The following is a 55,644-nucleotide window of genomic DNA, read 5'->3' on the forward strand; positions in this document are numbered from 1 at the left end:
CTTACCCATGGTACACCTCCGTGTTAGGCCGAAACCTAACTATACAGGGTGTCTACTAATCGTGGGTAAGTCTTGCTAGTAACGCCAAACGGAATTACCGATACGAGTTAGCCTCTCGCAGTAAAACTACGATAGCGTCGATTGAGAGAATAATTGGGTCGGAGTAAGATATTGACGCACTAATGCACTTATGAGGCTGGTTGAGTCGAGTGCACTATGAGCTTTAGCGGATAGCCAAAAAATAATAACTCTTAAAATTAACCAAGGAAGAAGAATGCTTAAAGGATTATATGCAGCCATCATAGCTGGATTGTGCTTGGTTGGCAGTTCTGCTGCATCAGCGTTGGACCCTGCTAAGGCGAAGAAGTGGCAGGATGATATCGAGGTATATAGCCAGACGCTCGAACAACGGCACATCAACCTGTATCACACCGTAAATAAGCAAGACTTCCACAAAGAGCTAACTTCCCTCAAGGCCAATCTGCCTTCACTCACCGAAGACCAGGTAATGATCGAGCTGATGCGTATCAGCCGTCTGGTGGGGGACGGGCATACCCGCGTGCCATTCTGGGGTGCGGAACACCAGCATTTCCCGCTGCTGTTCCAGTTTATGGATGGCGAGCTGCGCCTACTGCGCACCGGGCCGGAGCATCGTCGCTTGCTGGGGCGGAAACTGGTGGCGGTGGGGGATATGGCCACGGCCGAGGTAGTCAAAAAGCTGGAACCCGTGGTGCAGACCGTGGAGAACGAATACTCCCTGCGCCGCCACCTGCCGTATCACCTGAATGTCGCGGACATACTGGCGGGGCTGGGTATCGTGGATGATACTGGCTCCGCCACCTTCACCCTGGAGGACGAGCGCGGCCAGCGGGAGACGGTCACGCTGGAAGCCATCTCCTGCCCGGACTACCGGGAGGGCGTCACCGTCCGCTACGCGGAGCAGATTGTCCCCTTCGGGAAGAAGCGGGTGACCGAGTCCGACTACCTGTGGCTGAGTGCCGACGAGGACCGCCGCGTGGCCTACGTCTACTTCGCCCGTTACCCGTCCTTCTCCGATATGGAGTCCTTTGCCGAGGATGTCCGCGAGTACCTGGAGGAACACCGCATCCGCAACCTGGTGGTGGACCTGCGGGATAACACCGGTGGCGACTTCTTTGTCGGCCTGCGCTTCGCCCACCAGATGATCCTGGTGGACGGGCTGGAGTGGGATGGCGGCGTCTACACCCTGATCGGCAACGCCACCTTCTCTGCCGGTATGAGCAATGCCGCCCACTTCCGTGAAATGTTCAACGCCACCCTGGTGGGCGAACCCACCGGCGGCAACCCGGTCGGCTACCAGGACATGGACAGCTTCACGCTGCCCAACTCCGGTATCGAGGTCAACTACTCCAAGCGCCTCTACCGCTTCCAGGACAAGCCCACCCAGGGCATCCAGCCGGATGTGCTGATACCAACCCGTTGGGCCGATTACCGGGTGGGCCGGGACGCGGTGCTGGATTGGGTATTGGATGACATCAGCAAGCGGTATGCAGGGCGGGATGCAGATGCTGCCCAGGTCTCCGGCCTATGATTCCAGGGATGACTTGAGAGCCCCTGAATAGCTAGAAATTAAGTTATGCCTACTATTGCGATAAGAATCGTTACCTTACTGCTACTGATGTCTGCGGCGACACTAACGCGAGCGGAGATATACCAGTGCGTGGACAGCGAAGGCAGGACTGTTTTCAGCGATCATAAATGCTCCGACGACGACAGCAACGTCAAGGTCGTCGAGCCCAGGGTCAATGTGGCCCCGTTTAAAGATGTGCTTGAAGGGCAGGAAAAAAGCTCGCGCGTGATATACAGGGGCAGCAGGGTTGGACGGAAAAGCCGGTTCCTGGATGTCTCGATCTACGAAGAAACAGAGTCCTACATCATCTTTGAGGTAGAGGTTTACTACCGCGGCCCAGCCCATGGCCGGGGCGAGTACCGGGTTATGCCGAATATCCACTGGCGCGCTCGCTCTTTCAGTACATCAGACGTAGGTGTAAGCAGCGGGTTTGCCCGTGTTGAACTGGGCTCCAGGGCAAAGGACGGAGATGTCTCAGATGTCATCACCCTCCAGCTTTGGCAATACATCCCAGGGGAAAGCCCAAGTGTTCTTGAAACAAGGGTCATTCCCTATAAAAAGAAATGGAGTAAGAAAGCATGAAGTATCTCCAGCTTTGATAGTTGCACTGTGCAGAAAAGGACTAAGTCATTGAGTCAAAGGGAGTGAGCTGTATCAAATTTGCTGCAAAACCGTCACGAAATATGGGTAGAAAACCCAATGCGTGCTGTAGTCTCCAAGTTCCACAGAGAAATATAAAGTAAGGATTGGAAGAATGGCTAATTCGCCGTATCAGCCCGATTTCAAAATGTGGTTTTTTTCAATAGTCATAGCTGCTGGCTTCGGAAATGCAGCGGTGGATGGTATTAAATTCCTTTTACAGGAATTTCTCAAAAAAGAAGGTGAACTCTCTTTCGTAGATTATGGTTGCTGGGATAGAAAAACTAAGAACGGGAGCATTCCAACCTGTGAGTATATTTTTAAAAATATAGGTGATGAGGCAGTGATTGTTACTGACCTTAAAGTCGGCGATCTACCTTTTCGTTCTTTTCACACAAATATGCCTGGTGGACTTAAAAAGGCTAAGTTCAATTTTACTAATGCCAATATAGCCCAGGCGAACGCTGGTGACTTACTGGTGGTAAGTAAAGGACCAATTCCACGTAGTTATTGGAAGAAAAAGGTATGCTTAGAGTATATAGGCGAAACTTTAGTATGTACGAAGGGTGAACCTGAAAAGTAATAGCTTTAGCATAACAATAAAAGGGTGGTGGGCAGGCTGAGTCCGGAGCTTGTGCGCGGTATCGGTACGTTACCTGCAAAGTCGATGCTTCCAGTCTGAGAGTGAACGCAATTTTTAGAGTCTCGATGCAGTCTTGTTGGTGAAGAGAAAAGTCGCAGTGGCACTACCATAATAGGTGTACGTCCAATTAATGAGCCACACAAATATCATTTATGAATACGTTTTTATTGAGTTCAAATTAGTTTCAATATGAAAGGAAAAACTGAGTAAATACCGCCCGCACAGAATAAAAGATAATATAGTTTGAATAGCTGCGGGACAATTTCGGTATGGTGGAAAACTCCCCTTTTGTGGTTATCTAGCCGTGATGTGATATTCCAGTGAGCTTTCAAGGTCTCGCTAGTTTTCGAAATTTCCTCCTCGGCTGCAATTAACAACTCTTCAGAGCATTGAACAATTTGTTCATTTCTCTTATCGAGCTCTTGAAATATATGAGTCAAGCGCGCACCAGCAAATGCAATAACTAATCCCACTACTGCTCGTGGTAGAGGATGAAGTTCCGAGTTTGCCAAAAAAGCAAACCCGGTCAAGAATATCGCAATGGCTACTAAATAGAAGTTTAGTGACTGGATTCTTTGTCCAGCATTATAAATAAACAGCTCCCTACTGTGTAATAGTGCCAACTCAGTATTTCGGTCAGTGTTCATATCGATAATAGGTTCGCTGAAGTGTTTTTTAAAATTGATTCTACAGTTTTATTTGCTCGATTGCTCAAAGAGTGATTAAAGTGGCTGTATGCATATGAAAATGACGAGACGCTAAGTTAGAAAGAGGTGACGGCTGAAATTATTACTCTGATCTTATGCTGTGCACTGGCGCATGATTCGATCTTTGAGGCTTTAATTAAACTACACAAGAATAGCTTGGTGTGCCAGAGATTACCGCGCCTATACCACTTGTCCCTCAGAGTGTCGTGCCATCGAATCTCGTAACCTCCTAATCGAGTCCACCCCAACTATCACCGGGCAGAGCAGGTTCGCACCCACAAAAATTGTGATCAGTTGATTCTGCGTATTAGCTCCATAAATGACCCCGGCAGTTACCGCCGAAATAACACCGCACATGAGAAAGCGGACCGCCAGTCGAGCTCTACCCGGTTTCCTGTAGGTATTCTCCATGCTTGCCAGTACAATGCCTGCAATGCCCAATAGGCCCATCAAAAAAGCAGCAATAGCCACGTATAGGATGGGGCTGTATGAATGGGTGAAGGCGCCCAACACGAAAGGTGTGCCGACCAGTATGAATGGAGCCAGAGGAATGACACCGGCGAGGATTCTGACATCCATGCCCGTCTCCTGTTGTCTTCTCAAGGATTGTAGTCGCGATAAGCGCTCCATGGTGGCGCTAATGGTGGAGGGCTGTTGCACGGGCATTGCAGTTCGCCACCCGGCGTACACTAAGTACGCAGGTCTTCAAATCGCAAGTCATGCTTTGCCAGCAACTGCTTCACCCGGTGCGAGTCGTTGCTCGACTTCTTCGCCTGCCGGCTCACATTAAACAGCTTGCGCCCGGCCTCCGCCATGGAGCTGGAGCGCCGGCACACATCAATCAGCGCGGCCAGCTTCAGCTGGTCGTAGTAATCCATCTCGGCACTGCTGCCGCTGCCCAGTACGCTCTCCACTGCACTGCGGGCATGTTCGCCGCTGTGCGCGGGCGTGTGCCACTTGTGCTTCAGGCGGCGGATCTCTTCATCCACCACTTCCACCGTAATGCGCCCGCCATCGGCCAGGGTGGCCATGCGGGTGATGCTGGCGTTCAGGTCGCGGAAGTTGGCCGCCCAGGTGGCGTCGGCTGAGCGGCCGAAGGCCAGGTACTTTTCCCGCGCCGCCCTGTTGAAGCTCACCAGGTGCCCGGCCTTGTTGGAGAAGGATTCCAGTTCGTAATCGACATTGGGCTCCAGGTCTTCGATGCGGTCGCGCAGGGACGGTAGTTCGTAGGTCCACAGGTCGATCCGTGCCAGCAGGTCGGCGCGGAAGCTGCCCTCCCTGGCTTTCTGCGCCAGGTCCCTGTTGGTGCCGGCAATCAGCTGGAAGTCGCTGCTGGCCTCGCGGTCGGAACCGAACGGGATAAAGCGCTTGTCCTCGATCGCCCGCAGCAGCATCGCCTGTTCGTCCAGCCCCAGCTCGCCGATTTCGTCCAGGAACAGCAGGCCTTTGTGGGCTTCCTTCAGCAGGCCGGCGCGATCGGCGGTGGCGCCGGTGAAGGCGCCCTTCTTGTGGCCGAATAGGGCGGACATGGTGTTCTCGCCTTTCAGGGTGGCGCAGTTGATGGCCACCAGCCGTCCCTCCAGCTTGCCGCGCTGCTTGCGCAGTTCGTACACCCGCTGGGCCAGCTGGGTCTTGCCCGCGCCGGTGGGGCCGGTGATCAGGATCGGCGCGTTGGAGCGGATGGAGACTTTCTCCAGCTGCTCGATCATACGGTTGAAAGGGGCGTTGTTGGTCTGGATGCCGCCCTTCAGGTAGACGGTGCCTTCCTGGTGTTCCTTCTGGAAGCGCGAGGCAATCTGGTCGTACCGGGACAGGTCCAGGTCAATTACCTGGTACTGGCCGGGCGCGTCGCTGTCGCGCCGGGCGGGGGAGGTCTGCAGCAGCTTGCCGGGCAGGTAGCCCGCCTCGGTCAGCAGGTACAGGCAGATCTGCGCCACGTGGGAGCCGGTGGTGATATGGGTGAGGTAGCGCTCGCGGTTGGGGCGGAACTGGTAGCCGCGGGCGAAATCCAGCAGCTGGCTGTAGACCGTCTCGAAATCCCACGGGTCAGGGAAGTTCACCTTGTGGTGGACCACCTCGGTCTCCGGCGATACCAGCGCGATGTCCTCGGTGACCTGGTTGGCCAGGCCCTGGGAGTGGTTGTCGAACAGCAGTTCCAGCCGGTCGATCAACAGGTCTTCGTGCTGGCACATGGAAACGGTCGGCCGCCACTTGTCCCAGCGCTTATCGCCCTTGCCGCGCCGGTCCATGGTGGTGCCGAGAATACTGATGGCAACTGTTTTCATGGTTATCAAATATATTATCCAGCTATCAAAAAAGATAGATCGGTGGCGCTTCGATGATGGTGGCCGCTGGCGGGAAATCGCTTTATGAAGAAAAATTCTTTATTTAAATCAACGGGTTAAAAGTTTTTTCAGCACGCTGGCAAAAGTTGGCACTGTCCTCGCTATACAGGGGCTACACATAAGCAAGCACGAACCCGGCAGCCGAACAGAAAAGCCGGGATGGAAGAAGAAGGAAAGGAACAATGACTCAGCAAGCCTATGAAGTAATGCAGGACGGTGGTGTGCCGATCAAGTCGTGGACTGTCGGCGTGCCCTTCGAAGCTGAGGCCAGGGAGCAGCTGAAGAACATCTCCCGCATGCCGTTTATCCACCAGTGGGTGGCGGCCATGCCGGACGTGCACCTGGGTAAGGGTGCCACCATCGGCAGCGTGGTGCCGACACTCGGCGCGGTGATCCCGGCGGCGGTGGGTGTGGATATCGGCTGCGGCATGATGGCGGTGCGCACCAGCCTCAAGGCGTCGCAACTGCCGGACAACCTGGCGGGTGTGCGTTCCGCCATCGAGCGGGCGGTTCCCCACGGGCGTTCCTCGCGGGCGCGCGGAAGCCGGGACAAGGGCGCCTGGGGGAGCCTGCCGGACGATGTGATGCAGGCCTGGGCGCCGCTGGCGGCGCAGTTCGATGTGCTGCAGGAAAAGCACCCGGTGCTGAAGAACACCAACAACATCAACCACCTGGGTACGCTGGGGACCGGTAACCACTTTATCGAGATGTGCCTGGATGAGCACGACAGCGTCTGGCTGATGCTGCATAGCGGTTCCCGCGGTGTGGGTAACCGCATCGGTACGCACTTTATCGAGATGGCGAAGAAGGACATGGAGCGCTGGCATATCCACCTGCCGGATACCGACCTGAGCTACCTGCCGGAAGGCACCGAACACTTCGACCAGTATGTGGAAGCGGTGGAGTGGGCGCAGAACTTTGCCCGCATCAACCGCGAGGTAATGATGGCCCGCACCATCGACGCGGTGAAGGCGGCGCTGGGGATGGAGTTCGAGGCCCGCATGGAGGCGGTGAATTGCCACCATAACTATGTGTCCCGCGAGCACCACTTCGGCAAAAACGTGCTGGTTACCCGCAAGGGCGCAGTGCGCGCCCGCGAGGGCGAGATGGGAATTATCCCCGGGAGTATGGGCGCGCGTTCCTTCATCGTCCGCGGGCTGGGAAATGCGGACAGCTTCTATAGCTGCAGCCACGGTGCGGGCCGCGTGATGTCGCGCACCAAAGCCAAGAAGCTGGTGTCGCTGGAAGAGCACCTGCAGGCGACCGCCGATGTGGAATGCCGTAAGGATGCCGGCGTGATTGATGAAACCCCGGCGGCCTACAAGCCGATCGAGAAGGTGATGGCCGCCCAGAAAGACCTGGTGGAAGTGGTGTACACCCTGAAGCAGGTCGTCTGCGTGAAAGGATAGGACCATGCATACCATTGATGGATCACAGGGCGAGGGCGGCGGACAGATTTTCCGCTCCGCGCTCACTCTGTCCACCTGCCTGGGAGAGCCGGTGCGGATAAGGAATATCCGCGCCGGCCGCCGCAAGCCGGGCCTGATGCGGCAGCACCTGGTGTGCCTGCATGCGGCCCAGGCGATTTCCGGCGCGCAGGTGACGGGGGACGAGCTGGGCTCCACCGAGGTGACGTTCAAACCGGGCAAAGTGAACGCTGGCGAATACCGTTTTGCCATTGGCACCGCCGGCAGCACCAGCCTGGTGTTCCAGACCATCCTGTTGCCGCTGCTGCTGGCGGACGGGGTGAGCGAGGTCTGCCTGGAGGGCGGCACCCACAACAAACAGGCGCCCAGCTTCGATTTTATCCAGGCCGGTTTCCTGCCGGTGATGGCGCAGATGGGTTACCGGGCCGAGGTGCAGCTGGAGAGGTTCGGCTTTTACCCGGCCGGCGGCGGCCGGTGGCGGGCACGGATATACCCGGTGGGTGAACTGAAGCCGCTGGCTCTGCTGGAGCGGGGCGCCGTGCTAAGCAAGGAGGCGCTGGTGACCTCGGCACAGATTCCGGGCCACGTGGCAGACAGGGAATTGCGGCATATCGCCAGCAAGGGCGACTGGGCGGCGGACGAGCTCCAGCGCCGGCAGGTGGATTCATTCGGGCCGGGCAATATCGTCTCGCTGCGGGTGTACGCCGAGCACGTTACCGAAGTGATTGAGGTGGTGGGCGAGAAGCAGCTGTCGTCGGAGCGGGTTGCGGGCCGCGCGGTGAAGGAGTTCAACCGGTATATGGAAGCCGGGGTGCCGGTGGGCGAACACCTGGCGGACCAGCTGCTGCTGCCGATGGTGCTGGGCAGGGGCGGCCGTTTCAGGACGCTGGCGCCGAGCCAGCACCTGCTAACGAATATCGAGGTGATCCGGCAGCTCACCGGGATGGAAATCAGCGTGCACAGGGAAGGCGGGCACGCCTGGATCGTCAGTGTGCCGGACAGCACGCAAGCACGTTAGGTGCTGACAGCGGGATACGCCCAGGGACGAAACCAGGGATGAAAAATGGCACAGGGGATGTGCCCGCGTGAGAACACTGGCCGCCTGCAATGCGCAGGTGGCAGTAAAAGAGTTTGGGCCAATGGCCCGGCATGCGGAGCTGGTTCACAACGCCAGCCCGGCACAGGAGCCCCTGGCTTGCTGTGTACCTGCCGGGGCAATTACCTGAACACTACTTTGTAGCTCAGAGGTAGAGCAGCCGATAGTTTCGGCCGGTCGCAGGTTCGACTCCTGCCAGAGTAACGTCGTCCACTACACGACTTATCCGGTAAAGGCGAAAGCCTGGGGTTCGACTCCCCACAGGGTTAACGCCCTTGTTGACTACCAGAGGCCCATGGCCACTGGGCGCTGGCGACTTGCACTCCCCCGGGAAGGCAGCCGCCGGTACCCGGAGGCGCCGGAAGTCCGGGCGCCGGTGGTGGGCAACCTGGCACGTGGCATTGCCACGCCGGGCTCGCCTGTAGTGTGGGCAATGCGCATTGGCGTATCCCCGCTGCAGGCCGGCCGGCCGATGACTTTGCCACCTGCCCTGTTCAAGCCGCCGGCCCCCGGGCTTCCGGGTGGGCCTCACCCCTGGTTACGCAGGTAATGCGCCGGGGAACAGAAGTAAGGAGAAGTAAAATGATGATATGGAAAAGCGTCGATATTGCCGATCACGAGCGGGCGCTGCTGTTCCGCCGTAACCGTTTCATACGTGTGCTCGAGCCGGGCCGGCACCGCCTGCTGCAACTGGCGGACAAGGTGACGGTCGAGGTCCACGATATCAGCGATGTACTGTTCGAGCGCCCGAACGCCAGGTTCTTCCTGAACACCCATGCGGAAAAGCTGGCGCCCTACACCGAGACCCACGAGCTGGGTGACAGCCAGGTTGGCCTGCTGTACCGCGACGGCCACCTGGTGAATGTCCTCAGCCCGGGTACCTTCCTGCCGGTCTGGAAAGGGGTGGAGAATGTGCGTGTCGATATTATCGATATCAGCGCGCAGTACACGGTGGATGAGCGGCTTGTCGGCCTGCTTGGCCGGGGCACCGGCGCGGTGCCGAAGGCGTCGGTGGCATCCGCTATCCACTACGTCGAGGTGCCGGATGAGCACGTGGGCCTGCTGACCGTCAATGGCACGCTGGTACGCAAGCTCGAGCCCGGCAGTTACGGCTTCTGGAAGTACAACCGGACCATCGCCGTACGGCTGGTGGATCTCAGGCTGCAGACCGTAGAGGTCAGCGGCCAGGAAATCCTCACCAGGGACCGGGTGAGCCTGCGTATCAACCTGAGCGCGAGCTACCGGGTGCTGGATGCCGAGCGGGCTGCACTCAAGCTGGGTAATTTCGCGGAATACATCTACCGCGAGCTCCAGCTGCGGCTGCGTGAGGCGGTAGGGGGCAACACCCTGGATGCGCTGCTGGAGGACAAGGACAGCCTCAACCTGGGCATCGCCACGGCCGCGCGGGAAAAGCTGGCGCACTACGGTATCGAACTGGCGACGGTCGGGGTGAAGGACATCATCCTGCCCGGTGATATGAAGCAGATCCTCAACCAGGTGGTGGAGGCCCAGAAGGAGTCCGAGGCCAACCTGATCAAGCGCCGGGAGGAAACCCAGGCGATGCGGTCGCTGCATAACACCGCGAAGATGATGGACAACAACCCGGTACTGATGCGCCTGAAGGAGCTCGAGGCCCTGGAGCGGGTAACCGCGCGTATCGACAAGATATCCGTTTACGGCGGGCTTGAGGGCGTCCTCAACAACCTGGTCAACCTGAAACCCACCGGCACAACCCAGTAGGTAGCCCGCCCGATAGGGCGGGGTACTCTCTCCGCTACGGCCGGCAGCTAAGAAGCCGATCCACCGTTGGGCTGGTCTGCCTGCCAAAATCCTACCCAGTTCGGCAAGTATGTGTTTTTCCCGAAGTCATGGGAAAGTGGCGTTTCTTCCGCAGCACCTGTGGTGAGCCAAACACTGGCCCCGTTGATTCGCTAATCCCCCGCTCCACAGGTTTTATTGCGGTAAGGCATCACTCCAGGATACGCGCAGGGTGTAATTGCGTGTAATAAAACAGAGCAATTTGTTCGAAATCGCTGCTGATCTGTGGCACATGATTCCCTATAATGGTGATAGGGAAGAATATATAGAGCAAGGTGGCTGTTCGTATCCCTGCCGATTTGGCCGTGCGGGATGCTTTAAATAAACAACAAATGACTTGGGGTAAATACAGATGATAAAGAAACTGATAGTGCTGACCCTTGCGGTTGTTGCTACAGGCTGTGCGGGCGTGAAAAATATGCCCTTATCTGCAGATGCTGGGCCGATGATCGAAGGTCGGCAATTGAGTGGCGTCAGCCGCGAGAAGCCAGACTTTATTGCCACTACACCCGGTAATAGCATGTTCGGCGCCGTTGGTGTTATTGCCATGGTCAAAACTGGCAACAAGCTGGTAAAAGAAAACAATATTGAAGATCCGGCAGGTCGCATCTACGACATTCTTGCAGATGCCATGGCTCAGGAGCATAAGCTTGTACTGCTGGATGACAATACTGTCACCGCTGAAGGCAATGACGTTGAGGAGCTCACTGCCCAGGTAAATGACTCCCGGCTACTTCTGGATGTGCAAACCCTGGGGTGGAAATTCCTCAATTTCCCTCTGAATTTTAGCAAGTACCAGGTTGGTTACGGTGTAAGGATGAAGCTGGTGGATACTTCCACTAACGAAATCCTGGCTGAAGCGCAATGTGGCCAAGCGAGCCCGGAAGAGGTCGAGCAGGCTCCGACGCATGACGAGCTACTGGCCAACAATGCATCGCTTCTAAAGCAGAAGCTACGCGAAGCCGCAGATCACTGCGCGAACGAATTTAAAGTCAATACATTGATGCTTTAACGGTCCGGGTAACCGAATCTACCTGGAACCCTCCGGGGAAGCCCAGTCGATAACCCGCCCAAAAGGCGGGTTACTTTCCCGGGATGTCATCGGGAATGCTGTAGTACTCCGCCTATGGCTGGCGGCAATATAGACAGCAGCAGAGCTGTCCGAGAGCGTCGGGATTGGACGGCGAAAATAATAATCAGGAATGAGACTTTGACGTCTGAAAACAACAGGAAATCTCCTACCAGAACACAACTCCAGCCGGAATATTGAGATCCAGATATAACACGACTGAATCCGACGTGTTCCATCGATTTTTGTGCCTACTGCTTGCACCATATGCTGCTAAGTTAACATCGGCAGAGTTTACCCCCTTGGTGTCGCTAAAGTCCCTCTAGAGCACATATGAGCATCTATGTTTCGTTCCTGGCGGTCCTGGCATTGTCCCTGATCGGGCTGACGGTGCCGCACTGGCCCGTTTTCCAACGGAAAGCGCATCCGCCCATATTGAGTGTCTCTGCGGGTGTGGGGATTACATATGTTTTCCTTGTGCTGCTCCCAAAGTTGGCCGAGGTGCAGGCATCACTTCAGGTGAGTGAGGATGAGGCTGCAATATTGCCTGTAGACCTGCATGCATACCTGAGTGCACTGGCTGGCTTTATTGTTTTCCTGTTGATAGCGAACAAGGGTTTTTCTGACAGGGCTGATAGAACGCCGTCGAGGCTTTCATTCAGTGAAACACTGGTTCTTGTGGTTTTCGGCATCTATTACGCGCAAATTGGCTTCCTGTTGCGCTCCTGGCCCAGCGCAATATGGTTTGGATACCTGGGGTTGGTCGGTGCCTTTGCGATGCATCTGGTAGGGATTAATTACCACCTGTGGAAGCGCTATCCCAACCGGTTTCCCAGGGTTTTTCGCTGGGTGCTATTCCTCTGCCTGTTGATTGGCTGGATGGCGGCCGTTATATATGAGCAACTTTCTGGCGTGGTGAAGTTCTCGACGATGTTTGTCGCTGGCGGAATTATCATTACCGCGATCCGGGAAGAAATACCGGCACAGAAAGACGCAAATATTCCTTACTTCCTCGCGACGGTGTTAGTCACGACGATCTTTGTCCTGTTTATTGAAATTATCCTGCTTGATTGAGTGATGCTGATTCTGGCGATCGCTTTCCGAACCTGTCGCCTGGTTAGCACAGGTGTCGCTATTGGCGATGTCCGCAGAGATGCCCGCCACAATGGCCTGTGTCGTTGACATTTCACTTGGGCCCAACATACTCACAGCGCGATGAGGGATCCTTGATTTCAGGATCAATGCGTGTGAGCGTGTCTTGGGCTTCAACAAAGGATAAGTACTTATGTCTCTTCGAATAAACGATACCGCGCCAGATTTCACGGCAGATTCCACGGCCGGCAAGCTGAAGTTCCATGAATGGATTGGCGACAATTACGCCATACTGTTTTCGCACCCGAAGGATTTCACGCCAGTCTGTACCACCGAGTTCGGCGCCGTTGCGCAGCTCGCCGATGAATTCACCAGGCGGAATACCAAGGTGATTGGTGTATCCGTTGACAGCGTTGAAGAGCATGAGAAATGGAAGCGCGATATTGAGGAATTTGGCGGTGCCCCGGCGGACTTCCCCATCATTGATGACGGCTCGCTGGAGGTATCCAAGCTCTATGATATGTTGCCGGCCGATGCCTACCTGCCCGATGGCCGCACACCCGCGGATACTGCAACCGTGCGCACTGTATTCATCATAGGTCCGGACAAGAAGGTCCGGCTCACCATGTCCTACCCCATGTCTGTGGGTCGTAACTTCGACGAGATCCTGCGTGCCCTGGATGCGATCCAGGCCACCGACGGCCAGCCGATTGCAACACCGGCAAACTGGAAGGCGGGGCAGAATGTCATTGTGGCGTTAAGCCTTAATGACGATGAGGCAAGGGAAAAGTTCGGCACATTTCACGCCAAGATTCCTTACCTGCGCTTTACGGAAGCACCGAACAGGTAGGCATACCAGTCAGGAATCGGCAGGGTCGTGATAGCGCATCACCAGGATATCGCGCCCCTGCTTCTGGTAGGTCAGGAACCGATCGACGATGGAACTGGGCTGCCCCTGCGGCTCTTCTTCTGCAAATCCCAGGGACTGGTAAAAAGGCACCAGGTGCCGGTAGGGGAAGGTAAACGTCAGATCGTCAAAAGCCTCGCCCATGCTGCGGAGCAGAAAGCGGGCCACTCCCTGCCCCTGGTATTCCGGCGCCACTGCAACCCCCGCCAGTAACCGGGCACCGGTCAGCTGTCGCAGGCAGCCGCAGGCAATAATCTGGTTCTGCCTATCCCTGATCACCATACACGGGTCATGGCGTCGGGCTTTGCCGCGGAATTTGTGCGTGCGGTAGAATTTGTTGGCCAGCGGGATCTCTGCGTCCGAGAGCCAGTGCGCTGAAAAGTCGTTACCAGAAGTCATCTATGCCGCGCCAAACCTGCCCCACTTGCCAGCGCCCCTTGAACGTCTGCTACTGCAGCGCGCTGGTCCATATAGCCAATCACATCAAGGTGCTCATCATACAGCACCCGCTGGAAGTGAAGCATCCGTTCAACACCGGCCGTATGGCACACCTGTGCCTGGAGAACAGCGAGCTGGTGGTCGCGGAGACGCTGGACGATACCGAACTGGCCCGCCTGCTGGCGCCCCGTTCGGCCTTGCTCTACCCGAACCTGGACTGGTTGCCGGCGGTGGAGCAGGTGGGTGAGGGCGGCCAGCTGGCCCGTGGCCCGCTGGAGCAGCTGGTGGTGATCGATGCCTCCTGGCGCAAGTCGAAGAAGATGCTGCACCTGCACCCGACGTTGCAGCAATTGCCCCGGGTCAGCCTGGAGGGCGAATTGCAATCCAATTACCAGGTGCGCCGCTCCTCACTCGCCAACAGCCTGTCAACCATCGAGAGCGTCGCCATGGCGATGGATCGCCTTGAGCCGGCCGGGCGTTTTGAATTGATGCTGAAACCGTTTGAGCAGATGATTGCGTTACAGCAATCCAGCTCTCATACGATAGAGCCCGGGGACAAGCCATGAGTGAACACGAAAAAATCAATTACGTGGAATTTCCATCCAGCGACCTTGGGGATACCAGGGCGTTCTTCGAGAAAGCGTTCGGCTGGTCATTCGTTGACTATGGGCCTGAATATTCAGCGTTCTCCGGTGCCGGGCTCGACGGGGGCTTCTACCAGGCCGATGCCTGTTCCAAAGCGGACACCGGTGCCGCACTGGTCGTGCTTTACAGTAACGACCTGGAGGGCAGCCAGCGCAAGGTGGAAGAGGCCGGTGGCACCGTGGTCAAGCCTACCTTTACTTTCCCCGGTGGCAGGCGCTTTCACTTTACCGAACCGTGCGGCAATGAATTTGCCGTATGGTCGGACCTGGGCGTCTAGGCGCGCGCCAAGTTCCGGGGATAGGTAACTGTTTCTATGTGGTACAAGCGCTACGGCTATAAGCACCCTGCAAGCAACAGTGAGATCGGCTTTTTCTCCGGGCTGGCAGTGACACTGGCCGCCAGTGGGTTCGCCTGCGCCCTGGTGGCGATATTCGACAGTTACTGGTTTTTGCTGGTGGCGGTGCCGGTGGCCGTTGCCGGCTTCGAGCTGCTGGCGCGCCGGAGCGCGAAGGATCGCAATGCGATGCGGGACGAACGGCACCGGTACCACATTGACCAGGCATACGCGTATATCGAGGCTGGGCATAAGGAGGCGGCACTGGAGGCCATCAGGCGCGCCAGAATCTACGGCGAGCTTCCCGCCGGGCTACAGGCCTTTGAAAAGGAGCGCCGCGCGCACCAACGGGCATGAGGGGCAAACCGACTGCCAGCTGTTCCTACGAATAGCACATCAGCCCGGCCAATTCCCCCCCGCACGCAAGAGCCTGCCGGTCGCTGGCCTATAGTCTGCGGTATAGAGCAAAAACTCGTATTGGTAGTTCTTTGGTCAGGTCAGCGATCTCTAATGGGCAAGGATGAGTACATGGCGCGGTTGGCTTCTGGAATATTCCGCCTCCTGTTGGTGCAACTGCTATGGGCTACAGGAGCCCAGGCGACACAGGCGGCAACCGAAACACTGATCGTAGTGGTGCGCCATGCGGAGAAGCCGGCCCAGGGGCTTGGGTTGCTGACCTGCCAGGGCCTGAACAGGGCCATACGCCTGCCGGGGTATTTCCGTGAACATTTCCCTCGCCCTGACTACATCTTTGCTCCCGATCCCTCCGTAAAGGCCACGGAAATCCACGGGGACGGCCAGCGCCACGACTATGTGCGGCCACTGCTGACCATCGGCCCCACGGCGGTTGATATGCAGGTGCCCATTAATACCCAGATTCCCTACAACGATCCCGGGTTGCTGGCGGATACCCTGCTGAGCGAGCCCTACCTGGGTTCCACGGTGTATGTGGCCTGGGAGCATATGAACATCGACCTGCTGGCAAAAATACTGTTGCGCCGCTTCGACTCCAGCTCGGAGGTGCCAGAGTGGCCCAACTCTGACTACGATACGGTATTTGTCTTCCGGCTCTCCGGCGTGCCGGGCAGCGGCAAGATCAAGCTGGAAGTGGACCAGCAGGGGCTCGATGGCATGGATAAGCGGTGTCCGGCTGGGAGCAGCGAAGCCAGCCGCTGACGCGTCGGCTGTCGCCTTGGATAGACACCGGCCAGTCGCACTTTCCGGCAATGGGTCGAGACGCAGTGCAGCAAAAACTGGATAATGCGCGCCGCTGGCCTATGGCCCACCAAATCCCGCAGACCTGGTAGTCCCCCATGGAAATCAACGTCAACTTCCTCGATAACCTCCGCCTGGAAGCCAAGTTCGATGACTTCACCGTCATCACCGACCAGCCCATCCGCTACAAGGGCGATGGCTCGGCGCCCAGCCCGTTTGACTACTTCCTGGCGTCCTCTGCCCTGTGTGCGGCCTACTTTGTGCGGGTCTACTGCAACGCGCGCGATATCCCCACCCACAATATCCGCCTGTCGCAGAACAATATCGTCGACCCGGAAAACCGCTACAACCAGATCTTCAAGATCCAGGTGGAGCTGCCCGAGGACATCTCCGAGAAGGACCGGCAGGGCATCCTGCGTTCCATCGACCGCTGCACGGTGAAGAAGGTGGTGCAGACCGGCCCGGACTTCCAGATCGAGACGGTGGAGAACCTGGCCGAGGACGCCCAGGCCCTGCTGATGGTGGAGCCCGACAGCGAGCACACCACCTTTATCGAGGGCAAGGACCTGCCGCTGGAGCAGACTATCGCCAACATGACGAAGATCCTGGCGGACCTGGGCATGAAGATCGAGATCGCCTCCTGGCGAAATATCGTGCCCCACGTGTGGTCGCTGCATATCCGCGATGCGGCTAGCCCCATGTGCTTTACCAACGGCAAGGGCGCCACCAAGGAGGCGGCCCTGTGCTCGGCGCTGGGGGAGTTCATCGAGCGGCTGAACTGCAACTTCTTCTACAACGACCAGTACTTCGGCGAGGAGATCGCCAACAGCGATTTCGTCCACTACCCGGACGAGCAGTGGTTCCAGCCCGGCCCGGGCGATGAGCTGCCGGCGGAGATCCTCGACGACCACTGCCTGGCCATCTACAACCCGGAGGGCGAGCTGGGCGGCTCCAACCTGGTGGACACCAACTCCGGCCGCATGGACCGGGGCATCTGTTCGCTGCCGTTCGTGCGCCAGTCGGACGGCGAGGTGGTGTACTTCCCCTCCAACCTGATCGAGAACCTGTTCCTCAGCAACGGCATGAGCGCCGGCAACACCCTGGCCGAGGCGCAGGTGCAGTGCCTGTCGGAAATCTTCGAGCGGGCGGTGAAGAAGCAGATCATCGAGGAGGAGATCGCGCTGCCGGGTGTGCCCGCCGAGGTGCTGGCCAAGTACCCGGATATCGTCGAGGCGGTGGAGGCGCTGGAGCAGCAGGGCTTCCCGATCCTGGTCAAGGATGCCTCCCTGGGCGGGCGCTTCCCGGTAATGTGCGTGACCCTGATGAACCCGCGCACCGGTGGCGTGTTCGCTTCCTTCGGTGCCCACCCCAGCTTCCACGTGGCGCTGGAGCGCAGCCTCACCGAGCTGATGCAGGGCCGCAGCTTCGAGGGCCTGAACGACGTGCCGCCGCCCACCTTCAGCACCGAGGCGGTGACCGAGCCCAACAACTTTGTGGAGCACTTTATCGACTCCACCGGCGTGGTGTCCTGGCGCTTCTTCAGCGCCACGTCGGAATACGAGTTCGTGGAGTGGGATTTCTCCGGCGGCCACCACGATACCAACCAGACCGAGGCCGGCCGCCTGTTCGGTATCCTCGAGGACATGGGCAAGGAAGTGTACATGGCCGTGTACGAGGACCTGGGCGCGCCCACCTGCCGCATCCTGGTGCCGGGCTACTCCGAGGTCTACCCGGTGGAAGACCTGGTATGGGACAACACCAACAAGGCCCTGGACTACCGTGAGGATATCCTCAACCTGCACTCACTTGGCGACGCTGAACTGGAAGACCTGGTGGAGCGGCTGGAAGAGAGCCAGATCGATAACTACGAGACCATCATCACCCTGATCGGTATCGAGTTCGATGAGAACACCGTGTGGGGCCAGCTGACCGTGCTGGAACTGAAACTCCTGGTCTACCTGGCCCTGCAGCGCCATGAAGAGGCGCTGGAGCACGTGGAAATGTTCCTGCAGTACAACGACAACACCGTCGAGCGCGGCCTGTTCTACCAGGCAGTAAACGCGGTGCTGGAAATCGTGCTGGACGACGAGCTGGAGCTGGACGATTACCTGCACAACCTCAAGCGCATGTTTGGTGAAGAAACAATGGCAGCCGTGGTCGGTTCAGTAAACGGCACCGTGCGCTTCCACGGCCTGACACCCACCAATATGCAGCTGGAGGGGCTGGACAAGCACCTGCGGTTGATCGAGAGCTACAAGAAGCTGCATGCGGCGCGGGCGGCGAAGCACCCGGCTGTGACCGGGTAAGCACAGAACCCTGGTAAAAGGCAGGCAAAGGCCGGGCGCGCACGGGGCGCCCGGCTATCTGCGTTGCGTACCTACCGGCCGATATTAATCCCATCCCACCCTACTTCCTCCACCAGCGCCTTGAGCATCGGCGGGCGGTAGTTCTTGTCGTGCAGGTAGCGGCTCTTCACCGTCGGGTGGATCAAGGTGGGCTTTCCGTCGACGATAAGCGCGCGGTCCAGCGGGCGCTTGAAGCGGTAGACGTGCTTGCGCGACTGGTGAATCGACGCATGGGTGCCATCGGTGAGGCTTTTCTTCAGGTCGGGCGCTATCTTCAGGCCGGCGAAGTGGGCCTCATGGATCATCCAGGTCAGCGGCACATCGGAAGCCAGCTTCCTGGTATTTTTATCCGGTGGGTAAGAACCGCCCACATCTGAATGCACGCCGGCAAACCAGACCTGCTTCAGGTCCACACCTGGCCGCGGTGTCCATACGGTGGGCATGAAATCCTCGCGCTTTTCATCGATGGCCAGGGCATGGCGGGCGATCTGCACGTTGGAACCCATCTTGGTGTCATAGAACTCGTCGTGGGACTCGAACAGGCCCATCAGGCTGAATGGAATACCCAGCGCCCCGACTGTATCCCACACACCGATAAAGTGGATCCTGTTGGAACGGTGGGAGTAGTCCCGGCGGAATTTCACCGCCGCATCGCCATCGGGGTGGTTCTTCCTGCTGGGGCTTTTGTAGATTTTCCAGGCCTCGGCAATCAGGCGGGCGTTGGCCTGCCTGACGATGCCACAGTTATTGATCAGGCCGCAGAGTGACCTGGCGGTATAGGCCCCGCGACTGAAGCCGAACAGGTAGACCCGGTCGCCCGGGGCATAGTTGTGGACAATGTAGCGGTAGCCATCGAGGACGTTCTTGTGCAGCCCGGCACCGGTAATACCACCGCTGAACCTGTCGTAGTAAGAGCCCACGCCCCAGTCGTAGAACACACTCTGCTTTACATCACCGCTGGATGGGCTGACCGCGCGGGCCAGCCGCAGCACATTGGTGGGGAAATCCTTTTCCAGGTCCTCTTCCGGGCGGTTCCAGGTGCCATCGGAACAAACAACCAGGTTAGCCATACGTAATCCCTCACTGGTCTTCAGCACTTCCTGTTGTCGGCACCAAGGCTGCGGAGCAAAAGCAGCGAAATTAAATCCTGGCTAGGTCATTTACAGCCCGGGCCTCTTTTATCGTCAGACTGAAATTAGCGCAAAAGCGACCGGTAATGGGCGCCCGAATCCTCAAGGGGTAATAAACAGCTGGTAACGACCGGGGAATAAAAACCCGCGCACACTTTTACCGGAAGAGCAGTTGGTACATTACGCGAAATTACTGCAGGGGTTACCAGGAAAGCGGCGCGGCCAGGTTGATAAAGCCGGTAATGGTCAGCCTGCCGTTGCTGATATGGTCAGGCAGCTGCTGCCCCGGCTCCACAACTCCGGAATGCAACAGACTGGCCGGGTAAAAGGCCACGCGGTTGAATGTCGCTGCCACTTCGCCAACCGTCTCGTACCATTCGTCGCATTCACTCGCGTAACCCGGCCGCACCAGCTCCAGCAGCGGGCTGGCCAGGCCGTTGTGGGTATCCAGCCCGCAGCCATGGCGTGTTGCGGGCGGTCTCCACCAGTTGTTCGGGCCGCGGGTATGCCCCATCAATAATGACCACCGGGGTCTGCTCGGCACCGACTTTCTTGATAGTGACCTGCATCTGCTGACCCGGCTGCGTTGAAGCCTGCGCCCATTACGCCCGAGCCGGATGGGCTTGGTAAGGAAGCCGGATGGCCTCTCGCGCGCTGCCCTCTCGTGCAGGTCGGGGCTACCTGTCACATCACCCGCTTGCCCGGGGAATTCATCCTGCCGCTATTACGGGCGATGATAGTTGCGATTATGACAGGCGTGTTCTGCCCCGATTTATGCAATAAAAAAGGGCGCCGAAGCGCCCTGGCAAATTGATTGGGTCGAGCCGTCAAAATGCGAACTTGTATCCCACGGACAGGTTGAACATCCACGGGTCATAGATGTAGTCACCGGAGTAGGATTCGAAGAAGAATTCCTCATCCTCGGCCAGCGGCTCCCGGCTGAAAACCTGGAACTGCATATCAGTTACAGCGCGTACATACATGGCAGAGGCATTCACCAGCCAGGCGCTGTCATGACCGAAATTGAAGTCCACGCCGGCCTGCCAGGTATAGCCCCAGGAATATCCCAGGTTGACTCTCCCTCTCAGGTTGGCCGCATCAAGGTCCGCCCGTGCGGGGCCGCGGAAATTCTCGCTACCGAAGTCGGTATAGCTGATACCACCACCGATATAGGGTTGCACCAGGCAGGATGGATCCAGTGGATACCACTTCAGGCTTGCGGTACCGATTTCCGGCTCGAACTCGCCGATGTCGCGGAGCCCGAGGTCATCAAACCCGAAATCATTGATGTCACTGATGATGGAGAAATACCCGTCTGCGTCACCGCCGACATGGTCGTCACCCTGGGCATAGGTAAGCTCGATGCCCCAGTGATGCATTGGTCTCCACTCGCCGTTGATATACCAGCCCCATTCGGCGTCCGGATCTACGGTCGCCCGGAACGAGTCAAAGAATTGGAAAGTATCATCGGTAAAGGTGACATCATCCTGTATCGGGTCGATATAGGTGGCACCGAGGCGAACAACAAACTCCTGTGCCGGCGGGGGTGGCGGTGCCGGCGTATAGCCGGACGGGCCGGCCGACGCCACGCTGGATACCGCCAGAGTCAGTGCTGCCACAGCGGGGATAAAAACGTCCTTCGTCTTCATTTGGTCAACTCCCTTGAGATAAAGCAGATTAAACAGCAATCAGCTCACTATCAGTGTAAAAGCGCGAAAGAGAGCTGTAGAAAAAATGACCAACTTCTGGCGGGTAAATAGCACATCGGCACAAATCGGGCGCGTCGTATCTTTTTTTTGCGGCACTGCGCGCCGCCGGTGGCCTGGAGGCAAGCCGGGATATGCGCGACTTTCCTCGGGAAATTGACGCGAAAAGTGCAAGAAAGAATTTGCAGGCGCCACGTAATGGGGGCCTGCCAGCAGGGTGTGAGTGGGAGTCCCTGTCGGTTATTTGTTTGCGATGGTGGTGCTTATCCTGTCATCGCTGTCGACGCTATTGGCTCCCCGGGCATGGCAGTCGCGGGTTCCCAGAGGAAATTACCCGTGGGGTGTATTGGGCGCTGCGAAATGCACCCTTCGCCGGAAATGGCACAATAAAAAAGCCCGCCGGTTGGCGGGCTTTCTTTTTGCGGGAAGGACGGTTCCTCAGAGGCTGGCAGATTCTGCGGATTCCACCGGTTCTTCAGTTTCCTTCACATAACCGTCCTCATCCAGCTCCACGATGGGCATGCCCAGGGCCTGGATGTCCTCGGTGATGCTGGCCTTGTCACCCACCACCACGATGGCCATGTTGGCCGGCTGCAGGACATCGGTGATTACCTTGTTCAGGGTCTTGCGATCAATCTCCTGCAGGATGGCGTTCTGCTGTGAGCGATAGTCCAGCGGCAGGTCGTAGCGCAGGATACGGCTGAGCAGGCCCAGCTTGTCGCCGGGGGTTTCGTAGCTCAGGGCTTCCTGCTGGCCGATGGCCGAGCGCATGTAGTTGAACTCGGTCTCGGTCATGCCTTCCTTGTCGTAGGCCTCCAGTTCGGTGAGTACCTCGTTCAGGGCATCCGCGGTTGCATCCTTCTTCACCTCGGAGCTGAACAGGTACAGGCCATCGCGGGGCTCGCCGACCAGGTAGGTGCGGGCACCGTAGGTGTAGCCCTTGTCTTCCCGCAGGTTCAGGTTGATGCGGCTGTTGAAGTTGCCACCCAGGGGGAAGTTGCCCAGGTAGGCGCGGTAATAGTCACCCAGCGCATCGTAGGCCAGTGCGTACTGGCTGGCGCGCAGGCTTGACTGGGCTGCCCCTTCCTTGTTCACCAGGTACACGGTGCGGCCCTTGAGCTCCGGCTTCTGGAAGGCGATGGCCGGGCGCATGGCCTGCTTCACTTCCAGCTTGGCCAGGCCGTCCAGTGCCTTGAGGGTGGTTTCCTTCGGCAGGCTGGTGCTTACCGTAATACCGCCCAGGTGGGTGGGGAAGTGGGCCTTGTAGTAGCCCTTGACGTCCTCAAGGGTGATCTCGGCCACGGTGCTCGGCAGGCCGCCACCGGGGTAGCTGAGCGGGTGCTCGGGGCCGCGCATCACGGCGCCCAGGGCACGGCTCGCCAGCCCCTGCGGGGTCTTGCGGGCCTGCTGCAGGCCCTCGATGGTCTGCTGCTTGATACGGGCGAAGTCTTCCCCGGTGAAGGCCGGCTTGGTGATGCGTTCCATCATCAGCGGCATGGCCTGGTCCAGGTTCTTGGCCAGTACGTTGAGGGTTACGGTGGTCTCGAACTTACCGGCGTTGACGCTGATGGAGGCGCCCAGGCGCTTCATTGCCTCGGCAAACTCGGCGGCGCTGCGCTCGGTGGTGGCCTCGCCCATCAGGTTTGCCATCAACGAGGTGAGGCCCGCCTTGCCGCGGGGCTCGTCGCGCTGGCCCACGTCAAACACCGCCTGCACGGTGACAGTGGGAGTTTCGCTGTTCTCCACCGCCAGCAGGCGTACGCCGTTGTCGAGCTTGCTGTCCCAGATGCTGGGCAGCTCCACCTGCGGGTTGACGCCCGGGGTGGGCTGCACGCTGCGGTCGAAGGTGTCTTTCACCGGCCGCAGGGCCAGCTCTGCGTCATCGTCGCCGTAGCTCTCGGGGATGGTGCGATCCCACTCATGGTTCTGCGGGGCTGCCGCCAGTTCGGGTTTGCCGTTGGGCACAATGCTCAGCAGCACGGACGGCTTGTCGGCAATGTACTCCTCGAATACGCGGGTGACGTCCGGGGTCTCGACGCCCAGGTAGGCCTGGATCTCGTCATCGATGCCCTTGGGGCTACCGGTGAAGGTCTCGTAGTCCGCCAGGGCGGATACCTTGCCGGACACGGACTGCAGGCCGAACACGCGGCTGGACTCATAGCCGGCCTTGAACTTCACCAGGTCGTCCTCGGTGACCCCGCGCTCGGCGAACTCGGTGAGGGTCTCACGCACCGCCTGTTCCATCTCCGCCAGGGACTCGCCGGAGGCGGGATTCTGGATCACGATAAACCACATCTCGCAGGCCAGCTCCTTGCAGGAGTGGGACACGCTCGCCTGTACCGCACGGCCGGTCTGCACCAGGCGCTGGTAGAGCATGGAGTCCTGGCCCTGGCCGAGGATGGCCGCCGCCGCATCCAGCGCCGGCTCGTCGGCGTGGCCGCGGTGCACGGTGGGGATCATCATCGCCAGTGCGGGCAGGTGGATGTTGTCCTCGAGGGTGACATAGCGGTCGGACTCGAGGGTGGCGGGCTGCTCGGGCAGGTCCTCGACCTCGGGGCCGGCGGGAATGGGACCGAAATACTTGTTTACCCACTTCAGCGTCTGCGCCTTGTCGATGTCACCACCGATGGTCAGCACCGCATTGTTGGGGCCGTACCAGCGCAGGAAGAAGCGCTTCAGGTCGTTCAGGTCGGCCCGGTCCAGGTCTTCCATCCAGCCGATCACCGGCCAGGAGTAGGGGTGGCCGTCCGGGTAGGTGGCGGCGTACATGGTCTCCAGTGCCCGGCCGTAGGGGCGGTTGTCCACCCGCTGGCCGCGCTCGTTCTTGACCGTCTCGCGCTGTACCTCGAACTTCTCTTCGGTGACCGCGTCCAGGAATACGCCCATACGGTCGGATTCCAGCCACAGCACGGTTTCCAGCTGGTTGGCCGGCACCGTCTCGTAGTAGTTGGTGCGGTCGGTGTTGGTGGTGCCGTTCAGGGTGCCGCCGGCTTCCTGGATGATACGGAAGTGCTCTTCATCCGCCACGTTGACGGAGCCCTGGAACATCATGTGCTCGAAGAAGTGGGCAAAGCCGGAGCGGCCCGGGTCTTCCCGGTTGGAGCCCACGTGATAGGTCACGTCCACGTGCACCAGCGGGTCCGAGTCGTCCTCGTGCAGGACCACGGTCAGGCCATTGGCCAGTTTGTACTTGCTGTAGGGGATGGCGATTTCAGAACCCTCGCCATCGAAGGTCTCTACAAGGGTGACGCCGTCGGGCAGCGCGCTGGTGGCCTCGGCGGCCGCATCTGGTGATGCCTGCGAGGCCGGTTCCTCCGGCCCCTTGCCGCAGGCTGCAAGCAGCGCGGCCGTCAGGATCAGTGCAATTCTGGTGCGATGCATGGTGGTTTCAAGCTCCGTCTTACTTTACGCAGTTATTAGAAGTTCTCAGCGAGAGAAGTTTCCCGATGCTATCACAGCCCGGATTCAGGAAGATCAAACCGGCGCCACCGGCTAATCGATGTCTTTCGACCAGGGGTTGAGGCGCCGCGAATTCCTGTTCCAGGATTTGCGAGGAACCTGTTGCCGCCCGCGTGACATTCTGGAAATATAATTCCAGTTCCGCTTTTGGGGGCGTCGGGGCGGCACCCGTTGTTTGCGCTCCGTGCCGGCCACCGCCGGTGCAGTATCAATATCGATGGAAATCATGCTTCCCGCGAGGAACGCACACGTCACTTCCAGGGAGGAAGCCTTGAGCCGTTATCACCTTGCCCAGTTAAATCTCGCCCGGCTTTCCGCGCCGATTGATTCCCCGCAGCTGGCCGATTTTGTTGCGAACCTGGATCGAATCAACGGGTTGGCTGACGACTCGCCGGGATTTGTCTGGCGCCTGCAGACGGAAGAGGGGGACGCGACCGGGATCGATTTCTTCGGTGCCGACTACATCGCCAACCTGTCAGTATGGGAGTCGCTGGAATCACTGCACGACTACGTCTACCGCAGTGGCCACCTCGAATTTTTGCGGCGCAAGAAAGAGTGGTTCGAAAAAATGCCGGGGCCGTATATTGTCCTGTGGTGGGTGCCGGAAGGACACCTGCCGTCGATAGAGGAGGCGGCGCAAAAACTGGCCTTGTTGCAGGAAGAGGGCCCGGGCGAGCGCGCCTTTACTTTCCGCAAGCCATTCCCCGCCCCGGATTCTACCGTGACGGCACTCGCCGATTAATTGCAGCGCGATAGGGCTTTCTCATTGCGGTAAATGCGCGCCGGTCTTTCCTGCAGGGAGAAGCCTGTCGCCCTGCCTCTCCCCGGCCTGCCCCGACTTCCACCTGTTGCCGTTGCTATGCTGCCGGTAACCTCAGCCAGGAATCTTGCAAAGTGCCGGCACACTGGGAGCATTTCAGCCACGAGGCGGATATGGGCGTCCGCGGCGTCGGCGCCACAATCGCGCAGGCGTTTGAGCAGGCGGCACTGGCCATGACGGGGATTATCGCCGACCCCGGCGTTGTCAATGCATCGCAGCGGGTGCCGATCCATTGCGAGTGCCCGGATACGGAGCTGTTGCTGGCAGACTGGCTCAACGCGCTGGTGTTCGAGATGGCATGTCGCAATATGTTGTTTTCCCGCTTCGAAGTTGCTATCGAAAACGGCCGGCTGGACGGTTGCGCCTGGGGCGAGCCAGTGGACCGCGAGCGCCACCAGCCCACCGTTGAGGTGAAGGGCGCCACCTATACTGCCCTGCATGTGGGGCAACAACCCGACGGCACCTGGCTGGCCCAGTGTGTCGTGGATGTGTAAGCCCCGGAAACCTTTCCAGACCGGCAGCGGCGTACAAATCCATGACCACTCACTACCCCCTGAAGCAGCAATCGGAATTCAGCTGGCGCATCGAGCCATTCGGCAAGATGCGTGTGCCCGGCATCATATACGCCGATGAGCCGCTGGTGCGCGCCATGGACGACAAGGTGTTCGAGCAGCTGTGCAATGTAGCGACCCTGCCCGGCATCGTGCAGGCGGCCTACGCCATGCCCGACGCGCACTGGGGCTACGGTTTCCCCATTGGCGGCGTGGCGGCATTCGACGCCGATGCCGGCGGGGTGGTCTCCGCCGGTGGCGTGGGGTTCGATATTTCCTGTGGTGTGCGGGCCCTGCGCACCGGCCTCACCATCGATGAAGTGGAGGCCCGCAAGACAGAGCTGGCCAATGCCCTGTTCCGCCATATCCCCGCCGGTGTCGGCAGCACGGGGCGCATCCACCTGGATGAGCACGGCATGAATGCCATGTTGCGCGGCGGAGCGCGCTGGGCGGTGGAGCAGGGCTATGGCGAATCGTCCGACCTGGAACGCATCGAAGAGCAGGGCTGCATGCGCGGCGCCGAGCCGGATGAAATTTCCGCGCGGGCGCGCAAGCGCCAGCAGGACGAGATGGGCACGCTCGGTTCCGGCAACCACTACCTGGAAGTGCAGCGGGTGGCAGATATTTACGATGTGAATATTGCCAACACCTTCGGGCTCAGGGAGAACGACGCCGTGGTGTTTATCCACTGCGGCTCTCGCGGGCTGGGCCACCAGATCGGCACCGAATACCTGAAGTACATGGTGCTGGCGGCCAGCAGCCACAATATCGAGTTACCGGACCGGGAACTCGCCTGTGCGCCCATCCAGTCGGAACTCGGGCAGTCCTACCTGGGGGCCATGCGTGCGGCCATCAATTGCGCGCTGGCCAACCGCCAGATCATTACCCACCTTACCCGCGAGGTGTTTGGCGAGGTGCTGCCGCGCTCGGACCTGACGCTGCTGTTCGATGTTTCCCACAACACCTGCAAGCTCGAAACCCACACGGTGGATGGGCAGAAGCGCCAGCTGTACGTGCATCGCAAGGGTGCCACCCGCGCCTTCGGCCCCGGCCACCCGGATATCCCGTCGGCGTTGCGCAGCGTGGGCCAGCCGGTTCTGATTGGCGGCTCCATGGGCACCGAGTCCCATATTCTCGCGGGTGCGAAAAGCGGCGAGTCACTGTCGTTCAGCTCCGCCTGCCACGGTGCCGGCCGCGCCATGAGCCGCCGCCAGGCGACAAAACGCTGGAAGGGGCGCTCACTGGTGGACGACCTGGCGGCGCGTGGCATCGTCATCCGCAGCCCCTCCATGCGCGGCGTGGCCGAGGAGGCCCCGGGGGCCTACAAGGATGTGCGCGAAGTGGTCGACGCAGCCGAGCGGGCGGGGCTGGTACACAAGGTGGCCCGGGTGGAGCCGGTGGTTTGCATCAAGGGGTGAAGGATAAGCTTATTGTTTCCGGTCTGCGGCAGATTCATACTGTCCGTATGGGTACGGAGAGCCTGCCCGGTTAACACATGCTTACTGCTACACCAGGTGGGAATGATTTGACGGAAAAGACGCTTTTTTACATCTGTAATCAAGTCGAATGTGGATCGATGCTGCGCTTGCCGGAAGCAGAGGCGCAAAAGCATCATTTCCGTTGCAATTCATGTGGCATGAAGATGGCCAGTGAACTGGTTCCTTATACGCAATACCGGGTTGCAGCCTGGTTTTCCGGGCGCAAGGTGTCACTCTCTATCGGTCTCGCCCTGCTGTGTACATTCTATTTTCATTTTTACTTCCTGGAAAATCCCGCTGAGCCCATTTCCTTCATCAAGAGTTTTATCTTTGCCTTTTGCTGGTGGGGATTTAATGCACTGGTGTACATGGGAACGATCAAAAGATTCCGGGCATGGAGAAGTCGTCTTCCCCGCTCAGAAACAAATCTCTGGCCGCTCTGGGCCGCGATGCTGGTTGTCAGTGTCAACCTGCTGGTCTTTTTCACGACCTATTGATTTTAGGGGTAGGTGGGGAACCCGGCAGTTGGCCTGGAGAGTAAAAAAGCCAAATATTGCTGTGAATAGTCTGAAGCTCAGGACTTTTCTGCCTCACGCTCCATGTTCGCCCGCAGCGCTCCGCCCAGGTAGCGGAAATATTCACTGAACGCCCTGTTGATCCGCTGCCGGTGCTCGCCGGTGGGATAAAGCCCGAGTTTTGCCTCGTCCGTGGCCTTGGTGCCCGCCACGAGGAAGTTATTGCTGATGCTGGCGTCCTGCACAAATGCCTCGAAAGCGCGCGCACACATTTCTGCCGGGTCGGCGTAATAGACACAGCCATTGGCCTTGTCCACGGTTTTCGATACCCGGAACATCTCGCTGGGGTTTTCCCCGGACTCGTCGAGCATGATGGTGCGGAAGCAGGCAAACAGCTGGTCGTTGAGCGGGTGGACCACTGGCGTGGCGTCGCGCAGCCAGGCCTCCGAGGCGAACATGCGGCCGGGGGCATCGCTGAATGCCTTGTCGGTCAGGTAGTGGTCGAGGGCGTGGAACCATTCGTGGGCGATGGAGCCGGGCCCGGCGTTCTTGGCCAGCGCGAAAGTGCGCGACGCCGGCTCGTAATGGGCGGAGATGCCCGGGCGGCCGCCGGTGCCGTACTGGAAAGAGAGCGAGCCGCGCAGCGACACCAGGATTTCCGGTCCCTGCAATATTGCCATTAGGTCCACCAGCGCGTCGTAGAACAGGCCGGCGGCGCGATCCCGCTCGGCCTGGGTCACCCAGCGACCGATACTGATGGAGCGGAAACCGAAGCGCCGGCGCACGTCGGTAAAGCTGACGGTGTCCTGCTCCCGGCGGACGGGGCTGCGGCGGTAGAACTGTCGGTTGAGTACCATCGGTCCCGTTATCTCTCCAGTCAAGTTTTCGCCGGCGCGGGCCTGTCGTCGGCAGTATCCCAGAAGGCCCCGAGCCCCTGTGACAGTGCCTCGCCATTGTTGCAGGCCTGCAGCTGCCAGTGTTCCGGGTACAGGTTGCGGTAGAAGGGATCGGTAAAGCGGGTATCCGCCAGGATCACCACCCCCCGGTCCGACTCGGTGCGGATTACCCGCCCGGCGGTCTGCAGTACCCGGGTCAGGCCCGGGTAGCGGTAGGCGATATCGAAGCCGTTGCCGGCGGAATCACTTTCATCGCAGGCCCGGCGCAGCAGTTCCTGCTCCTGGTTCATTTGCGGCAGGCCCACGCCCACCACGATGGTGCCCACCAGCTGCTCGCCCACGTAATCCACACCCTCACCGAACACGCCGCCCATGATGGCAAAACCCAGGCTCTGGCGGCCATCGGCAAAGTGCGCCAGGAAGGCGCCGCGTTCCTGCTCCCCGGCCCCGGGCTGCTGCTGTACCAGTGCGATCCCGGGGTAACGTTCGCCGAAGCGTTCCGCCACCTGCTGCATAAAGCGATAGGACGGGAAAAACACCAGGTAATTCCCCGGGCGGCTGTGGTAGACCCGCGCCACCATGTCCACCAGCGCGTCGGTGGACCGGTCGCGGGCCCGGTAGCGGGTGTCCACGTAGGGACACAGGAACACGCCCAGCTGGTCGGGGTTGAATGGCGAAGGCAGGGCCAGGTAGGGGGCGTCCGCCTGCAGACCCAGCTGCCGGTAGATATAGCCGGGGGGACGCAGGGTCGCGGAAAAGGCCAGCACCGCGTGGAATTGCCGGTAGGCCTGCGCCAGGTAATCGGCGGCATTCAGGCACAAGAATTTTAGTTCCTGCTCCTGCCATCGGGCGCCCCGCTTTTCCGCGCGGGTGAGGCAGCGGTGCTGGTCGCCCACCAGTTGCTCGATGGCCAGGAAACGGAACAGCGCTTTCAGCCAGTCGGCGATGTCCTCTGGCGGTGCCTTGGACTGCTCCCACAGCTGGCTCACCACCGTCAGTACCTTGTGGGCCGCGCGGCTGACCGCGGCGGGGTAGGGCTCGATATTGCCTGTGTCGTTTTCCACAAGTGGGGTTATCCACAGTTCGCTGTTGCGGCTATCTGGTGTGGTGGCCTGGGTATGGTGGGGATTGCCCGCTTCCCGGCACTCGATGACCCATTGATCCAGTGCCCGCACCAGCGACTGGATCGCCCGACGCAGGGCCGGGTGCGTGCCCTTGCAGGCGGCCGCGGCGTGGCGACTGTCGCCGCGGGTCAGTCTGGTGCTGTACATGGCGCGCGCCCGGCCAATCAGGTTGTGGGCCTCGTCCACCAATAGTGCGCGGCGCCGGGACTGGTCCTGCAGGATGTTCATGCGCACCAGCGGGTCGAATACATAATTGAAGTCGCATACCACCAGGTCGGCCCAGGGCAGCATCTGTAGTGACAGCTCGAACGGGCAAAGCTGCAGGCGGTCGGCGGTTGCCGCCACGGTTTCCGGGGTCAGCAGTGGCTGGCCCAGCAGCTCCCGCCGGGCTTCCGGCAGGCGATCGTAAAAACCGCGGGTACGCGGGCAGATGCCGTCTTCGTCGCGGCCGCACAGGCCCAGGCTGCAGGCACAGGTTTTGTCCCGCGCCTGGATTTCCAGCACAGAAAGCCGCAGGCCTTTCTCATGCAAGCGCGCCGCAGTTTCCCGCACCACCCGGCGGCCGGAATTCTTTGCGGTGAGGTACACCAGCTGGTCCACCTGCTGTTCGCCCACCGCCTTGATGGCCGGGAACAGGGTGCTGACGGTTTTGCCGATGCCGGTGGGCGCTTCCACCACCAGCTCACCGCCGTCGCGCAGGCAGCGGTAGGCGGCCACCGCCAGCTCGCGCTGGCCGGGACGAAAGGCGGGGAAGGGGAACGCCAGTGCTTTTGATGTTGCCCGCACTTTCCCGCGGTGTGCCTGCCAGTCGCGGTGCCACTGCAGGTACTGCCCGAGGGCGGCCTGGGCAAAAGCCTCCAGTTCGGGCCAGCTGAATTCCTGCCGTTCCGGGTAGGTTTTGCGGTCCTTGAGGTTGTGCCACAGCATCTGCAGGGCCACACGTTCGCCATCGCCGGTTCCCGGGCCGGTCTCTTTCACTGTGGCGGCCTGTTGCTGCAGCAGGTAGCAGTAGCCGTAGATTTTCAGTTGCGCCCAGTGCAGTGCCCGGGCGGAGTCCGGCAGTTGTTCCGGTGTTACGTAGGTGGTCTTGATCTCATCCAGCTGCACAGGCGTGTGCAGGTCTGCCGGTGGGTGCAGGATATCCACGCGCCCGCCCAGTACCACAGCCTGGCCGTCGACCTGCAGTGGAACCTGTAACCGGTATTCGGCCTCGCTGCCTTGCGGGCGTTTCTTCTGCAGTTTCTGGTGGGCGCGGATGCCCTCCTCGGCGGTGGGGCCGCCGGGCCCGTCGCTGGCCAGGTCGCCGCTGCGGCAGGCGAACGCCACCAGTTCCTTGACCGACAGTTGTAGTGTGTTGTCGCTCTCCGAGGTTGGTGACTCCTCGCTCACGGCTGTTGATTCGCTCAAGGCTGCCACTCCACATGCAGTACCCGGTGCGGGATCCGGTGGCGGGCGAAAAAGGCCAGCCAGCGCTGCTGGTTCTGCTGCAGGCGGTCGCCGGGGCCCTTTACTTCCACCAGCTCGTAACCGCCCCCGGCCGGGAACAGCACCAGGTCCGGCAGGCCGTTGCGGTGGTGGGCGATATCCCCCAGCAGCCGGCGGAACAGCGCTCGCCAGTGGTCGGCGGGGATACGTTCCAGCGCCAGTGCCAGCAGCTCTTCCGGCAGGCCCTCCCAGGCCACCAGGGGGTTGGCGATACCCTGTTTCTGCCGGTAGTGGAGCCATACCCGCTCCGCCAGGGTGCCAGCGTCCAGCTCCGCCAGGCGCTGCTCGAACGCCGCGCGGCGTTGTGGATAAAAGTCGGGGGTGCGGAAGTCGCTGGGCGCTACCTGGAATGGGTTGAAAAAGGCCCCGGGCACCGGGCTGAAGAGGATGTCCCACACGTACAGCCCCAGCACGCCCTTGAACAGGGTGTTCTCCACCCAGTAACACTGGTTCTCCTCGTGGCCCTGTTCCAGGTGCGCCGCCGCCAGCAATTCCACCCGTTCGGCTAGCCGGGGCAGGGCGACGGTCTCCGTGGGCGGCTGGTGCCGGGCCGGTGCTTCCCAGCCATCCAGGCGCCCGGCCTTCTTTGCGGTGCGGTAGCCGAAGCTCTCGGCAAATACCTGTTCGGCCTCGTTGTGGGGCGCGTCGAGGATTTCCCGGCACAGCGCCAGGCCGGTGTCGACAGCGTCGCGCTTGACCGCGATGCGTGCGCGCCGCTCCCGCGCCGGTGGCCGGGTGCAGCGTTGGTAGAGCTGGTCGGCGGCCTCCAGGGCGTCGATGCGCTCCAGCTGCCGGGCCAGTGTCAGGCGCAGGCGGTCGAGCCGCCGGTGCAGGGTGGCATCGCCATCGATGCCGTCGGGCAGCTGCTCCGCCAGTGCGAGGATGTCTTCGGCTTCGCCCTCCAGGGCCTCCTCCAGCTGGGCCAGGCAATCGTAATAGCGCAGGTGCCGGTCGATCTGCTTCCGGTCCCGGAACGGCAGGTGTTCCCGGTCCAGCGGGTAGGCCTCGTAGCGGAACAACCCCAGGTCGCGCAGCACATAGTCGGTCAGGTCCTGGTTCAGGTTGCCGAAGAAGCACAGCTTGAAGGTCTCGAAGTGCTCCGCCGCCTGCACCGCCAGCAGGGTTTCCCCTTCCAGCAGTGCCTTCATTAAGGCAGGCGTTGCGGCCTCCTGCTCGAGCAGGGCCTGTTCCAGCTCCGGGCGCTTCAGCGCTTTTGGCAGGGGAGCGGGGCTGTTGCCCAGCAGCTCTGCCTTGGTGAACAGGGGCAGAATTTCTTCCAGCGGTAGTGCCGGGTCGCGCAATAACAGGCCGGCTTCCACCAGCTGGTCGGCGGCGCGGGGCAGGTCGGTGATCTCGGCATAGGCCAGTTTTTCCAGCCGGAACAGCGCGCCACAGGAGGACGGCACACCCTTGCGCGACAGCAGCCGCACATAAAGCCGCTGGCTGTCCGGCTGCAGCGCGCAGAAGTCCCGGTAAAAGCGCTGCTCCCCCGCCGACAGCAGGCCCTCATACCGCGCCATCACAAAATCCACCAGGGCGCGGAAGTTGCTCAGGTAATAGTCCGGTGCCAGTTCGACGGGTTCGCTCATGGGCCTGCAGGTTGTTCCGGGATGGTTGCCAGCGGTGGTGTTGCGGAAGCGGGTGAGGGCCGGCTGGGGACAGCGGGCCGGTTGCCGCACGGGAGCTGTATGGTTATACAGCATGGGGCCTGCGACGACAAACCCTGCAGCCGACCCGCTGGACAGGGGCGCCGGCCCGGCTGGATGGAATACCACTGTGACCGTGATCCCAACCCGGGTCTGTAGTTTGCGGTTAGTATGGATGCGCGCGAAGCCGGTATGATGCAATGACCGGACAGCAGGATGGAGACCCTTCTTGCTGGCCGTGCCTTTTCTGGCTGCCGTCGCCGGTATGCGGTCGCGCGTGAAAAGATCAATAATAAACCGCAATCCTGGAGAACCCTGTGATGCTCAGGAAATCCCTCCTCCTGTTCTGCACTGCGGCCATTGCCGCCTGTGCCTCCGTCGACTCGCACCAGCCTGCCAGGCCCGCGGATGCCACCGATTACACGGCCATAGAGGTCGCACCGGCCGAGACCGAGCATTTTGTCCAGACCGACAGCAAAATTTTTGATGAGCCCATGCTCGGCGTGCTCTACGACTACGCCAACAAGCAGTATCCATCTGACAACCTGGACCTGTTTGTATACCCGATCAATCACTTCGACTGGGGCGACACTGAGTCCCTGCTGCAGCAGGAGATGCAGAGGGTACTTGCCGAGATTGATCGGGCGACGGAACTTGGCTACTACCGCTCGCGGGGAGCCGAACAGGTGGAGCCGCATACGGTAGCTTCCGCCGACGGACAGCTGGAGGGACTCAAGGCCTCATTTGAGTTTGAGACCAATAATGGTGGCCGGTATTTTTCCAATGTGTACCTGTTTGTCGAGGGTGACAAATTTATCAAGGTCAGGAGCAGCTTTGACAGCGAGGCGACGGTGCCCTGGGATGGCGATGAGTTTGTCCGCGAAGTCCTGCCGAAGCTACAGGTTCCCGGTGAATCCGCACACCTGAAAAAACTCCGTGCCGCCCATCGACAGCAACTCAAGGACAACCTGATGCGGGTGTTCCTGCAGGCGGCCATGGAACAACAGGGAAGCACGGACGGAATCGAAGCGGCGGATGAGGCTGGCGAAGCTGCGCAAGCCCCGGAATCCGCAACTGGTGCAGGGATGGAAAGCACTGAAGAATAGCGGCCTCGCTTAATAGTCCTCCTGTTATTCCCTTCGCCCTGCAGCTGGCTCGCCTAACGGTCACGACCGGGAAGCGGCCGGCTGCTGCAGCGGCCGTCCATTGATGGCCTCAATCCCGCCGGCTGTCCAGGCTGGCCGCACGATCTCCATACCGTTACCCTGACTTCTTTCACCGCGTAAATGAAAGGTTGTTATTCATGAGCCAGTCCCGGCGTGCCTGGCGCACGCGCAAGGCCGGAGCCATCAGTAACCTGCAGCTGGTGGAGGAACCACTGCAGCCACTGGCCGCCGATAAAATCCGGGTGGAGGTGAAGGCCGTGGGCCTGAACTTCGCCGATATCTTCGCGCTTACCGGCCTCTACTCGGCCACACCAGAGGGGAGTTTTGTCCCCGGGCTGGAATTCAGTGGGATAGTGAGCGAGTTGGGTGCCGCGGCTGAGACCGACCTTGCCGTGGGAGACCGTGTCTACGGCTGCATCCGCTTCGGCGGCTACGCCACCAGTGTGGATGTACCGCCGCAGCACTGCCGCCGGATGCCCGAGGGCTGGTCATTCGCCGGGGGGGCGGCCTTCCCGGTGCAGAGCCTTACTGCCTACTACGCGCTGACTGACCTGGGTGCGGTGCGGCCGGGCCAGCTGGTGCTGGTGCAGAGCGCCGCCGGCGGCGTGGGGCTGCAGGCCATGCGCATGCTGCAGCAAATGGGTGCCGTGCCCATCGGTACGGTCAGCTCGGACAGCAAGCGCACATTCCTGGCGGGGCTGGGTTTCGATGAGGTGATCGTGCGCGGTAACGACTTCGGGGCACAGCTGCGGGAACAGCTGGCCGGCCGACCGCTGCACGCAGTGCTGGACGGCATCGGCGGCGAGATACAGAAACAGTCCTTCGCGGCGCTGGCACCCACCGGGCGGCTGGTGGTGTTCGGGGCTGCAGAGTTTACCCCGGGTGATAAACCCAACTGGCTGAAGGCCGCCTGGCTGTACCTGAAGCGGCCGCGCTACGACGTGATGGATATGATCAGCAGCAACCGCTCGGTGATGGCCTTCAACCTGATCTGGCTGTGGCAGGAACAGGCGCTATTTGATCGCCTGCTGGAGGGCAGTGCCAGCCTGGGATTACCGGCGCCCCACGTGGGTCACGAGTTTGGTTTCGAGGAGGCACATGAGGCGATTGGATGCCTGCGCAGTGGCAAGTCGGTGGGCAAGGTGGTACTCACTACGGAGGGCAGTTAGCTCTTCTGTTACCTGAAATAATTTAATCCCCGCTCCCCTGCGGGCTAGTGGATCGAGAGGGAAGGGGATGAGTACTTTATTTTTAGCTGTCCTGGCCGTTTCAACCTTGCAGTTCCTGAAAGGCTTTTTCTCTGCAAGGGGCTTTTCGAGAAGGAAAATGGCGGCTCTTGGTTTCTGCTTGTCCACAACAGCACTACTCCTGGTGGGGCTTGTCGTTGCGTTTACGGAAGGACCTGATGGCCTCATCCGGCGCCTGGACTTCACCGGTGTTACCCTGTCCGCTGCGATGGTTCTGGTATTCACCCTAACCTACGCTCTGGACGGCGGGGGAGACAGTGCGCATAGGTGACTGCAATGAAACCGTGCCGTACAAGGGTTCAGTTTGTAGTTGGGTATGGTATTACCGTGTAAAAGCCTGGAGCCTGGCCGCGGGCGAAGCGTCAACGTCTTTACAGCTGTCCCAGGTAACCGGTCCCACCCAGCTGGCGCACCTGCCGGTCGATGGTGTAGGCGCGGTTGCGCACATAGCTTGACGGGTTGCGTGCCGACATCCGCTTCGGGCTTGGCAGTACCGCTGCCAGCCGCCCGGCCTGCCAGCGGTTGAGGTGCTGGGCGGAGGTGCCGAAGAAGTTGCTGGCCGCCGCCTGTGCGCCGTAGACCCCTTCCCCGAATTCGGCGATATTCAGGTAAACCTCGAGGATACGCTCCTTGGGCCAGAGGACTTCCATCAACACGGTGAACCAGGCCTCCAGCGCCTTGCGCACATAGCTGCGCCCGTTCCACAGGAACAGGTTCTTGGCGGTCTGCTGCGTGATGGTGCTGGCGCCACGGATGCGCCCCCGGTCCTCGTTCAGGGCTTTCTTCAGCGCGGCAAAGTCAAAGCCAAAGTGGTGGGGGAACTTCTGGTCTTCCGACGCGATTACGGCCACCTGCAGGTTGGGGGAGATCTGCTCCAGCGGCCGCCACTGGTGCACCGCCTCGCGCCCGCTCTCCCGCTCCCACGCGGAGATCACCGCAGAGGAGGCCGGGTCGACCCAGCGCAGGGCCAGGACCATCAGTGCGGTCACCACGACAAATCCGCTGCCGAGCCAGAATGTGTACTTGGCGGTGCGTTGCAGGTATCGGGTCATAATGCTTCGGTTTCAGGTTTTCTCGGTCGATTCACTGGGACCGCATGGCAGGCCGTGGGTTCCGGCGATCAAGTTTACTCAGCTGACAGCATCGAACAGAATCATGCAATCGATCATATACAGGCACATGACCGCAGCGAGTCTCCCGGAGCCCCCCATGCCCAGCACCATTGTGAAAGACTGGTTTGGATGCCAGTTTACCGACCTGCACCCGATGCTCCAGCAGCTACATATCCGGGGTGGCAGGCTGGTTGGTGAGGTAACCCTGGCCAGGGGTAGTGGGCTTGCCGGCCTGGTTGGGCGGCGCCTTGCGAGAAAAATGAATCTACCGGAACCGGGTGCCCACAGGTTGGCCGTCGACATTTCACACGATGCTGATGGACTGCACTGGCGCCGCAGTTTCAACGGAACGAACCGGGTCGATTCCCTTTTCCGGCCGGTAGGGAATATCGGGCAGGGTTACTGGATTGAGGAAACCGGGCCGCTGTCCATGCAGTTGACGGTGGATATTATCGATGGCGGCTGGTTCTGGCGTTGTCTCGGAGTGAAGTTCCTGGGGGTGCCGGTGCCGCGCTGGCTAATTCCGGACTCCCGGGCTTACAAAGTCATAGAGGCAGGGAAGTACCGCTTTCACGTGGAGTTTTCCCTGCCGATACTTGGCTCCCTGGTTTCCTACAGTGGCCTGTTGACCGCTGGGCACGCTGCGCCGTGATTGGGCGAGCCCGCAGGTTTTAGTTTTGCCACCACTGCAGGAACTGCTTGCCGACTGAATGCTGTGGCATTGAGTGTTCATCCGCCGCGATATCCTGCTCTTTTTCCATTTCCGTAACCCTCTGGTTGGCGGCCGTGAACCAGGCGGCGGGATCACTGGTTCCCATTTCCAGCGCATCCCCGTACAGGGCAGCGCTGAACCAGGTGCGCTCGGAGTCGTCGCTGCAGCCAAACGAGGTGCGGTCGGCTGCGGCGGAAGCAAAGACTGCGCGATAGGGGTTCGCCAGCGCCTGTTGCCACTGGCCGGAGTAGCAGGCGGAAATGATGATCCACTGGTAGCGGGTTTCCAGGTCGTCCAGCCACTGTGTGCCCTCGGTAACGGAGAGATCATTGAGGGCCAGGTTCTTCTCTGCCAGCTTCAGGTCGCCGTTCTTGTCGCCGTGGCTGACAAAGTGGACCAGCAGCAGGTCTTCCTGCGGGTCGAGTATCGAGTCGAGCTGTTCCAGGCTCCGGCGGATGCTGGTGCGGGTTGCCATCGGCAGCTCGCCGCTGCCGCCGTTGGTAAGGCGCAGTTGGCGGCCCTCAATATCGAACACGGTGCCCAGGCGCTGCGCCACCCAGTCCACCTCGCGGGCGAACACGCCCTCGGTGCCGTCGCCGCCCACAATCAGTGTGTACACATCGCGCACGCCCGGCCGTTGCGGCGCCAGCCCGGAAAATGCGGATTCCAGCCGCTGGGCCTCGCTGTACAGGCGGGATTCCATTTCCGCCCGCTGCCGGGTGTCACTTTCCCGCCAGGCCTGTTCGCTGGGGTAGTAGCGGCCGGAGACAAAATAGCCCTGCTCCTCCACCCGCTCGCCGTTGTCGCCCTCGCGAATACGCACACCCTCTCCGCTGGCCTCGCCGTACTGGAAGTTGGCCCGGATAATGGTGCCGTCCGGCCGGGTCAGTTCGCCCTCGCCGTTGTAGTAGGTGTATTCAAACTCGCCCTGGTACTGGTAGCCCTCGTCGTCCCGGTAGCTGCCTTCCACCAGGTAGCCGTATTCAAAGGTGCCCTCGTAATCGGTGCCATCGGCGGTGGTGCGGTGGCCCTGGCCATGGGGGGCATATTCCTGGAATTCGCCCCGGTAGGTATCGCCGCCGGCGGAGGTCACCGTGCCTTGTACCAGTTCCCCCTGCCGGAATTCGCCATCCCATACCGCATCACCGCAGGCGTAGTGGCCCTGGCCGTGGAAATCGCCCCTCTGGAATTCCCCGGCATAGGTGCAGCCATCGGCAAACACCATCCGCCCCTCGCCGCTCATCTGGCCCTGGTTGAATTCACCCTCGTAGTGGCGGCCGTCCGGCCAGTTGAGTTCGCCCTCGCCGTGGAACAGGCCGTTTTCCAGCTCGCCGGTGTAAACCGAGCCGTCCGGCAGGGCCGTGCCGCCGCCGAACTGCTCCGGCCCGCAGCCGGCCAGGGCCAGCAGCAGCGCGGATAGCGACAGGGAAGTGAGCGGTGAGAGGGGTTTCATGGACTGTTCCAGGTTGCGGACATCTGCCCCCAGACTAACAAAAAGGCATTCCCCGTGCTTCACCATACTTTAGCCGGGCTGTCATACTGAGCGGGTAAATTGCCTACGATAATCAATAAACAGAAGAGGGCAGCCGTGAGCAGACTGACTCGACGCAATTTCATCAAAGCCGCGCTGGCCGCCAGCGGCGGTGTGCTGGTATCCACCCCACTGCAGGCCATGACCCGGCCCGAGCTGCCCTCCGAGGTCGGCTTTCCCCACGGTATCGCCAGCGGCGACCCGCTGCAGGATGCGGTGATCCTGTGGACCCGCGCCGTACCGGCGAAAACCGCCAGCGGCGGGGATCCGGTGAGGGTTACCTGGGAACTGGCGCGGGACCGGGATTTCACCGATGTCCTGCGCCGGGGCAGCGCGGAAACCGGTGCGGGCCGTGATTACACCGTCAAAATCGATGTGCAGGGACTGGAGCCGGAAACCCGCTACTACTACCGCTTTGTGGGTGCCAGCGAACAGAGCCCGGTGGGGCGCACCAGGACCCTGCCCGCCGGCGGTGTGGAACAGGTAAAACTGGCCGTGTTCTCCTGCTCCAACTACCCCGCAGGTTATTTCAATGCCTATGCCCTGGCGGCGCAGCGGGATGACTGGGATGCAGTGCTGCACCTGGGGGATTACATCTACGAATACCCGGCCGACGGTTATGCCACCGAGCGCTCGGCGGAGATCGGCCGCGCATTGCCGGCCGACAATGCCGGCGAGATCCTGACACTGTCCGATTATCGCAAGCGCTACGCCCTTTACCGGACCGATGCCGGCCTGCAGGCGCTGCACGCGGCCGCACCGTTTATCGCCGTGTGGGACGACCACGAAATCAGCAACGACACCTGGAAGGGCGGGGCGGAAAACCACAGTCCGGAAGAGGGTGACTTCTACGAGCGCCGCGCCGCGGCAATCCAGGCCTATTACGAATGGCTGCCAATCCGCCCGCCCATGGGCGAGACCAAACCGCAGATTTACCGCAGCTTCCGGTTCGGCGACCTGCTGGACCTGCATATGCTGGATACCCGCGTGATCGGCCGCGACCAGCAGCTGGATTTCACCGGTTACCTGGGGGAGGACGGCAGCTTCGATGGTCGAGCCTTCGGCGCCGCGTTGGCAAACCCGGACCGCACGCTGCTCGGTCCCACCCAGCGCAACTGGTTGGCGCAGTCGCTGGAGCAGTCCCCCGGCCACTGGCAGCTGCTGGGCCAGCAGGTGTTGATGGGCAAGATGCACCTGCCGGCGGAAGTGATGATGAGTTTCTACAGCCGGGGCAAAAAGGAAGACCCGACGCCGGAGCTGGTCCAGCTGAAAGCCGCCAGCCTGAAAGGCGAGCCCCTGTCCGATGCCCAGCGGGCGCGGCTGGCACAGGTGGTGCCCTATAACCTGGACGCCTGGGATGGCTACGCGGTGGAGCGCGAGGCGCTTTACCGCCATGTGGCGGCGCAGGGCAAGAACCTGGTGGTGGTGGCGGGGGATACCCACAACGCCTGGTGCAATCACCTGACCGATGACAGCGGCAAGCTGGTGGGGGTGGAATTTGCCACGCCCAGTGTCACCTCACCGGGTATGGAGAGCTACCTGAAGCTGGACGAGCAATCCGCGGCGGAGATGGCCCGCGGCATGTCGGTGCTGGTGGACGACCTGCAGTACTGCAACCTGCACCAGCGCGGCTTTATGGCACTGACCTTCAACCGCGAACAGGTAAAAGCGGACTGGCACTTTATCGATAACATCGACAGTACCGAGTTCGCCGAAGCCGGCAGCCACACTGTGGTGCATCGCCCGGCCTGAAGCAGGGGTGGTTGACGTCACCCCGGCGCAGGCCGGGATCCAGTGGTGGAAAAGTGGTGGCAAGTCGCCGGCCGGCTAACTCTCAAGTGGTGCCGTGGAATGATCGCCACGATGGGGCCTGGCTGCAATCGCGTCAGCAAACCACTGGGTAACCACCTCGGTGCGGGTAATCGCGGTACCCCCGGGTGTGTTGAAGCGGCCCTCGGCCATTACTCGTACACCGAGGCCAGCCGGGTGCCGTTGCGCTGCACCATCAGGTTAAAGCGATAGCGATCGGCGCGATACAGGCCCCTGGCCAGCTCGATAATCCGTCCCTGCTCGTCGTAAACAGTGCGCTGCGCCAGCAGGGCGGGGCTGAACGCGGGGATCTGCAGCAGGTCTGCCTTCTCTTCATCCACCACGGTGGCACTGATCTCCTGGCTGGCATGGTCCACGACAATTTCGTACTGGTCGTGCAACAGCCCGTAGAGGGAGCCGGTGTTCAATTGCTGGATTGCCAGGTCGGGTAGAGCTGGGCTTTTGGATTGGAGGTGCGGGGAGTTCAACAAGTCCGCTTTGCGGACTTTCCCCAGAGGATGCGCTCCCCCCGGTCGCGAATCTGGGCCCTGGAGCAACCCATATACAAGAAAGGCCACCCGTTGGGTGGAGCTGGGCTTTTGGATTGGAGGTGCGGGGAGTTCAACAAGTCCGCTTTGCGGACTTGCCCCAGAGGATGCGCTCCCTTTGGTCGCGGCCCTCCGCTGCGCTCCGGGTCGAACGGAGGTTCGAATCTGATCGCTGGAGCAACCCATATACAAGAAAGGCCACCCGTTGGGTGGCCTTTCTTGTATATGGCCCGCCCCAGAGGATTCGAACCTCTGACCTTCGCCTCCGGAGGGCGACGCTCTATCCAGCTGAGCTAGGGGCGGGAAAACTGGTTTTTCAAAGTCGTACAGTGCTTGCCTTGGCCCGGGAAGCCTTCGGCTTCCTGCGACGCTCCCCTCGCGGGGCTCGGGCCCGGCCACCAATCGCAGATTGGTGGCGTTCGGCGGCGCGCAACGCGGTGCGTTGCACTCGCTTGCCTCACCCAGCTGAGCTAGGGGCGGTTTTCGCTCTGGGTGACCGATACGGCTCAACCCGGCGAGGACGCGGATTATACAGAAGGGGTGGGGGCGGGTGAAGCTTGGATTTGGCTTTTCGCCTGCCGGCCCTTCGCAGCGGGCGGCACAATGACTATAATGCCGGGCTGGTATATATACGCGGCAATGTGCCGAAGCGAGTACCGGAAGTCACCGGACGGCGGTGGCTGCCTCTAGGGGGAACCGAATGAAAGCGATTTTGAGTATTGTAGCGGCCCTGGCCGTGGGGACTGCCGCGGCTGTGGCACAGTCCGTGGACGACCAGATTGCCGAGCGCATCGCGCCGGTGGGCGAGATTTGCATGAAGGGCGACGAGTGCGCCGCAGCGGCTCCGGCCGGTGGCGCTGCCGCCGCTGGTGGCGGTCCGCGCACTGGTGAGCAGGTTTACAACGGCGCCTGCCAGACCTGCCACGCGGCCGGTGTGGCCGGGGCGCCCAAGTTTGGCGACGCCGATGCCTGGGCCCCGCGTATTGCCCAGGGCATGGAGACCCTGTACTCCAACGCCATCAACGGCATCAGGGCGATGCCCGCCAAGGGCCTGTGTGCGGACTGCTCCGACGAGGAGATCCAGAACGCCGTGGACTACATGGCGGAGAACAGCCAGTAAGCGATTGCTTACCCCGGTTGCAGAAAGGCCGCTCATTGAGCGGCCTTTTTTGTGCCCGGATTTCCTGTTCTCAACGCAAGCGGCCTGTAGGGGCGGACCTTGTGTCCGCCCGGCCCCCGCGCCGCGACCGACCCCGGGCGGATACAAGATCCGCCCCTACGGGGAAAGTCCTGTGCCGGGGGATACATAATCGATCCGTTGGGTGGGCGATACGGGCAACTGTAGGGGCGAACCTTGTGTTCGCCCTTGCCCAGGGGCAGGCACCGACCCCGGGCGGACACAAGATCCGCCCCTACACCGGTGGTGCAGGCCACCGAACATCCGTCGGGCCGCCCGGGTCAGTCGAACATGCTCAGCAGGGACCCCAGCGTTTCCTCTCCGCGGGCCTGGTTCTGTTCCGGGGTGGCCTGGCCGAAGCCCTCGAGCTCCACGTCTTCCTCCGGCAGCTCGTCCAGGAAGCGGCTGGGGGTGGTGTCCTGGTTCTCGCCGAACATCTTGCGCTTGCCTGCCAGCGTCATGGTGAGGGTACGCTGGGCGCGGGTGATACCCACATAGGTCAGGCGACGCTCCTCCTCGATGTTGTCGTCCTCGATGCTGTTGCGATGCGGCAGCAGGTTTTCCTCCATGCCGATCATGAACACATGCGGGAATTCCAGGCCCTTGGCGGCGTGCAGGGTCATCAGGCTCACCTTGTCGGTGGCCTCTTCCTCTTCCTGGCGATCCAGCATGTCGCGCAGGATCAGCTTGGAAATGGCCTGTTCCAGGCGCACGTCCTGCTCCAGCTCGTCGTCGGTGCCCTCCATGGTCTTGTTGAGGCTCTCCAGCAGCCAGTAGACGTTCTCCATGCGCTTCTCGGCCACCTTGTCACTACTGGCGTTCTGGCGCAGCCAGCCGGCGTAGTCGATATCGTCGAGCATCTCGCGCAGCGCGGCGTCCGGGCTGCGCTCGCGGCAGTCACGCTGCACCTTTTCCAGCCACAGGGCGAAGCGGTTGAGGCGCTCGTAGCCCTGCTCGTTGATGTGCTCGCGGAAACCCATTTCCGAGCAGGCCCGCAGCATGGAGATCTCGCGGCCCCTGGCATAGTTGCCCAGCGCCTCCAGGGTGCTGGTGCCGATCTGCCGGCGCGGGGTATTGATGATGCGCAGGAAGGCGTTGTCGTCGTCCGGGTTTACCAGCAGGCGCAGGTAGGCCATCAGGTCCTTGATCTCCGCGCGGGCGAAAAACGAGGTGCCGCCGGACATCTGGTAGGGGATCTGGTTTTCCTGCAGCTTCATCTCGATCAACCGCGCCTGGTGGTTGCCCCGGTAGAGCACGGCGAAGTCCTTGAAGCCGCAGCCGCGGCGGGACTTCTGCAGGAAGATCTCGTTGGCGACCCGCTCGGCTTCCTCGTTCTCGTTGTTTACCTTGACCACCCGGATCTCTTCACCCAGGCCGCGGTCGGACCACAGGGCCTTGTCGAATTCGTGCGGGTTGTGGGCGATCAGGTGGTTGGCCACCTTGAGGATGCGGCTGGTGGAGCGGTAGTTCTGCTCCAGCTTGATCAGGCGCAGGTTGGGGAAATCTATCTTCAGCTGGCTCATGTTTTCCGGCCGCGCGCCGCGCCAGGCGTAGATCGACTGGTCGTCGTCGCCCACCACGGTGAGGCCGCCGCGACCGCCCACCAGCAGTTTCACCAGCAGGTACTGGGAATTGTTGGTGTCCTGGTACTCGTCCACCAGCAGGTAGCGGATCTTGCGGCGCCAGCGCTGCAGCAGCTCCGGGTCGGAATCGAACAGTTGCACCGGCAGCAGGATCAGGTCGTCGAAGTCCACCGAGTTGTAGGCCTTGAGGGCGTCGCAATAGCGGCCGTAGGCCACGGCGATGGCCTGTTCGCCCGGGCTCTGGGCCTGCTCCACCGCCTGGCGCGGCGTGAGCATGTCGTTTTTCCAGTTGGAGATCTGGTTCTGCACCCGGTCCAGCAGGTCGGTGTCCAGGTCGCCATCGCGCAGCATCAGTTCCTTGATCAGGCCGCGGGCATCCTCCGCATCGAAGATGGAGAAGCCGGGGCTGAGCCCGGCCGCGCGGTACTCCTTGCGCAGGATATTCAGGCCCAGGTTGTGGAAGGTGGACACGGTCAGGCCGTGGGCGGCCCGGGATTTCTTGCCATCGGGGCCGGTCACCAGCTTGCCCACGCGCTCCTTCATTTCCCGCGCTGCCTTGTTGGTAAAGGTCAGCGCGGCGATATTGCGCGCGGCAAAACCGCACTCCTCGATCAGGTAGGCGATCTTGCGGGTGATTACGCTGGTCTTGCCGGAGCCGGCCCCGGCCAGGACCAGGCAGGGGCCGTCCACATATTTCACGGCCTCTGCCTGGCGAGGATTAAGCTTGGTCATGGAAAAACATCTGGTCCGCGTCGAGGTGGGCATTCTAACAGCCGGGATCGCCCCTGCGTGGTACTGAATCGGCAGTCGCACGGGCCTCTGTGACTGCACTACGCTGGGGCGTTCGTATACACAGCAGCCCCGATTGGCTATAACTGCTGCCGTCGCCCAGCCGGGCGCGGGCCCGGCTGGGCAGAAGGGGGTTAAAGGGTCAGCGCGACCCGGGGAGAGCAGTAATGGAACAGCCAATTGTGGGTTACCACCGGGATGAGGAAGACCACTGGGTGGCGGAGCTCCGCTGCGGCCACAACCAGCATGTGCGCCACGACCCACCCTGGACCAGTCGCCCGTGGGTCATCACGCCGGAAGGCCGCCTGTCGATGCTGGGCTACCGGCTGAATTGCAAAAAATGTGACGAGGGCGCACCGCCGGACCACGATAACGGCACTCCGCCGCAACACAAGAGACACGCGCCGCAGGGTCGCGACAGAGGGGAATCACAGTAATGGCCAGAATCTGGGTGGACGCGGATGCGTGTCCGGTGGTGATCAAGGAGATCCTGTTCCGTGCCGCCGAGCGCACCGGTACAGAGATGACGCTGGTGGCCAACCAGCCGGTGCGGGTGCCACCCTCACGCTATATCAAGTCGATGCAGGTCACCGCCGGCTACGACGTGGCCGACAACGAGATCGTGCAGCGCTGTGGAGCCGGCGACCTGGTGATTACCAGCGATATCCCGCTGGCGGCGGAGGTAATCGACAAGGACGCCACCGCCCTCAGTCCCCGCGGCGAGCGCCATACGAAAGCCAATATCCGCGCGCGCCTGAATATGCGCGATTTTATGGACACCATGCGCGCCAGCGGGATGCATACCGGTGGGCCGCCGGCCCTGAACCAGCAGGACCGCAAGGCCTTCGCCGACCAGCTGGACAAGTGGCTGGCCCGGCAGAAGCCGGCGCAGGGAGCGCGCTGATGGATAACTCCCTGCGGCTGGTGGAACCCGTCCCGCAACAGCTGGAAGAGTTGATGTCCTGGGTAACTGACGCGGACAGCTGCCGCCTCTGGGGCGGGCCCTGGTTCCGCTTCCCGTTCGATGCCATCTCGTTTCGCGAGGACTGTCGCTGGGACGAGGCGGGCGGCCGCGTGCTGGCGGGGCCCGACGGCGGGATGCTGGCGTTCGGTCGCTACTACCTGCGCGAGCAGCGTTGCCACCTGGGCCACCTGATCGTGTCACCGGCAGAGCGGGGCAGGGGACTGGGATCGGCGCTGGTGCAACGCCTGTGTGCCGAGGGCTGTCGCCAGCTGCGGGCTGCGGAATGCTCCCTGTTCGTACTGAAAGACAATGCCCGGGCCCGGTCGGTTTACCAGCGGCTCGGGTTCCGGCTGGCGTCCTATCCGGGCAAGGCCGAGTGGCTGGAGTTGTGTGACTATCTGGTGGCCCCCGGCGATATCATCGCGGCGGCTTCCCCACTGGACCTGCAGGATCATGGCTAAACCGATGGAGCTGCGCACCGACCGCCTGCTGTTGCGCCAGTGGCGCGAGGCGGATCGCGGGCCGTTTGCGGCGCTGAACGCCGACCCGCGCGTGATGGAGCATTTTCCCTCGACCCGTAGCCGGGCGGAAAGCGATGCGACCCAGGACCGGCTGGCGGACCATATCGCCAGGCACGGCTGGGGATTCTGGGCCGTGGAGACCCTGGCCCGGGGAGAGTTTATCGGTTTCGTGGGGATCCAGTCGCTCGGAAGTGATGTCATGTTGGCGTCCGGCGTGGACTCGCCGGGCGTGGAAATCGGCTGGCGGCTGGCATTTGCGCACTGGGGCCGGGGCTATGCCAGCGAGGCGGCCCGGGCGGCGCTGGCCTGCGGTTTCGGGGATTTGCAGCTGGACGAGATTGTCTCCCTCACCACCCTGGACAACCACCGCTCGCAGGGTGTCATGCAGCGGTTGCTGATGCGCCCGGCCGGGGAGTTCGATCACCCTGGCCTGCCGGCAGGGCATCCTCTCCAGCGGCACTGCCTGTACCGCCTGGCCCGGACAGACTGGTCGCCGCAATAGCAAAGGGCTTCGTTGGCCCTAAATGTACCGCCGCACGCGTTTGCGGTAACTGCGGTATTCGTGCCCGAATTTTTCCAGCAGGTACCGCTCCTCCGGCTTGACCACACCAAAGTGCAGCGCAGCGGCCAGCGGCAGCAGCAACAGCGGGCCCCACCAGCTGTTGAACAGCAGGGTGACACCCAGGTAGATCATCAGCAGGGCCAGGTAGATGGGATTGCGGGAGAAGCGGAAGGGGCCGTCGCAGACGATGCTGGTGGTGGGCCGGCGCGGGTGCACATGGGTGCCCGCGCGCACCAGCGCCCGCGCGGCCCAGACCGCGAGCGCCACACCGGCCAGGGCCAGGAACAGGCCCGGGCGCCAGAGGTACCGGTGCGTGCCGGAAACCGGCAGGGGCCAGAGCCACTGCAGCGCCAGTGCCGCGCCCAGGAAAAGCGCCAGCACCAGGGGCGGCAGCGCGACGATATCCGGGCGATCGGGTTTACTGTCACCGGCTCTGGTCATCCCCACCTCAAAACTGCTTTTACTCGACGCTTTTGCCTTCTATCGGCCTGTTCAGGCCCCGGCGCCAATGGGCTGCCGGCGGTCCAGGTTGCGATAAGCCAGTGCCTCGGCGATATGCCCGCTGCCGATGGATGCTGCGCCTGCAAGATCGGCAATGGTTCGCGCTACCCGCAACACCCGGTGGTAGCTGCGGGCCGAAAGGCCCAGCTGGTCCACCGACCGGCGCAGCAGCTCCTGCTCAGGGCCGCCGAGACTGCACTGCTGTTCCAGGGCGTTGCCCCGGAGCTCCGCGTTGATTGTAGCCTGTCGTTGCTGTTGCCGGATACGGGCATCGACGACCCGCTCCTGCACCACCGCCGAGGCCTCCCCGGTGGGCGCATCCTGCAGCTGGCCGGCAGTCATCGCGGCGACCTCCACGTGCATATCAATCCGGTCCAGCAATGGTCCGGACAGCTTGGCGCGGTAGCGCTGTACCTGGTCGGGGGTGCAGCGGCAGCGCGGCTCGCCCAGGTAGCCGCAGGGGCACGGGTTCATTGCCGCAACCAGCTGGAAGCCGGCGGGGAAGGCGACGCTGGCGCGGGCGCGGGCAATGCGCACCTCGCCGCTTTCCAGCGGTTCGCGCAGGATCTCCAGGGCGTGGCGGGGAAACTCCGGCAATTCATCGAGAAACAGGATCCCGCGGTGGGCCAGTGAGATTTCCCCGGGGCGGGGATTGCTGCCGCCACCCACCAGTGCTGTCGGCGAGGCACTGTGGTGGGGCGCACGGAAGGGCCGCTGGCCGGGGAAGTCCAGGCCGGCGCTGGAGTAAACCGCGGCCACCTCCAGCTGCTCCCGCTGGCCCAGCGCCGGCAGTATCCCCGGCAGCCGGCTGGCCAGCATGGTCTTGCCGGTCCCCGGGGGGCCGTAAAACAGCAGGTTGTGACCGCCGGCGGCGGCAATCTCCAGGGCCCGGCGGGCGCGCAGCTGGCCGCGCACGTCCGCCAGGTCCGCTACCTGCGGCCTGGCCGGCGCCGGCGGGGGTTGCGCTGCCGGCAGTGACTCGCGCCGGTGCAAGTGGGCGCAGACCTGCAGCAGGTTCTCCGCCACCAGTATCTCCCCGTCTGCCAGCGCGGCCGCGGGGCCGGATGCCCGTGGCACCACCAGGCGGTGCCCGGCATCGGCACAGGCAATGGCTGCCGGCAGGGCGCCGGGCACTTCCCGCAGGTCACCGGTGAGCGCCAGCTCGCCGATAAACTCGGCCCCGGCCAGGGATTCCACCGGTACCTGCCCGGAGGCGGCGAGGATGCCCAGTGCAATCGCCAGGTCGTAGCGCCCGCCCTCCTTGGGCAGGTCGGCGGGGGCCAGGTTGACGGTAATGCGCCGCTGGGGGAATTCGAAATGGCTGTTCACCAGGGCACTGCGCACCCGGTCGCGGCTCTCGCGCACGGCAGCCTCGGGCAGGCCGACAATATTGAAGGCGGGCAGGCCGTTGGCCAGGTGGGTCTCGACTGTGACCAGGGGGGCAGAGACCCCCAGCTGGGCGCGGGTGTGGGTAACGGAGAGGCTCACGGATTCATCCTTGAAGTGCGAGTTCCCGGGGTGGGCTGAAGCCCTGCAGGCTATCTACTTGTCCCCGGTGTTGTCCTGTTCCTGCACGGCTTGCTCCAGCTCCTGCAGCTGTGCCTCGAGCCGGGCCACCTTTTCCCGGGTGCGCTCCAGGATCGCGGCCTGGGTGTCGAACTCGGCCTGGCTCACCAGCGGCAGCCGGTTCAGCGCCACGCCAAGTGCGTCCCGCAGGTCACCGGTGATGACTGCCCCCTGTTGTTGCAGCTCGTGCAGTAACTGTTGCAATTTATCTGGGGCCACACGCAATTCCTCGCTAAAAAACACCGGTATATAGTGCTGGAATTGTAACCCAGTGCCCATGGGGGCAAAAGTTATGTGACCGATACACGATTTCTGTCGATAAGTGCGCTGTCATGGTTCGCTGGTGATTTCCCGCTCACCATTTGGGTGCGACCTCCCTTGGCCGGCTTCATTCTGGTGCATCTCCCCTCCCGCTTTTCCCCCGCTCATCTCCCGCCACGATTCTGGATCAGTTTTAAGTGGTTGATTTTCCAGCGTTTTGCCAACTTGGCATCAAGCCTGCAGATGCACCACTGCAGATCATTTCAGCCGGCGGGCATAAAAAGGCTCACAAGGCATAAAAAGATCGAGGGCCACACACCACCCCTCCATAACGAAAAAAGTCGCCCGATGCTGACAGCAGACTGCACAGAATAATTTCGACGAGAAAATCACAGAGTCCAAGGAGAATTAAGGTGGGAACGACTATGAATAAAATCGCTGCCGCAATAACGGCCGGGGCCATCGCCCTGGGCACCACTGCCACTGCCACTGCCGCCGAGGGTGGCGTTTCAGCCAGCGCCAACGTGGGTGTGGTGACTGACTACAAATTCCGTGGTATTTCGCAGACCGACGGCAGCCCGGCCGTGCAGGGCGGCGTCGACCTGGACTTCGGTAACGGCCTGTACGCAGGCACCTGGGCCTCCCAGGTGGATTTCGCCTACGGCGAGGACGAAACCGATTTCGAGCAGGATTTCTACGCAGGCTACGCCGGCGAAATCAGTGAGACCACCAGCTACGACGTTGGCTACATCTACTACGCCTACCACGGTGGCGACAATGACGAGGATTACCAGGAAATCTACGGCAGCGTCAGCATTTCTGCCCTGACCCTGGGCCTGGCCTATTCCGATGACTACTGGGCCGGCACCGGTACTTTCTATTACCCGTACGCAGAGTACAGCTTTGCGCTGCCGTCCGATGTGAGCCTCGACTTCCACGTCGGCGCCAACATGTTCAGTGATGAGGGCTTCCTGTTCGAGTCGGATTCCTACATCGACTACTCGGTTACCGTCGGCAAGGAATTTGGCGGCCTGAGCCTGAGTGCCTCGCTGGTCGGCACCGACATCAGTGATGCCGAGTGCTTTGACCTGGACTGGTGTGAACCATCGGTACTGGCTGGAGCCTCTTACACCTGGTAACGCGCGGGCCCTGCCGATCCCGGCAGGGCCACATTACGATGGGGGATCGCACCATGAAACTGGTTACCGCAATTATCAAGCCTTTCAAGCTGGACGCCGTGCGTGACGCACTGGCCGAGGCGGGCGTTAACGGCATTACCGTTAGCGAAGTGAAGGGTTTCGGTCGGCAGAAAGGGCACACGGAACTCTACCGCGGGGCAGAGTACGTGGTGGACTTCCTGCCCAAGACCATGCTGCAGATCGCTGTTGGCGACGAGCAGCTCGACGCCGTACTGGAAGCGGTCGGTTCCAGCGCCCAGAGCGGCAAGATTGGCGACGGCAAGATCTTTGTCGCCGACCTGGAGCAGGTAGTACGAATCCGCACCGGTGAAACCGGCGCGGAAGCCATTTAACCGGCCGCACCCGCGAGGGGAAACCGGTCGATAAAAACTAAATCAATTTCCACCAATTTCGGGATTGAACGGAGCGAAAGATGGAAAACCAAATTTTTCAGTTGCAGTACGCAATTGATACGTTTTACTTCCTGGTGTGTGGCGCACTGGTAATGTGGATGGCCGCCGGCTTCTCCATGCTGGAAGCTGGCCTGGTGCGTTCCAAGAACACCACAGAAATTCTCACCAAGAACGTGGCACTGTTTGCCATTGCCTGCATCATGTACCTGCTGACAGGTTACGCCATCATGTACGACGGCGGCTGGGCCCTGTCCGGTATCGAGGCGTTCAGCCTGGAGAGCGTGCTGTCTGACTCGGCCGACGCCGGCTTCGACGGCGGATCGGTTTATTCCGGCGCTTCCGACTTCTTCTTCCAGGTGGTGTTCGTGGCGACAGCCATGTCCATCGTCTCCGGTGCCGTGGCCGAGCGCATGAAGCTGTGGAGCTTCCTGGTGTTCGCGGTCATCCTGACCGGCTTCATCTACCCGATGGAAGGTTCCTGGACCTGGGGCAGCGCTTCCGTGTTCGGTATGTACACCCTGGGCGACCTGGGCTTTTCCGACTTCGCCGGTTCCGGCATCGTACACATGGCCGGTGCGGCCGCGGCCCTGGCCGGTGTCCTGCTGCTGGGCGCACGTAAAGGCAAGTACGGCCCCAACGGCGAGGTCTACGCTATCCCCGGTGCCAACCTGCCGCTGGCGACCCTGGGTACCTTCATCCTGTGGATGGGCTGGTTCGGCTTCAACGGCGGTTCCGTACTGAAGCTGGGCGACGCCGCCAGCGCACACTCTGTGGCCATGGTGTTCCTGAACACCAATACCGCCGCTGCCGGTGGTGCCGTAGCCGCCCTGATCACCGCACGGGTACTGTTCGGCAAGGCCGACCTCACCATGCTGCTGAATGGCGCGCTGGCGGGCCTGGTGGCAATTACTGCCGAGCCCTCCACCCCGACTCCGCTGCAGGCAACCCTGTTCGGCGCCCTGGGTGGTGTACTGGTGGTCTTCTCCATCGTTTCCCTGGACAAGCTGAAGATCGATGACCCGGTCGGTGCCATTTCCGTGCACGGTGTGGTTGGCCTGCTGGGCCTGCTGCTGGTGCCGCTCACCAACGACGGTTCCACCTTCAGCGGCCAGCTGATTGGCGCGGCAACCATCTTCATCTGGGTATTCGCCACCTCCTTCGCGGTGTGGTTCCTGCTCAAGGTCATCACCGGTATTCGCGTGAGCGAGGACGAGGAACAAGAAGGTGTTGACTTGGTAGAATGCGGAATGGAAGCTTATCCCGAATTCATGGGCAAATAAGCGCCCCGCAACGGGCTGCCGGCGGCACCGCCGCCGGCATTTCCGGGTCCGCATTGCGACGGTCCCCAGAATAAAGCAACCAGGTCAGATTCCGGGCCTCAAACCAGGGGAATACACAAAATGAAATTGATTACGGCTGTAGTTAAGCCCTTCAAGCTGGACGACGTGCGCACCGCGCTCTCGGAAGTTGGTGTACAGGGCATGACGGTGACGGAAGTAAAAGGCTTCGGTCGCCAGAAAGGGCACACGGAACTCTACCGTGGCGCCGAATATGTGGTGGATTTCCTGCCCAAGGTCAAACTGGAGCTGGCGGTGGATGACAGCATGGTGGATGGCGCTGTAGAGGCCATCACCAAGGCAGCACAGACCGGCAAGATTGGCGACGGCAAAATCTTCATCACCGCACTTGAGGAAGTGATCCGCATCCGTACCGGTGAGACCGGCAGCGAAGCGGTTTAAATTCCTCCCTTCCCGAAAGCGGTGCGCGGAATTGTGCGCCAATGCTTGAAAAGGCCCCAGTGGGGCCTTTTTTCGTTTCCAGCCGGCATCGGCAGTATCCGGGCGGCTAAAAATTGTACAGTCGCTGGCAGGATTACTGCCCCAAAATTGGCGCAATTTGTTCCATAACCAGGGGCAATATCTGTGTGTCCCTGATGCTACAAAAAACTCTACCCCGGCCGCGGTCCCCGGCTGGCAGGGCCCGCCGCGAGTGCCTATATATTATTCGCCGTCGCGTATCGCGCAGCCGCGGTTTTAATGACCCGGTGCGGCACAGGGGTACTTCCTCTGTAACAGGAGTAGTAGTTACAGGGTTTCTACGATGAAAGCTAATGGTTACGAAGATCAGAGCAACAGCGCCCGTAGCAAAGACCAAGAGGATTTTGCCGAGGAGCGTTCAATTACGTCGAGAGAGCGGGCCAGAAGCCAGCTGAACAACGAAATCGAGGAGTTTCTCGCCCGTGGCGGCGCCATTAGTGAGATCGATCCGGAGGTGACGGCGGACCCGCCGCGCAAACCGCAGCCCAAGTACGGCAGCCGGCCGATCTGAGGGCTGGCCTGGCCCGGAACTTTCACCTGGCCATAACGATCGCTCCAGCCCGGGTGGCTTGCCCGGGCTGGGCGTTTGTGTCGATGGACCTCCCCCCTGATCCGGTCATGAGGCCAGCCTGGAGGTTGCCGAGTTCCCGGGAGATATTGTGTAAGGGAGTATCAGAATGATGGCCCCAAACTGGTTGGGCACCTGCTTCATCGCGATGACGATAGCAGCCTGGAGCCATGCCCAGGACGCGCCCCCCGCCTCGCCCAACCCCGATACAAAGTACTCTCCTTATCCCGAGCAGAACTTCCCCAATCGGGTGTTCTTCGGCGACACCCACTTGCACACCAGTTATTCCACGGATGCCGGTATGTTCGGCAATACGCTGGGACCGGATGCCGCCTACCGGTTCGCAAAGGGAGAAACGGTTACCTCAAGCACCGGGGTGCCCGCGCGCCTGCATCGCCCGCTCGATTTTCTGGTGGTTGCCGACCACGCAGAGAACCTCGGCCTGGCGCCACTGATCGAGGAGTCCGATAAGCGCCTGCTCGCCAGCGAGTGGGGCAAGCAGGTGCATGACCTCGTCAAGGCGGGCAAGCCCGATGAAGCCTATGCGATGTGGGGGAGCGCGGTCTCTGAGCGCAAGGACCCGTTGACCGATATCGATGGCCTGGTGGAGTCCATGTGGCACCGGATCACCAAAGCGGCGGAAGCGCATAATAATCCGGGGCTGTTCACTGCACTGATCGGTTTCGAGTGGACCTCCAGCCCCGATGGCAGCAACCTGCATCGCAATGTTGTTTTCCGTGACGACAAGGCCAGGGCCGATCAGGTAATTCCCCTGTCTGCCTACGACTCCGAGGACCCCGAGGACCTCTGGCGCTGGATGGCCAACTACGAGGAAAAGGTTGGCGGTCGGGTTCTCGCCATTCCGCACAATGGCAACCTGTCCAACGGCCTGATGTTTGACAGTGTCACCCTGACCGGCAAGCAACCCCTCGACCGGGATTACGCTGAACGCCGTCGCAGGTGGGAACCACTCTACGAGGTCACCCAGATCAAGGGCGATGGCGAGACGCATCCGCTGCTGTCACCGAACGATGAGTTCGCCGATTTTGAAACCTGGGACAAGGGCAGCTTTGGCGCCGCAAAAGAGAGAGACATGCTGCCGCGGGAGTATGCCCGTGAAGCCCTGAAGCAGGGGCTCGCGTACCAGGAAAAACTGGGAGCGAACCCTTACCGGTTTGGGATGATCGGCAGCACCGACTCCCATACCTCGCTGGCCACGACCGGGGAGGACAATTTTTTTGGCAAGGCCACTGCGATGGAACCGAGCAGTGACGAGATCCGGTTCGAGGAAAGGATTACCGGTTATCTGCCCGACCCCCAGGGGCGGGACTATGCCATCCGCCATTACCAGGCCAGTGCCTCGGGCCTCGCTGCGGTGTGGGCACGGGAAAACACCCGGGAGGCACTCTGGGACGCCATGGCCCGCAGGGAAGTGTATGCCACTACCGGAACGCGCCCGATAGTGCGGGTGTTCGGTGGCTTTGAATTCACGAAGGACGACCTGGTGCGCTCAGACTTCGCCAGGCACGGCTATGAAAAAGGCGTGCCCATGGGCGGGGAACTCGAGAGGTCCGACAAGGCCCCAACCTTCCTGGTGCGGGCGATGCGCGACCCGGACGGTGCCAACCTCGATCGTATCCAGGTCGTCAAGGGCTGGCTCGATGCCGGGGGCAAGACCCACGAACGGATCTACGATATTGCGGTTTCCGACGGCCGCAAGATTGGCGCTGACGGCCGGGCGAAAAAAAAGGTGGGCAACACTGTGGATGTGGGCAATGCCACCTACACCAATGCGATCGGCGCGCCCTTCCTGCAGGCCTGGTGGAAAGACCCCGATTTCGATGGCACACAGAACGCTTTCTATTATGTGCGCGTTCTTGAGATCCCCACCCCGCGCTGGACTACTTATGACGCCAGGTTCTTCGGCCTGAAGAGGCCGGAGGATGTTCCGGGCAGTATCCAGGAGCGAGCCTACACCTCCCCCATCTGGTACACGCCCTAGCTCACCTACGACTTTTTGCCTTTTGCCCGCGGGTGCGCCTGGTCGTAAACACGCGCCAGGTGCTGGAAGTCCAGGTGGGTGTAGATCTGGGTGGTGCTGATGTCGGCGTGGCCGAGCAGCTCCTGCACTGCGCGCAGGTCGCTGCTGGATTCCAGCATATGGCTGGCGAAAGAGTGTCGCAGCATATGGGGGTGTACCCGCTGCTCGGCACCGCTGGCCCGGGACCAGTGCGCCAGGCGTGCCTGCACCGCACGGTTGCCCAGTCGCCGGCCCTTGAGGCTGGTAAATACCGCCTCGCCTTCGGCTGCCGGGGCAATACTGCGCCAGGCCCGCAGGGCTTCGCGTGCCTGCTGGCCGACCGGCAGCACACGGGTTTTGGCCCCCTTGCCGGTAACCCGCACTTCGCCGCCGGCCAGGTCCAGGTCGGCCCAGTTGAGCCCGGTAAGCTCTGACAGCCGCAACCCGCTGCTGTAAAACA

At 61.2% G+C, this 55,644-nt stretch carries 54 protein-coding genes and 2 tRNA genes (1 of these 56 only partly in view); 35 read left to right on the forward strand and 21 right to left on the reverse strand.

The genetic code is table 11. The features are described from left to right. Window positions 1-343 precede the first annotated feature (343 nt). From LVD10_RS17310 to LVD10_RS17320, 3 genes are all read left to right on the forward strand, one after another. A complete protein-coding gene (locus LVD10_RS17310; protein ID WP_237064421.1) occupies window positions 344-1,570 on the forward strand; it encodes a S41 family peptidase in 1,227 nt (408 codons plus the stop codon). Window positions 1,571-1,615: 45 nt separating this feature from the next. Further along, on the forward strand, window positions 1,616-2,191 hold the full coding sequence (locus LVD10_RS17315) for a DUF4124 domain-containing protein (RefSeq protein WP_237064422.1): 576 nt from the start codon (window positions 1,616-1,618) through the stop codon (window positions 2,189-2,191). A gap of 172 nt (window positions 2,192-2,363) precedes the next feature. Then, the gene (locus LVD10_RS17320) at window positions 2,364-2,831 is read left to right on the forward strand and encodes a hypothetical protein (RefSeq protein WP_237064423.1); all 468 of its coding nucleotides are present in this window, start codon (window positions 2,364-2,366) and stop codon (window positions 2,829-2,831) included. Between the two features lie 233 nt (window positions 2,832-3,064). Here LVD10_RS17320 and LVD10_RS17325 read toward each other — a convergent pair whose 3' ends face one another. The 3 genes from LVD10_RS17325 to rtcR form a co-directional block, all read right to left on the reverse strand. After that, the gene (locus LVD10_RS17325) at window positions 3,065-3,538 is read right to left on the reverse strand and encodes a RipA family octameric membrane protein (RefSeq protein ID WP_237064424.1); all 474 of its coding nucleotides are present in this window, start codon (window positions 3,536-3,538) and stop codon (window positions 3,065-3,067) included. Window positions 3,539-3,778: 240 nt separating this feature from the next. Then, complete coding sequence (locus LVD10_RS17330) at window positions 3,779-4,177, reverse strand: hypothetical protein (RefSeq protein ID WP_237064425.1); 399 nt, start codon at window positions 4,175-4,177, stop codon at window positions 3,779-3,781. 110 nt (window positions 4,178-4,287) lie between these two features. Next, complete coding sequence (gene rtcR / locus LVD10_RS17335) at window positions 4,288-5,883, reverse strand: RNA repair transcriptional activator RtcR (protein ID WP_237064426.1); 1,596 nt, start codon at window positions 5,881-5,883, stop codon at window positions 4,288-4,290. 242 nt (window positions 5,884-6,125) lie between these two features. Here rtcR and LVD10_RS17340 point away from each other — a divergent pair, with 242 nt between their 5' ends. The 7 genes from LVD10_RS17340 (at window position 6,126) to LVD10_RS17370 (ending at window position 13,295) form a co-directional block, all read left to right on the forward strand. Continuing rightward, window positions 6,126-7,352, forward strand: a complete 1,227-nt coding sequence (locus LVD10_RS17340; protein WP_237064428.1) for an RtcB family protein — start codon at window positions 6,126-6,128, stop codon at window positions 7,350-7,352. Window positions 7,353-7,356: 4 nt separating this feature from the next. After that, window positions 7,357-8,388: an RNA 3'-terminal phosphate cyclase gene (gene rtcA / locus LVD10_RS17345; protein WP_237064430.1), complete on the forward strand. Its 1,032-nt coding sequence runs from the start codon at window positions 7,357-7,359 to the stop codon at window positions 8,386-8,388. Window positions 8,389-8,600: 212 nt separating this feature from the next. After that, a tRNA-Thr gene (locus LVD10_RS17350) sits at window positions 8,601-8,670 on the forward strand. A 378-nt stretch (window positions 8,671-9,048) separates the two neighbouring features. Further along, entirely contained in the window at window positions 9,049-10,206 is a 1,158-nt protein-coding gene (locus LVD10_RS17355) for a slipin family protein (RefSeq protein ID WP_237064432.1), read from the forward strand. A 430-nt stretch (window positions 10,207-10,636) separates the two neighbouring features. After that, window positions 10,637-11,296 (forward strand): hypothetical protein, encoded by a 660-nt coding sequence (locus LVD10_RS17360; protein WP_237064435.1) that lies wholly within the window; start codon window positions 10,637-10,639, stop codon window positions 11,294-11,296. A 390-nt stretch (window positions 11,297-11,686) separates the two neighbouring features. Beyond that, the gene (locus LVD10_RS17365) at window positions 11,687-12,427 is read left to right on the forward strand and encodes a hypothetical protein (protein ID WP_232940538.1); all 741 of its coding nucleotides are present in this window, start codon (window positions 11,687-11,689) and stop codon (window positions 12,425-12,427) included. Between the two features lie 211 nt (window positions 12,428-12,638). Beyond that, window positions 12,639-13,295: a peroxiredoxin gene (locus LVD10_RS17370; protein ID WP_232940539.1), complete on the forward strand. Its 657-nt coding sequence runs from the start codon at window positions 12,639-12,641 to the stop codon at window positions 13,293-13,295. Window positions 13,296-13,304: 9 nt separating this feature from the next. Here LVD10_RS17370 and LVD10_RS17375 read toward each other — a convergent pair whose 3' ends face one another. Continuing rightward, a complete protein-coding gene (locus LVD10_RS17375; RefSeq protein ID WP_237064436.1) occupies window positions 13,305-13,751 on the reverse strand; it encodes a GNAT family N-acetyltransferase in 447 nt (148 codons plus the stop codon). Between the two features lie 2 nt (window positions 13,752-13,753). On the opposite strand from LVD10_RS17375, the gene LVD10_RS17380 reads away from it, so the two are divergent. From LVD10_RS17380 to LVD10_RS17400, 5 genes are all read left to right on the forward strand, one after another. Next, window positions 13,754-14,356 carry a tRNA-uridine aminocarboxypropyltransferase gene (locus LVD10_RS17380; RefSeq protein WP_232940541.1) on the forward strand — a complete coding sequence of 201 codons (603 nt, stop codon included), beginning with the start codon at window positions 13,754-13,756 and terminating at the stop codon, window positions 14,354-14,356. Continuing rightward, complete coding sequence (locus LVD10_RS17385) at window positions 14,353-14,712, forward strand: VOC family protein (RefSeq protein WP_237064437.1); 360 nt, start codon at window positions 14,353-14,355, stop codon at window positions 14,710-14,712. The genes LVD10_RS17380 and LVD10_RS17385 overlap by 4 nt, the downstream gene beginning before the upstream one ends. A gap of 36 nt (window positions 14,713-14,748) precedes the next feature. Further along, window positions 14,749-15,126, forward strand: a complete 378-nt coding sequence (locus tag LVD10_RS17390; protein WP_237064438.1) for a hypothetical protein — start codon at window positions 14,749-14,751, stop codon at window positions 15,124-15,126. A 171-nt stretch (window positions 15,127-15,297) separates the two neighbouring features. Continuing rightward, the gene (locus LVD10_RS17395; RefSeq protein WP_237064439.1) at window positions 15,298-15,945 is read left to right on the forward strand and encodes a hypothetical protein; all 648 of its coding nucleotides are present in this window, start codon (window positions 15,298-15,300) and stop codon (window positions 15,943-15,945) included. A gap of 137 nt (window positions 15,946-16,082) precedes the next feature. Further along, complete coding sequence (locus tag LVD10_RS17400; RefSeq protein ID WP_237064440.1) at window positions 16,083-18,290, forward strand: OsmC domain/YcaO domain-containing protein; 2,208 nt, start codon at window positions 16,083-16,085, stop codon at window positions 18,288-18,290. A gap of 71 nt (window positions 18,291-18,361) precedes the next feature. On the opposite strand, the gene LVD10_RS17405 is transcribed toward LVD10_RS17400, so the two are convergent. The 5 genes from LVD10_RS17405 to LVD10_RS17420 form a co-directional block, all read right to left on the reverse strand. After that, entirely contained in the window at window positions 18,362-19,399 is a 1,038-nt protein-coding gene (locus tag LVD10_RS17405) for a T6SS phospholipase effector Tle1-like catalytic domain-containing protein (protein WP_237064441.1), read from the reverse strand. Window positions 19,400-19,661: 262 nt separating this feature from the next. After that, the gene (locus tag LVD10_RS17410; RefSeq protein ID WP_369413290.1) at window positions 19,662-19,868 is read right to left on the reverse strand and encodes a DUF6445 family protein; all 207 of its coding nucleotides are present in this window, start codon (window positions 19,866-19,868) and stop codon (window positions 19,662-19,664) included. Next, entirely contained in the window at window positions 19,846-20,028 is a 183-nt protein-coding gene (locus tag LVD10_RS18080; RefSeq protein WP_369413291.1) for a DUF6445 family protein, read from the reverse strand. The genes LVD10_RS17410 and LVD10_RS18080 overlap by 23 nt, the downstream gene beginning before the upstream one ends. Before the next feature lie 258 nt (window positions 20,029-20,286). Continuing rightward, window positions 20,287-21,108, reverse strand: coding sequence for an OmpW/AlkL family protein (locus LVD10_RS17415; protein WP_232940553.1), 822 nt, complete (start codon window positions 21,106-21,108; stop codon window positions 20,287-20,289). A 495-nt stretch (window positions 21,109-21,603) separates the two neighbouring features. Further along, entirely contained in the window at window positions 21,604-24,546 is a 2,943-nt protein-coding gene (locus LVD10_RS17420; protein WP_232940555.1) for a M16 family metallopeptidase, read from the reverse strand. A 349-nt stretch (window positions 24,547-24,895) separates the two neighbouring features. Here LVD10_RS17420 and LVD10_RS17425 point away from each other — a divergent pair, with 349 nt between their 5' ends. From LVD10_RS17425 to LVD10_RS17440, 4 genes are all read left to right on the forward strand, one after another. After that, complete coding sequence (locus LVD10_RS17425; RefSeq protein ID WP_232940559.1) at window positions 24,896-25,366, forward strand: DUF3291 domain-containing protein; 471 nt, start codon at window positions 24,896-24,898, stop codon at window positions 25,364-25,366. 152 nt (window positions 25,367-25,518) lie between these two features. Then, window positions 25,519-25,938: an archease gene (locus LVD10_RS17430; RefSeq protein WP_232940561.1), complete on the forward strand. Its 420-nt coding sequence runs from the start codon at window positions 25,519-25,521 to the stop codon at window positions 25,936-25,938. A gap of 41 nt (window positions 25,939-25,979) precedes the next feature. Next, a complete protein-coding gene (locus LVD10_RS17435; protein ID WP_232940563.1) occupies window positions 25,980-27,413 on the forward strand; it encodes an RtcB family protein in 1,434 nt (477 codons plus the stop codon). Between the two features lie 77 nt (window positions 27,414-27,490). Continuing rightward, the gene (locus tag LVD10_RS17440; protein ID WP_232940564.1) at window positions 27,491-27,970 is read left to right on the forward strand and encodes a hypothetical protein; all 480 of its coding nucleotides are present in this window, start codon (window positions 27,491-27,493) and stop codon (window positions 27,968-27,970) included. Between the two features lie 77 nt (window positions 27,971-28,047). On the opposite strand, the gene LVD10_RS17445 is transcribed toward LVD10_RS17440, so the two are convergent. From LVD10_RS17445 to LVD10_RS17455, 3 genes are read right to left on the reverse strand one after another with little or no spacing between them, the layout of a single operon-like run. Beyond that, complete coding sequence (locus LVD10_RS17445; protein WP_237064444.1) at window positions 28,048-28,845, reverse strand: CLCA_X family protein; 798 nt, start codon at window positions 28,843-28,845, stop codon at window positions 28,048-28,050. A gap of 20 nt (window positions 28,846-28,865) precedes the next feature. Then, on the reverse strand, window positions 28,866-31,424 hold the full coding sequence (locus LVD10_RS17450; RefSeq protein WP_237064446.1) for an ATP-dependent DNA helicase: 2,559 nt from the start codon (window positions 31,422-31,424) through the stop codon (window positions 28,866-28,868). Beyond that, window positions 31,412-33,082, reverse strand: a complete 1,671-nt coding sequence (locus LVD10_RS17455; protein WP_237064448.1) for a VRR-NUC domain-containing protein — start codon at window positions 33,080-33,082, stop codon at window positions 31,412-31,414. The genes LVD10_RS17450 and LVD10_RS17455 overlap by 13 nt, the downstream gene beginning before the upstream one ends. 377 nt (window positions 33,083-33,459) lie before the next feature. Between LVD10_RS17455 and LVD10_RS17460 the strand changes: the two genes are divergently transcribed. The 3 genes from LVD10_RS17460 (at window position 33,460) to LVD10_RS17470 (ending at window position 35,823) form a co-directional block, all read left to right on the forward strand. Continuing rightward, window positions 33,460-34,245, forward strand: a complete 786-nt coding sequence (locus tag LVD10_RS17460) for a hypothetical protein (RefSeq protein WP_237064450.1) — start codon at window positions 33,460-33,462, stop codon at window positions 34,243-34,245. A gap of 197 nt (window positions 34,246-34,442) precedes the next feature. Beyond that, complete coding sequence (locus LVD10_RS17465) at window positions 34,443-35,474, forward strand: zinc-binding dehydrogenase (protein WP_237064452.1); 1,032 nt, start codon at window positions 34,443-34,445, stop codon at window positions 35,472-35,474. A gap of 67 nt (window positions 35,475-35,541) precedes the next feature. Further along, on the forward strand, window positions 35,542-35,823 hold the full coding sequence (locus LVD10_RS17470) for a hypothetical protein (RefSeq protein ID WP_237064453.1): 282 nt from the start codon (window positions 35,542-35,544) through the stop codon (window positions 35,821-35,823). Between the two features lie 100 nt (window positions 35,824-35,923). Here the strand turns inward: LVD10_RS17470 and mtgA are convergent, their stop codons facing one another. Next, entirely contained in the window at window positions 35,924-36,604 is a 681-nt protein-coding gene (gene mtgA / locus LVD10_RS17475; protein WP_232940571.1) for a monofunctional biosynthetic peptidoglycan transglycosylase, read from the reverse strand. A gap of 157 nt (window positions 36,605-36,761) precedes the next feature. On the opposite strand from mtgA, the gene LVD10_RS17480 reads away from it, so the two are divergent. Continuing rightward, complete coding sequence (locus LVD10_RS17480; RefSeq protein WP_237064454.1) at window positions 36,762-37,316, forward strand: DUF4166 domain-containing protein; 555 nt, start codon at window positions 36,762-36,764, stop codon at window positions 37,314-37,316. 19 nt (window positions 37,317-37,335) lie between these two features. On the opposite strand, the gene LVD10_RS17485 is transcribed toward LVD10_RS17480, so the two are convergent. Next, the gene (locus LVD10_RS17485) at window positions 37,336-38,829 is read right to left on the reverse strand and encodes a C13 family peptidase (protein ID WP_237064455.1); all 1,494 of its coding nucleotides are present in this window, start codon (window positions 38,827-38,829) and stop codon (window positions 37,336-37,338) included. A 135-nt stretch (window positions 38,830-38,964) separates the two neighbouring features. Here LVD10_RS17485 and LVD10_RS17490 point away from each other — a divergent pair, with 135 nt between their 5' ends. Further along, window positions 38,965-40,659 (forward strand): alkaline phosphatase D family protein, encoded by a 1,695-nt coding sequence (locus LVD10_RS17490; protein ID WP_237064456.1) that lies wholly within the window; start codon window positions 38,965-38,967, stop codon window positions 40,657-40,659. Window positions 40,660-40,868: 209 nt separating this feature from the next. On the opposite strand, the gene LVD10_RS17985 is transcribed toward LVD10_RS17490, so the two are convergent. Beyond that, window positions 40,869-41,450 carry a GntR family transcriptional regulator gene (locus LVD10_RS17985; RefSeq protein ID WP_255774811.1) on the reverse strand — a complete coding sequence of 194 codons (582 nt, stop codon included), beginning with the start codon at window positions 41,448-41,450 and terminating at the stop codon, window positions 40,869-40,871. A gap of 40 nt (window positions 41,451-41,490) precedes the next feature. Continuing rightward, window positions 41,491-41,567, reverse strand: a tRNA-Arg gene (locus LVD10_RS17500). Between the two features lie 397 nt (window positions 41,568-41,964). On the opposite strand from LVD10_RS17500, the gene LVD10_RS17505 reads away from it, so the two are divergent. Continuing rightward, entirely contained in the window at window positions 41,965-42,384 is a 420-nt protein-coding gene (locus tag LVD10_RS17505) for a c-type cytochrome (RefSeq protein WP_232940580.1), read from the forward strand. A 338-nt stretch (window positions 42,385-42,722) separates the two neighbouring features. On the opposite strand, the gene rep is transcribed toward LVD10_RS17505, so the two are convergent. Continuing rightward, entirely contained in the window at window positions 42,723-44,756 is a 2,034-nt protein-coding gene (rep, locus tag LVD10_RS17510; protein ID WP_232940582.1) for a DNA helicase Rep, read from the reverse strand. A gap of 224 nt (window positions 44,757-44,980) precedes the next feature. Here rep and LVD10_RS17515 point away from each other — a divergent pair, with 224 nt between their 5' ends. Genes LVD10_RS17515 through LVD10_RS17530 form a run of 4 tightly spaced genes read left to right on the forward strand, consistent with a single transcriptional unit; the run spans window position 44,981 to window position 46,800 of the window. Continuing rightward, window positions 44,981-45,250 (forward strand): DUF3565 domain-containing protein, encoded by a 270-nt coding sequence (locus LVD10_RS17515; RefSeq protein WP_237064457.1) that lies wholly within the window; start codon window positions 44,981-44,983, stop codon window positions 45,248-45,250. Beyond that, window positions 45,250-45,717 (forward strand): YaiI/YqxD family protein, encoded by a 468-nt coding sequence (locus LVD10_RS17520; protein WP_232940586.1) that lies wholly within the window; start codon window positions 45,250-45,252, stop codon window positions 45,715-45,717. The genes LVD10_RS17515 and LVD10_RS17520 overlap by 1 nt, the downstream gene beginning before the upstream one ends. Continuing rightward, on the forward strand, window positions 45,717-46,238 hold the full coding sequence (locus LVD10_RS17525; RefSeq protein WP_237064459.1) for a GNAT family N-acetyltransferase: 522 nt from the start codon (window positions 45,717-45,719) through the stop codon (window positions 46,236-46,238). Before LVD10_RS17520 ends, LVD10_RS17525 begins: the two co-directional genes overlap by 1 nt. After that, on the forward strand, window positions 46,231-46,800 hold the full coding sequence (locus LVD10_RS17530) for a GNAT family N-acetyltransferase (protein WP_237064461.1): 570 nt from the start codon (window positions 46,231-46,233) through the stop codon (window positions 46,798-46,800). Before LVD10_RS17525 ends, LVD10_RS17530 begins: the two co-directional genes overlap by 8 nt. 18 nt (window positions 46,801-46,818) lie before the next feature. On the opposite strand, the gene LVD10_RS17535 is transcribed toward LVD10_RS17530, so the two are convergent. From LVD10_RS17535 to LVD10_RS17545, 3 genes are read right to left on the reverse strand one after another with little or no spacing between them, the layout of a single operon-like run. Further along, on the reverse strand, window positions 46,819-47,301 hold the full coding sequence (locus tag LVD10_RS17535; RefSeq protein WP_232940589.1) for a methyltransferase family protein: 483 nt from the start codon (window positions 47,299-47,301) through the stop codon (window positions 46,819-46,821). 51 nt (window positions 47,302-47,352) lie between these two features. Next, window positions 47,353-48,849: a YifB family Mg chelatase-like AAA ATPase gene (locus LVD10_RS17540; RefSeq protein WP_232940590.1), complete on the reverse strand. Its 1,497-nt coding sequence runs from the start codon at window positions 48,847-48,849 to the stop codon at window positions 47,353-47,355. Window positions 48,850-48,903: 54 nt separating this feature from the next. Then, a complete protein-coding gene (locus tag LVD10_RS17545; RefSeq protein WP_232940591.1) occupies window positions 48,904-49,146 on the reverse strand; it encodes an accessory factor UbiK family protein in 243 nt (80 codons plus the stop codon). Between the two features lie 467 nt (window positions 49,147-49,613). On the opposite strand from LVD10_RS17545, the gene LVD10_RS17550 reads away from it, so the two are divergent. From LVD10_RS17550 to LVD10_RS17575, 6 genes are all read left to right on the forward strand, one after another. Then, on the forward strand, window positions 49,614-50,327 hold the full coding sequence (locus LVD10_RS17550; RefSeq protein ID WP_232940592.1) for a TorF family putative porin: 714 nt from the start codon (window positions 49,614-49,616) through the stop codon (window positions 50,325-50,327). 53 nt (window positions 50,328-50,380) lie between these two features. Beyond that, window positions 50,381-50,719 (forward strand): P-II family nitrogen regulator, encoded by a 339-nt coding sequence (locus LVD10_RS17555; protein WP_232940593.1) that lies wholly within the window; start codon window positions 50,381-50,383, stop codon window positions 50,717-50,719. A gap of 80 nt (window positions 50,720-50,799) precedes the next feature. After that, window positions 50,800-52,059 carry an ammonium transporter gene (locus LVD10_RS17560; RefSeq protein ID WP_232940594.1) on the forward strand — a complete coding sequence of 420 codons (1,260 nt, stop codon included), beginning with the start codon at window positions 50,800-50,802 and terminating at the stop codon, window positions 52,057-52,059. Window positions 52,060-52,179: 120 nt separating this feature from the next. Next, a complete protein-coding gene (locus LVD10_RS17565) occupies window positions 52,180-52,518 on the forward strand; it encodes a P-II family nitrogen regulator (RefSeq protein WP_067084464.1) in 339 nt (112 codons plus the stop codon). 361 nt (window positions 52,519-52,879) lie between these two features. After that, window positions 52,880-53,107: a hypothetical protein gene (locus tag LVD10_RS17570; RefSeq protein WP_232940595.1), complete on the forward strand. Its 228-nt coding sequence runs from the start codon at window positions 52,880-52,882 to the stop codon at window positions 53,105-53,107. Window positions 53,108-53,273: 166 nt separating this feature from the next. Next, the gene (locus LVD10_RS17575; protein ID WP_237064463.1) at window positions 53,274-55,166 is read left to right on the forward strand and encodes a DUF3604 domain-containing protein; all 1,893 of its coding nucleotides are present in this window, start codon (window positions 53,274-53,276) and stop codon (window positions 55,164-55,166) included. A gap of 5 nt (window positions 55,167-55,171) precedes the next feature. Here LVD10_RS17575 and xerC read toward each other — a convergent pair whose 3' ends face one another. Then, window positions 55,172-55,644, reverse strand: partial view of a tyrosine recombinase XerC gene (gene xerC, locus LVD10_RS17580; RefSeq protein WP_237064464.1) — the 3' portion only. It continues 430 nt past the right edge of the window; 473 of the gene's 903 nt are visible here — the last part of the coding sequence; its start codon lies off the right edge, out of view — the gene reads right to left on this strand; the stop codon is at window positions 55,172-55,174.

This window comes from Microbulbifer zhoushanensis (genome assembly GCF_021729055.1).
In the GTDB taxonomy this organism is placed as follows: Bacteria; Pseudomonadota; Gammaproteobacteria; order Pseudomonadales; family Cellvibrionaceae; genus Microbulbifer; species Microbulbifer zhoushanensis.

Excerpts from the sequence above, each read along its gene's own strand:
- LVD10_RS17315 (WP_237064422.1), top strand. The coding sequence starts at position 1,616 with ATGCCTACTATTGCGATAAGAATCGTTACCTTACTGCTACTGATGTCT.
- LVD10_RS17320 (WP_237064423.1), top strand. The coding sequence starts at position 2,364 with ATGGCTAATTCGCCGTATCAGCCCGATTTCAAAATGTGGTTTTTTTCA.
- LVD10_RS17325 (WP_237064424.1), bottom strand. The coding sequence starts at position 3,538 with ATGAACACTGACCGAAATACTGAGTTGGCACTATTACACAGTAGGGAG.
- LVD10_RS17330 (WP_237064425.1), bottom strand. The coding sequence starts at position 4,177 with ATGGATGTCAGAATCCTCGCCGGTGTCATTCCTCTGGCTCCATTCATA.
- rtcR (WP_237064426.1), bottom strand. The coding sequence starts at position 5,883 with ATGAAAACAGTTGCCATCAGTATTCTCGGCACCACCATGGACCGGCGC.
- LVD10_RS17340 (WP_237064428.1), top strand. The coding sequence starts at position 6,126 with ATGACTCAGCAAGCCTATGAAGTAATGCAGGACGGTGGTGTGCCGATC.
- rtcA (WP_237064430.1), top strand. The coding sequence starts at position 7,357 with ATGCATACCATTGATGGATCACAGGGCGAGGGCGGCGGACAGATTTTC.
- LVD10_RS17355 (WP_237064432.1), top strand. The coding sequence starts at position 9,049 with ATGATGATATGGAAAAGCGTCGATATTGCCGATCACGAGCGGGCGCTG.
- LVD10_RS17360 (WP_237064435.1), top strand. The coding sequence starts at position 10,637 with ATGATAAAGAAACTGATAGTGCTGACCCTTGCGGTTGTTGCTACAGGC.
- LVD10_RS17365 (WP_232940538.1), top strand. The coding sequence starts at position 11,687 with ATGAGCATCTATGTTTCGTTCCTGGCGGTCCTGGCATTGTCCCTGATC.
- LVD10_RS17370 (WP_232940539.1), top strand. The coding sequence starts at position 12,639 with ATGTCTCTTCGAATAAACGATACCGCGCCAGATTTCACGGCAGATTCC.
- LVD10_RS17375 (WP_237064436.1), bottom strand. The coding sequence starts at position 13,751 with ATGACTTCTGGTAACGACTTTTCAGCGCACTGGCTCTCGGACGCAGAG.
- LVD10_RS17380 (WP_232940541.1), top strand. The coding sequence starts at position 13,754 with ATGCCGCGCCAAACCTGCCCCACTTGCCAGCGCCCCTTGAACGTCTGC.
- LVD10_RS17385 (WP_237064437.1), top strand. The coding sequence starts at position 14,353 with ATGAGTGAACACGAAAAAATCAATTACGTGGAATTTCCATCCAGCGAC.
- LVD10_RS17390 (WP_237064438.1), top strand. The coding sequence starts at position 14,749 with ATGTGGTACAAGCGCTACGGCTATAAGCACCCTGCAAGCAACAGTGAG.
- LVD10_RS17395 (WP_237064439.1), top strand. The coding sequence starts at position 15,298 with ATGGCGCGGTTGGCTTCTGGAATATTCCGCCTCCTGTTGGTGCAACTG.
- LVD10_RS17400 (WP_237064440.1), top strand. The coding sequence starts at position 16,083 with ATGGAAATCAACGTCAACTTCCTCGATAACCTCCGCCTGGAAGCCAAG.
- LVD10_RS17405 (WP_237064441.1), bottom strand. The coding sequence starts at position 19,399 with ATGGCTAACCTGGTTGTTTGTTCCGATGGCACCTGGAACCGCCCGGAA.
- LVD10_RS18080 (WP_369413291.1), bottom strand. The coding sequence starts at position 20,028 with ATGCAGGTCACTATCAAGAAAGTCGGTGCCGAGCAGACCCCGGTGGTC.
- LVD10_RS17415 (WP_232940553.1), bottom strand. The coding sequence starts at position 21,108 with ATGAAGACGAAGGACGTTTTTATCCCCGCTGTGGCAGCACTGACTCTG.
- LVD10_RS17420 (WP_232940555.1), bottom strand. The coding sequence starts at position 24,546 with ATGCATCGCACCAGAATTGCACTGATCCTGACGGCCGCGCTGCTTGCA.
- LVD10_RS17435 (WP_232940563.1), top strand. The coding sequence starts at position 25,980 with ATGACCACTCACTACCCCCTGAAGCAGCAATCGGAATTCAGCTGGCGC.
- LVD10_RS17440 (WP_232940564.1), top strand. The coding sequence starts at position 27,491 with ATGCTTACTGCTACACCAGGTGGGAATGATTTGACGGAAAAGACGCTT.
- LVD10_RS17445 (WP_237064444.1), bottom strand. The coding sequence starts at position 28,845 with ATGGTACTCAACCGACAGTTCTACCGCCGCAGCCCCGTCCGCCGGGAG.
- LVD10_RS17455 (WP_237064448.1), bottom strand. The coding sequence starts at position 33,082 with ATGAGCGAACCCGTCGAACTGGCACCGGACTATTACCTGAGCAACTTC.
- LVD10_RS17460 (WP_237064450.1), top strand. The coding sequence starts at position 33,460 with ATGCTCAGGAAATCCCTCCTCCTGTTCTGCACTGCGGCCATTGCCGCC.
- LVD10_RS17465 (WP_237064452.1), top strand. The coding sequence starts at position 34,443 with ATGAGCCAGTCCCGGCGTGCCTGGCGCACGCGCAAGGCCGGAGCCATC.
- LVD10_RS17470 (WP_237064453.1), top strand. The coding sequence starts at position 35,542 with ATGAGTACTTTATTTTTAGCTGTCCTGGCCGTTTCAACCTTGCAGTTC.
- mtgA (WP_232940571.1), bottom strand. The coding sequence starts at position 36,604 with ATGACCCGATACCTGCAACGCACCGCCAAGTACACATTCTGGCTCGGC.
- LVD10_RS17480 (WP_237064454.1), top strand. The coding sequence starts at position 36,762 with ATGCCCAGCACCATTGTGAAAGACTGGTTTGGATGCCAGTTTACCGAC.
- LVD10_RS17485 (WP_237064455.1), bottom strand. The coding sequence starts at position 38,829 with ATGAAACCCCTCTCACCGCTCACTTCCCTGTCGCTATCCGCGCTGCTG.
- LVD10_RS17985 (WP_255774811.1), bottom strand. The coding sequence starts at position 41,450 with ATGGGTTGCTCCAGCGATCAGATTCGAACCTCCGTTCGACCCGGAGCG.
- LVD10_RS17505 (WP_232940580.1), top strand. The coding sequence starts at position 41,965 with ATGAAAGCGATTTTGAGTATTGTAGCGGCCCTGGCCGTGGGGACTGCC.
- rep (WP_232940582.1), bottom strand. The coding sequence starts at position 44,756 with ATGACCAAGCTTAATCCTCGCCAGGCAGAGGCCGTGAAATATGTGGAC.
- LVD10_RS17515 (WP_237064457.1), top strand. The coding sequence starts at position 44,981 with ATGGAACAGCCAATTGTGGGTTACCACCGGGATGAGGAAGACCACTGG.
- LVD10_RS17520 (WP_232940586.1), top strand. The coding sequence starts at position 45,250 with ATGGCCAGAATCTGGGTGGACGCGGATGCGTGTCCGGTGGTGATCAAG.
- LVD10_RS17525 (WP_237064459.1), top strand. The coding sequence starts at position 45,717 with ATGGATAACTCCCTGCGGCTGGTGGAACCCGTCCCGCAACAGCTGGAA.
- LVD10_RS17530 (WP_237064461.1), top strand. The coding sequence starts at position 46,231 with ATGGCTAAACCGATGGAGCTGCGCACCGACCGCCTGCTGTTGCGCCAG.
- LVD10_RS17535 (WP_232940589.1), bottom strand. The coding sequence starts at position 47,301 with ATGACCAGAGCCGGTGACAGTAAACCCGATCGCCCGGATATCGTCGCG.
- LVD10_RS17550 (WP_232940592.1), top strand. The coding sequence starts at position 49,614 with ATGAATAAAATCGCTGCCGCAATAACGGCCGGGGCCATCGCCCTGGGC.
- LVD10_RS17555 (WP_232940593.1), top strand. The coding sequence starts at position 50,381 with ATGAAACTGGTTACCGCAATTATCAAGCCTTTCAAGCTGGACGCCGTG.
- LVD10_RS17560 (WP_232940594.1), top strand. The coding sequence starts at position 50,800 with ATGGAAAACCAAATTTTTCAGTTGCAGTACGCAATTGATACGTTTTAC.
- LVD10_RS17565 (WP_067084464.1), top strand. The coding sequence starts at position 52,180 with ATGAAATTGATTACGGCTGTAGTTAAGCCCTTCAAGCTGGACGACGTG.
- LVD10_RS17570 (WP_232940595.1), top strand. The coding sequence starts at position 52,880 with ATGAAAGCTAATGGTTACGAAGATCAGAGCAACAGCGCCCGTAGCAAA.
- LVD10_RS17575 (WP_237064463.1), top strand. The coding sequence starts at position 53,274 with ATGATGGCCCCAAACTGGTTGGGCACCTGCTTCATCGCGATGACGATA.